The sequence below is a fragment of the Catellatospora sp. NPDC049133 genome, assembly GCF_040648455.1.
Lineage (GTDB): Bacteria > Actinomycetota > Actinomycetes > Mycobacteriales > Micromonosporaceae > Catellatospora > Catellatospora aurea.
The window spans coordinates 267690-320500 of the sequence record NZ_JBEZDT010000004.1; the positions used below are offsets into that span (position 1 = coordinate 267690).

The window sequence follows — 52811 nt, forward strand, 5'->3', positions numbered from 1 at the left end:
GCCTGACCGCCGAGCTTGCCCTCCGAACCCACCTCACGGGCAACACGGGTCACCTCGTCGGCGAACGAACTGAGCTGGTCCACCATCGTGTTGACGACGTCCTTGAGCTCCAGGATCTCGCCCTGCGCCGCCACCGCGATCTTCTGCGACAGGTCACCCCGGGCCACCGCGGTGGCGACCTGCGCGATGTTGCGGACCTGCGCGGTCAGGTTCGACGCCATGTAGTTCACCGCGTCGGTGAGGTCCTTCCAGGTGCCGGCCACGTTCGGCACCTCGGCCTGGCCGCCGAGCTTGCCCTCCGTGCCGACCTCACGCGCGACCCGGGTCACCTGCTCGGCGAACACCCGCAGCGTGTCGGTCAGCGAGTTGATCGTGTCGGCGAGGTCGGCCACCTCGCCCTGCGCCGAGATGGCGATCTTCTGCGACAGGTCGCCCTGCGCGATCGCCGTCGTCACCTGCGAGATCGACCGCACCTGCGCGGTCAGGTTCGACGCCATGAAGTTCACGTTGTCGGTCAGGTCACGCCACGTGCCCGACACGCCCCGCACGTCGGCCTGACCGCCGAGCTTGCCCTCCGTGCCGACCTCACGGGCGACACGCGTCACCTCGTCGGCGAACGACGACAGCTGGTCGACCATCCGGTTGACGGTCCGGCCGATGGTGAGGAACTCGCCCCGCAACGGCCGCCCGTCGATGTCGAGGGTCATGTGCTGGCTCAGGTCGCCCTCGGCGACGGCCACGATCACCCGCGCGATCTCGGCGGTCGGCCGGCCCAGGTCGTCCATCAGGCTGTTGACCGCGCGAACCCCGTCGGCCCACGCCCCCTCGTACGCCTCCTCGTCCAGGCGCTCGGTGACCCGGCCCTCCCGGCCGACGACCCGGGAGATGCGCAGGAACTCCCGGTTGCGCTGCTCCTGCATCGTCACGACCTCGTTGAAGGCGTCGGCGACCTCCCCGGCGATGCCGGACCCCCGCGACAGCCGCACCTTGAAGTCACCATTGCGCACCGCCCGCAGCGCCGCCGCGACCTCGTGCCACCGCGCGTCGTCGTCATCCACCCGCGCGCGCTGTGCGGTCGTCCGATTCGCCGTCACCAGGACCCACTCCCCTCGATGGCCGACACTCGCCCTATGGCCCATCGCCGCGCCGCACCGTCGCGGCGCACGCTTCATCATCGTCCGTACGGCCCCCGGATGCGAGCCAGCGGCACGCGGCAGCAGGCCCCGCGCTGGAAACCCGACGCCGAACGGCGGACACTACAAGGGTGCCGAACCGCGCTCCGGACCAGGAGCACTCCCCCCACCCCACCGCAGGGCCCCTGACCGCTGTCGATGCGCTGCTGGGTGTGGCCACCACCGCCGATGAGGCGGGCGCGGCCCACGGCTTCGCCGGGAACCTGCTGCGCACCCTCGCCGAGCACACCTCCGCCACCGGCAGCGCCGTCTGGCTCGACCGCGGCGACGGCGCCGGCGCGCAACTGCTGGCCGCCCAGGGCAAGCGCCTGCACCCGGCCTCGGCCGCCCGCCGCATCAGCGTGCCGGTGAGCCTGCCCTGGTCGGCGGAGCTACGCCTGGACGCCCCCGACACCCCGCAGGCGCAGACCCTCACCCGTCTGGCCGTACAGCGGCTCGGCATGACCCTGGAACACCAGCGCCTGCGCGACAGCGACCGCCGCCGGCAGACCTCCCTGGCCTTCCTCGCCGAGGTCAGCGAACTGCTCGCCCAGTCCCTCGACCTCACGCTCACCCTGGCGCTGATCCCCCGCCTCGTCGTGCCCCGCCTCGGCACCTGGTGCACCCTGCACCGGGCCACCCCCGGACGCCGCCTCGAACCCGCCGCCGCCGCCCACGCCGACGAGGCCCTCAGCCCCTGGCTCGACGCCGTCAGCGACGACCTCAGCCGTTCGCTGCTCGCCCCACCGGTGGCCGACGCGCTGCTGGCCGGGAAGAACGTCCCCCTGCCGACCTCCCTGTCGGGAATCGCCGTGCCGCTGTTCGCCCGCGGTGAGTGGCTCGGCGTGCTCAGCATCGGCCGCGACACCGACTCCCCGCGCGACCCCGACGAGATCCCCGTCGCCGAGGAGGTCGCCCGGCGCTGCGCGCTGGCCATGGACAACGCCCGCATCCACGAGGAGCGGCAGAACGTCTCGCACACCCTGCAGCAGGCGCTGCTGCCTGCGAAACTGCCGACCATCCAGGGCCTGGGCATCGGCGCGGAGTACGTGCCTGCGGGCCGCGGCGTCGAGGTCGGCGGCGACCTGTACGACATCATGGCGATGCCCGACGGCCGCTGGCTGGTGATGGTCGGCGACGTGTCCGGCAAGGGCGTGCACGCCGCCGCCGTCACCGGGCTCATCCGCGAGGTCATCCGGGTCCTGGTCAAGGACGGCCGGCCACTGCAGTCCGTGCTCACCACCCTCAACGAGACCCTCAGCGAACGCAGCGAGCGCTACTGCACGCTCGCCCTGGCCGCCTTCGACACCCGCAGCGGCGGCCCCGACGTCGAGGTCTCGCTGCACCTGGCCGGCCACGACCGGCCGCTGGTGCTGCACGCCGACGGCCGCGTCTCCTCGGCCGGCCGCTGGGGCACCGCACTCGGCCTGGTCTCCCCGGTGACCTGCCCACCGGCCCGGCTCGTGCTGAAACCCGGCGAGACCCTGGTCTTCTTCACCGACGGCGTCACCGAACGCCGCAACGGCCACGAGTTCTTCGGCACCCAGCGGCTCGCGCAGCGCCTGACCTACCTGGCCGGGCACCCCGCCGACGTCATCGCCGCCCGGCTGCGCACCGCGGCGGTGGACTTCTCCGTCGATCCACCCCGCGACGACATGGCCATCATGGCGGTCCGCAACGACGCGGAGCGCTGAGAACGCACCGTTTCCGCAGGTGCGCGCAGCACGCCCGCAGCGCCGCGACGGCGGCGTCCGGCCCTGCCTACGCGGGGGAATAGCATTAATGTCCGGCTCGGCGGAGCAAGGCGACGAGCGCGGCACGGGCTCGGGAAGGACCACGGTGGACGCAACGGCGCTCGCAGGGCACTCCGACGCGGTCAGCCGTCACGACGCCCTGCAGTACCAGGACGACGACCAGCTGCTCGACGCGGTCGTGCCTTACCTGCGTGAGGGCGCGTCCGCCGGGGACAGCGTGGTGCTGATCTGCCACCCCGACAACGCGGCCCGGCTGCGCGACGCGCTCGGTGATCACCCGGTCGCCGAGCTGCGCCGCGAGGACGTGTACGGCGGCACCGTGGCGGCCCTGACCGCCTACCGCGACCTCGCCGAGCGCGAGCGGCAGCGCGGCAGCGGCCGCGTCCGCGTGGTGACGGAGATCGACTTCGGGTCCCGGCCCAGCGGGCAGTGGGAGTGGGCGCGGTTCGACGCCGCGCTGGGACAGGCCCTGGCCGACTACCCGGTCTGGAACCTGTGCCTGTACGACCGCCGCCGGGTCCCGCCGGAGATCCTGCGCGCCGGCGAGAGCAGCCACTCCCACCTGCTCGCCGGCGGCGGCCGGGTGCCCAGCGCCGGTTACCTCGACGCGGCGACCCTGCTCGGCGCCGCGAGTATGCGCTGGCGCGACCCCCTGGAGGACAGCCCGCCCCGGCTGGACGTGGCCGAGCCGCACGACCTGGCGGCGCTGCGGGCGGCGGTCGAGCAGGCGCTGCTCGACGACGGCATGTCCGCGTACGCGGTGCAGGGCTTCGTGCTGGCGGTCAGCGAGGTCGCCACGAACGCGATCCTGCACGGCGCGCCCCCGGTGCGGGTGAGGTTGTGGTCCGACGGCGTGCGGGCGCTGTGCTCGGTGTCCGACGGCGGGCACTGCTTCAGCGCGTACAGCGGTTACGTGCCGACGGACCGGGCGGTCGGCGCGGGCGGCATGGGCCTGTGGCTGGCCCGCCAGATGAGCGACGACCTGACCGTCGACGCGACGCCCGACGGCTGCACCGTGCGCCTCGGCATCAACACCTGACTGCGGCCCCCGACCAGGCTGTCCCCTGCCTCGTCGGCCATCGTGCGCGTGATCACCACCGCTAGATCTTCCTAGGCTGCTAGACCAGTGTCTCCATCCCGGAAAAAGGATGGTTACGGCATACATGATGGAAACTACGCTGCTAGATGTTTGGGGTATTCCGGACAGGGTAAGGCCGCGGGGTGCGCAGAGCTGAGATCGACGGCGGCTTCACCGGAATGTTCGACGCGGTCCTGTTCGACCGCGACAACACCCTGATCCGCGAGGTGCCCCGGATCAGCGACCCCGACCTGGTCGTGCCGATGCCCGGCGTACGCGCCGCGCTGGACCTGCTGCGCGACGCCGGCCTGCGGATCGGCGTCGTGTCGCACCAGTCCGCCGTGGGCTTCGGGTTCGTCACCCGGGCGCAGGCGGAGGCGGTCGACGCCCGCATCGAGCAGCTGCTGGGCCCGTTCGACACCTGGCAGACCTGCTGGCACACCCCCGCCGACGGGTGCGCCTGCCGCAAACCGGCGCCCGGCCTGATCACCGCCGCGGCTCACCACCTCGGGATCAGCCCGCATCGCTGCGTCATGGTCGGCGACCTCGGCACCGACCTGCAGGCCGCCGCCGCGGCAGGCGCGACCGGCCTGCTGGTGCCCACCGGGCAGACCTGCGTCGCCGAAGCCGCCGCGGCCCCCTACCGCGCGCCGAGCCTGCTCGCCGCGGCCGAGTGGGTCCTCGACCGGCGACAGCTGCTGCGCCCGGGTCCGGCGGGGGCCGACGAGCCCGGCAACGTGCTCGCGGTGCGCGCCGGCTCGGCCGGGGACGTGCTGCTCACCGGCCCCGCGCTCCGGGCGCTGGCCGCGCGGGCCCATACGGTGTCCCTGCTCACCGGCCCGCCCGGCGTGCCAGCGGGACGGCTGCTGCCCGGCGTGACCCGGGTCCTGGAGTGGTGCACCCCGTGGGCCGAGCGCGACCCGGCTCCGGTCGACCGGTCGGCCGTCGACGGCCTCATCGACACGGTGCGCTGCTGGCAGATCGACGAGGCCGTCATCTTCACCTCCTCCGCCCAGTCGCCGCTGCCCACCGCGCTCCTGCTGCGGCTGGCCGGCGTCGGCCGGATCAGCGCGATCTGCGAGGACTACCCCGGTTCGCTGCTCGACGTACGCCACCGGGCGCCCGACGACCTGCCCGAGGCGCACCGGGCCTTGTCGCTGGCCGCCGCGGCCGGCTATCGGCTGCCCGACGCCGACGACGGCCGGCTGCGTACCGTGCTGGCGGCCAACGGGACCCGCACCGGCCGGGTCGTCGTGCATCCCGGCGCGAGCGCCTCGGCCCGCGGGCTGCCGCGCAAGGTCGCGGTCGAGATCGTGCGGGAACTGGCGCGCTCCGGCCGGGAGGTGCTGGTCACCGGCGGGCCCGACGAGACCGAGCTGACCGCCGAGGTCGCCGGTGACGTGGCGGGCGACCTGGGCGGGCAGACCGACCTGGCCGCACTGGGCCGGCTGCTGGCGGGCTCGGCGTGCCTGGTCGTCGGCAACACCGGCCCGGCGCACCTGGCCGCGGCGGTCGGCACCCCGGTGGTGAGCATGTTCGCGCCGACGGTGCCGTTCGCCCGGTGGGGCCCGCACGGCGTCCCGCATGTACGGCTGGGCGACCCCGACGCGCCGTGCCGCGACACCCGCGCTCTCACCTGCGCCCAGCCCGGTCACCCCTGCCTGGGCGAGATCGACCCGGCCGAGGTCGTCGCCGCCGTGGAGCTGCTGGCCCGGACCAGGCCGTGACCGCTCACTCCTCCGGGTCGACCAGCGCCCGGAACCGGTAGATCCAGGCCGGTTCGCCGGCGGGATTGGCCTCGCGCACGTACACGGCCTCCCACGGGTCGTCCCCGGCCCAGCGGTCCCGGCCCGGCTCCAGCCCGACCGGCAGCCAGATCGAGTACGTCTCCGGTGGATCGACGGCCGAGTCCACCTCGATCTCCCGGGTTACCTCGGCGGCGCCGTGCACGAACTTCGCGGCGATCCTGTCCACCCGAACCGACTCCCTTCGATCGACGTCCGCCCGCAAGGCCGCGGGCCGTGCCGGCTCACACCTCGGCGGCGAGGTGGTCGGCCGGCACGTTCAGGGTCACCACCCCGTCGCGCACACCGGCGATCTGGGCGGCGCCTGCGTAATGCGCCCGCCGCAGCGGCATCCGACTCTTGATCTTCACGTAGCCCTCGCGCAGCAGCAGTTCGGCGAGCTCCTGCTCCACATCCGGCTCCGGACCGGCCGCCTCCTGCACGATCCGCCCGAACAGGCTCACCGATTCGCTCATCCGCTGGCCGTCCGCGGTGATCGCGGCCCCGTCACCGATCTTGACGTCCTGCACGGTGCCCAGCTCGGCCCCGGTGCTGTCGAGGACGTGCATACCCTCGCGCACCGCGCCGATCGGCCCGGGATCGTCGATCCCGGGCACCAGCCCCGTGCCGTTCTCCTCGGCCATGTCATGACCTCATCACGCCGGAGCGCGTCCGCGCGGGCGTTCGGGCCGCGCGGTCCTGCCTCAGAAGCGGACCTCGACCTCCAGGTCGAGGGCCTGCCACAGCTCCCGGGCGTTCGCGAAGCTGCGCTCCGGCTCCAGCGTGCCCAGTTCGTCGAGCACCTCGTCGGGGGCGTCCCCGCGGCGCGCCAGCTCGACCAGCTGCTCGGCGGTGGCGGGGAAGGTCGCCAGCGACACGTGCTGGCCGATGCGGGCGCGCAGCTCGCGACGATCGGGGTCACGCTCGTCGTCGCCCACGATGCCGTCGCGGCCCGGCGTGTCCCAGGACCGCGGGTCGAGGTCGTCCTCGATCGGGTCGACGGCTTGCCTGCTGCCATACGGTGTGTGCGTCATACCGCCCCGATTCCCGCGAGCCGGGGAACTGAAACGTCTTCACCCGATTTGTCCCGACGGATAGGCCGCGCGGCGGTGCGACGAGGCGGACACTGGGTAGGACCGCGGCCGGATCGCACACGGGAGGAGGCGGGGCGATGACCGAGCAAACGTCCGGCGAGATGCTGGAGACGCTGCTGGACACGCTGTTCATCGGGGAGGAGCGGCTCAGCGTCGCCGAGCTGCGCCGCCGCGCCATGGCCGAGGACATGCCCTCGGACGTGCACCTGTCCATCGACACGCTGCCCGAGGGTGAGTACGCCCAGGACGAGGTGCTCGACGCGCTGCACACCCACGCGGTGATCACCCCGCCCTCGTTCTGAGCGGTGCCCGCCCTCAGCGGTCGACGGCGCGCTGCAGCTCGGCCTTGGTCATGGTCGAGCGGCCCTTGACGTTCTTCTTCTTCGCCTCCTCGTAGAGCTGGTCGCGAGTGCGGCCGCCCTCGCCGCGGTGCGACCGCAGCCCGCCGCGCCGGCCCGAGGAGATGTCCTTCTTCGACAGCGCGCTGGCCTGCTTGGCCTCACCGGCGCGAGCCCGTTCCTTGTTGACGGTGCGCGCGGCGATCTCCTCGGCCACGTCCTCGGACTTGCCCCGCTCCTCGGCGCTGGCCTTGATGTGCTCGTACTGGCGTTCACGCTTGGCGCTCCAGGCCTGCTGCGGCATGATCGCCCTCCTCTCGCCCTTGCTGTACGCATGCCCGCGGCCTCGCGGAGCGAAACGCCGGACACCCCTGGAAGATCGCGCCACGGCACGCCGGAGCAGGCGCAACGGCCGTCCGGCACCGCTCGTTGACACGGCATGCGGGATTGCGGATCATGCGCGGAGCACGGGGGTGCCTCGACCGGCAGATGCATGCGGGAGCGGGGCGCGCCACGCCACCGGGGTCCGCTGCACCGGGCCGCCGCCGGCCTGCTCGCGGCCGTCGCGGCACTCGCGCTGGCCGCACCCGCGGCGGCGGTGCCCGACGGCGCCGACGACCCCGACATGCTGCGCCCACAGGGCGTCGACGCGCAGGGCATGCCGCTGCAGCCCGACGGCCTGGCCGGCCCCGCCCGCGGGCTCGGCCGCCCGATCACCCGCATGCAGATCCTCGCCCGCGCCGCGATCTGGGCCGACGCGCAGGTCGGCTACAGCCAGCTGAAGTTCCGCAAGGGGTGGCGCACCGACTGTTCCGGATACGTCTCGATGGCCTGGGAACTGGGCCGCAACCACTGGACCGGCGACCTGCACCAGGTCGGCGAGCGCGTCGACTTCGACGACATGCGCCCCGGCGACATGCTGCTCTACCACAACAAGTCCCGGCCGAGGGACGGCTCGCACGTGGTGCTGTTCGAGCGCTGGGTCGACGAGCCCGGCGGCGACTTCGTGATGTACGAGCAGACGCCGCCCTCGGTCAAGCACCGCACCTGGTCGGACTCGGGCTACAACGAGGACAGGTACCGGTCGTACCGCTACCGCAACGTCATCGAGAACGAGGCGGTCTGGTATCCGGTGGCCGGCGACTGGGACGGCGACGGACGGGTCACCGCCGGAGCCGCCCGGCCCGAGGGCGAGACGTGGCGCTGGCGGCTGTCCGACGACCCGCGGGGCGCGACGACCGACGCCGACTTCCTCTTCGGCGACGTGCGCAAGCTGCCCATCGTCGGCGACTGGGACGGCGACGGCCGGTGGACCCCCGGCACCGTCGACCTGACCGGCGACCACCACGACTGGTACCTGTCCAACTCGCTGCGCGGTGGCGAACCGGACGTGCGGGTCGGCTACGGCGACGTGGAGAAGGCCCCGGTCGTCGGCGACTGGGACGGCAACGGCACTTTCACGCCCGGCGTGGTCGACGCCGAGGGCGACGTGCGCGACTGGTACCTCGCCAACAGCCTGACCGGCGGCGACCACGACGTGCACGTCGGGTTCGGCGACGTGGACAAGGTGCCGGTCGTCGGCGACTGGAACGGCGACCGGGTGAGCACGCCCGGCGTCGTCGACGCCGCCGGCGAGCACCGGAACTGGGAGTTCACGAACAGCCTCGACGACCCGGCGACCGACACCGAGGTGTCGTTCGGTGAGGTGGCGCAGCTGCCGGTGACCGGCGACTGGGACGGCGACGGGTTCGTCACGCCCGGTGTCGCCGACCCGGGCGCGGGCCACGAGTGGCGGCTGTCCAACGCGCTGGCCAGCGGGATCGCCGACGCCGTTTTCCCGTACGCCGGAACCCCGGCGGCCCCGGGCGAACCCGGCGGCCCGACGCCTTCGCCAAGCGTCGTGCCCAGGCCCCGGCCCGACGTGAGCCCGTCCCCCGACGTGGCGGGCACTCCGTCCCCCGATGCCGCCCTACCCGGCTCGCAGCCGACCGGCTCGCCCCTGCCCGTGGGGCCCGCACCCGGCCTTGCCAGCCCGTCGGCGGCGTCCGGCCCAGGCCCGAGCCCGACAGCCCCAGGACCGGCGTTCCCGGCGGCTCCGGGCGCGGTGGCCGGGCCGACGCCCAGCGCATCGCCGGAGCCGTCGGCGAGCGCCGTGGCCGAGCTCGCTCCGCCACCCGGCGGGCCCCTGCTGGACCAGCCCACCGTTCTGCACTGAGGAGAGCCGTGAACCGTCACCGCACCGCCGCAGCCCGCCGCGCCGTCCTGGCCGCGGCCGGGCTGTTCCTGTCCCTGACCGCGCTGCCGGCCGGGGCCGCACCACCTGGTGATCCACTCGGGCCCGACGGCAGGCCGGTCACCGACGGCTGGGCGGGCGCGGGCACCCCGGCGGACCTGATCCCGCCCGCGGCGGCCCGGGTGCTGGCGGCCGCGCCCGGTGGCTATCCCGTCACCGGCATCGACGTGTCGCACCACCAGGGGACCATCAACTGGGACAAGGTCGCCGACAAGGGCGCGAAGTTCGTCTACGCCAAGGTGACCGAGGGCGTGCACTACGTCGACGCCTCGTTCAAGGACAACTACAGCGGCGCGCGCAAGAACGGCATCCTCTTCGGGGCGTACCACTTCGCCCGGCCGGACAAGACCAACGGGCGCACCCAGGCCGACTTCTTCCTCGACCGGGCGCAGTACCGCAACGACGGGCGCTCCCTGCCGCCGATGCTGGACATCGAGTGGCCGTACAAGCTGGGCGGCAAGCTCGTCGCGCCGGGTCCGTGCTGGGGCAAGTCCAAGAGCGAGCTGGTCCGCTTCATCCGCGACTTCACCCAGCGGGTACGCGAGCGCACCGGCAGCGCCACGATGATCTACACGAATCCGAACTGGTGGAACCCGTGCACCGGGAAGAACGCCGACTTCGGCGACCACTACCTGTTCATCTCCAGCTACACCGACAAGGTGCGCGGGCTGCCCGCCGGCTGGGACCGGTGGACGCTGTGGCAGTACGCCAACCACGGCAAGCTGCCCGGTGACCAGAACGTCTTCAACGGCACCATGGCCGACCTCAACGCGCTGGCCGCCAACCCGGCCGGGCCACTGCCCCGGCCCGTCGTCGGCGACTGGGACGGCAACGGCACCATGACGCCGGGCCTGGTCAGCGCCGAGGGCGACACGTGGCGCTGGCGGCTGTCCAACACCCTCGACGGCACCCCCGACCCAGCGCTCGACTTCACCTACGGCGACGCGGAGAAGACTCCTCTCGTCGGCGACTGGGACGGCAACGGCACCTACACCCCGGGCACGGTCGACGCCGAGGGCAAGCGCCGGGACTTCTACCTGGCCAACGGCTTCCGCAGCGGGCCCGCCGACATCCACACCGGCTTCGGCGACATCGAGGACATCCCGGTGGTCGGCGACTGGGACGGCAACGGCACGTTCACGCCCGGCACGGTGGACAGCGGCGGCAAGCTGCACCAGTGGAAACTCACCAACACGGTGGAAAAGCCGCTGACCGAGGTCGAGTTCGAGTACGGCGACGCCGCCAAGACGCCGATCGTCGGCGACTGGGACGGCAACCGCACCTTCACCCCCGGCACCGTCGACATGGACGGCGAGCGCCACGACTACTACCTGAGCAACGTGACCACGGGCGGGCCGACGCAGGTGCACATCGGCTTCGGCGCGGTGTACACGGTGCCGCTGGTCGGCGACTGGAACGGCGACAAGGTCTTCACCCCGGGCGTGATCGACGCCTCGGGTGACGCCGGGCTGGTCTGGCAGCTGACCAACAGCCTGACCGGCGGCTCCGCGGTCGAGGTGACCTTCACGTACGGCGGGACGGCGGCCGTGCCCGCTGCCCCTGCCGCCAACCCGGCCCCGTCGGCGACGCCGTCGCCCGGCGTCTCGCCGAGCGTGTCACCGTCGCCGTCGGACGCGGCCGCGGCCGCCCGCCCGTCGCCCAGCCGCACCCCGTCGGCCGCGCCGAGCCCGTCGCCGAGCCGGACCCCGGCCGCCGCGCCGAGCCCGGCCGTGAGCCATGCGCCGAGCCTCGCCCCGGTCGCCGCGCCCAGCCCGTCGCCGAGCCGCCCGGCCGCGTCGCCGAAGCCGAGCGGGCACCACCCGGTCACCCGCACCGGACCTCGGCCCTGATCCCTCGCCTGAGGGGAAGGGCACTTTCTACAACGCGGAGCGTTGTGGAAGGTGCCCTTCCTTCGCTTCTGGCACCGTTTCGCGAATCGGTGATCGGGCGCGAAGGACGTGAAACGGACGTAGCATTCGGGTCAGCGGCAAGGGCGGTGGGCGGGCTGCGGCGGGGGCGGCAGGAGGGCTGCGGCGAAGGAGCGCGCGATGACCGGATTCGGAGTCCACTCGGAGGTCGGCAGGCTGCGCAAGGTGCTGGTGCACCGGCCCGACCTGGCGCTGCGCCGGCTGACCCCGTCCAACCGGGGTGAGCTGCTGTTCGACGACGTGCTCTGGGTGGAGCGGGCGCAGCAGGAGCACGACCAGTTCGTCGCCGAGCTGCGGGCCCGCGACGTCGAGGTGTTCCTGTTGCACGACCTGCTCACCGAGGCATTGGCCTCAACCGAGGCGCGGGAGTGGGTCATCGGGCACACCGTCAGCCCCTACACGGTCGGTCCGGCCATGGTGGACGCGGTGCGCGAGGCGCTGGCCAACATGGACCCGAAGACGCTCGCCACGCACCTCACCGGCGGGGTGACCCGGGCCGAGCTGATGCGCTTCGCCGACGACGACCGGCTGGCCGCGCGCTCGCTGGCCGTGGCGACCACGGTCGGCTCGTCGTTCATCCTGCCGCCGCTGCCCAACCACCTGTTCACCCGCGACACCTCGTGCTGGATCTACGAGGGCGTCTCGCTGAACCCGATGTACTGGCCCTCGCGCCAGCTGGAGACCGTCAACCTGGGCACGGTGTACCGCTTCCACCCGATGTTCCGGCAAGAGAAGATCAACTTCTGGTTCCCGGATGCGGGCAAGGACGAGCACGACGAGTTCGACATACAGTCCTTCGGGCGGTCCTCGATCGAGGGCGGCGACGTGATGCCGGTCGGCAACCGCACCGTCCTGATCGGCATCAGCGAGCGCACGACCCCGCAGATGGTGGAGATCCTGGCGCAGCGGCTGTTCGCCAAGGGCGCGGCCGAACGCGTCATCGCGGTGCGGCTGGAACGCAAACGCCAGTTCATGCACCTGGACGTGGTGTTCACCTTCATGGACCGCGACACGGTCACCGTCTACCCGAAGGTGATCGACGGCACCACGGCGTACAGCATCCGGCCCGGCGACAAGGCCGCCACGCTCGACGTCACCGCCGAGGACAGCTTCCTGGCCGCCGTCGCGCACGCCATCGGGCTGTCCCACGAGAAGGACCTGCGGGTCATCACCACCGGCGGCGACGAGGCCCAGCAGGAGCGCGAGCAGTGGGACTGCGCCAACAACGTGGTCGCGCTGTCGCCCGGCGTGGTCGTGGCGTACTCGAAGAACGTCTACAGCAACCGCCGGTACCGCGAGGCGGGCATCGAGGTCGTCGAGATCGACGGCTTCGAGATCGGCAAGGGCCGCGGCGGCGGCCACTGCATGACCTGCCCCCTGCTGCGCGATGCCTGACCGCGGGATCATGATCGTCAGGGGCGGCCGGCTGCGCGTCCGCGTGGCCGCGGTCGTCGCGGTGGCCTTCCTGGCCGCCGCCTGCGCGACCACGCAGCAGGTGGCGGCACCGACGCCCGGCCCGGGACGCGCCCAGCCCGGTGTCGCGTGGACCGCCTGCGAAGGGCTGGACAAGAGCTTCGAGTGCGCCAAGGTGCCGGTGCCGCTGGACTGGGCCGAGCCGGACGGGCAGCGCATCGAACTGGCGGTGATCCGCCACCTGGCGAGTCGCCCGCAGGAGCGCATCGGCTCGATGTTCATGAACCCGGGCGGCCCCGGCCAGAGCGGCGTCGAGCTGGTACGCGGCGGCGGCGAGGACTTCGACGCGTGGGGCGGCGGCCGCTTCGACATCGTGGGCTGGGACCCGCGCGGCACCTACGGCAGCTCTCCCGTGCGGTGCTTCACCAGTGAGGCCGACGAGGCCCGGTTCTGGCAGGGCGTGACGATCCCGTCCACCCAGGCCGAGTCCGCGGCATACCAGGTCAAGGCCATCGAACTGGCCCGGCGGTGCGGCGAGGTCAGCGGCAAGCTGCTGTCGCACATCTCCACCGCCGACACCGCCCGCGACCTCGACGCGCTGCGTGAGCTGGTCGGCGACCGGCTGCTCACCTACACCGGCCTGTCGTACGGCTCGATGATCGGCCAGACCTACCTCAACCTGTTCCCGGACCGGACCCGGGCGATGATGCTCGACGGCATCGTCGACGCGGTCGACTACACCACCAGCGCCGAGACGCGCACCGCCAACAACGTGTCCTCGGCCGACGAGGTCTTCGCGCAGTTCCTCAAGCTGTGCCAGCAGGCCGCGCCCAGCCGGTGCGCGCTGGCCGGGCACGGCGAGCCGGTCACCGAACGCGTCGAGATGCTCTTCGCCAGGGCCCGCCGCGCACCGATCCCGGCCCCGCACGCGGACCCGCCCGGCGCGTTGAGCTACGGCGACCTGCAGGTGGCCACGTTCAACCCGCTGCGGCTGCCGCTGACCTGGCCCCAGTTCGCGGCGGACCTCGACGCGGCCGCCGCCGGCGACGCGTCGGCGCTGCTGACCACGGCCCGGCAGATGCAGAGCCCGCTCGCGTTCCACGGGGCGACCACGTCTGCGGCGATCAGCTGCGTGGACGGCGCGGCCCGCACGCCGGTGTCGCAGTGGCCCGAGGAGATGGCACGCTTCACCGACGCGGGCAGGTTGTGGGGCACCGTGCTGGGCTGGTGGCTGTGGGCGCCGTGCGCCGCGAACTGGCCCGCCGACCCCGCCGGACGCTACGCCGGGCCGTGGAACGCGCCGACCGAGACCCCCGTCCTGCTGGTCGGCGCGCGGTACGACGCCGGCACCCCGTACCGCAACGCGCAGGCCGCCCAGCGGCGGCTCGGCGACGCCGTGCTGCTCACCCTGAACGGCTACGGCCACCCGAGCTACCAGGTCCCCAGCGTGTGCCTCGACCAGGCCCGCGTGCGCTACCTCGTCGACCTGGTCACGCCCCCACCCGGCACCATCTGCGAACCCGACCAGCAGCCCTTCGGCTGACCGGCTCCGACCCCGGCCGACGGTAAGGAAGGGCACCTTCCACAACGTATAGCGATGTGAAGGTGCCCTTCCTTGCCTCAGGTCAGCGGGTGCGGCGGGATCGCCACTGGCGGACGGCGTCGTCGGCGTCTACGAGGGCCAGGGCGATGGCGGGGCCGGCGAGTTCGCCGCGGTGGGCGCGGGCGATGCGGGTGTTGAGGTCGGCGACGTAGGCGCGGACGGCCTGCTCGGAGTTCTTCTTCGCGACCGTGTCGGGCAGGTCCTCGATGTCGCGGCGCAGCAGCAGCGTCGCCGGGATGGCCGCGGACAGGTTCTCCCGCTGGACCAGGTCGCGCAGCCACCAGTCGTCGGGCAGCACCTCCCCCGCCCCGGGCAGCGGCTTGCCCGTGCCGGGCAGGTCGTCGAACTCGCCGCGCTCGGCCGCCTCACGGATCTGCCGATCGATGCTCGACTCGTACCAGTGCTGCACCGTGCCACCTCCGGGCGATCGACTCCCTTGCCCCGAATTTAGCTCGGTGACGGAAATCGCTTGCCCCCGGGCGGGCCGGCCGCGGTAACGTCCTGTCCATGCATCAGCACCTCGCCAGCACGACGACGCCGGGACGTCCCGGCGCTCGTACGCGTTGACCTGCTGATCTTTCAGTCGACCGTCGGCCCCGGGGCACACGCCCCGGGGCCGACGCGTGTCCGCCCCACGTGTGCCCCGGCCGTCTCACTCCAGGAGCACACCGTGAAGGACCACCGCCGCCTCGGCCGCGACCTTGAGATCTACCACTCCGACCCCATGATCGGCGCGGGGCTGCCGCTGTGGCTGCCCGCCGGCGCCGCCGCCCGCCACGCCATCGAGGAGTACGTGCGCGAGGAGGAGCGCCTCGCCGGATACCAGCACGTGTACTCCCCGCCGCTGGCCAAACGCCAGATGTTCGCCAGGTCCGGGCACCTGGCGAAGTTCGCGGACGACATGTTCCCCGCGATGTCCGACGACCCCGACGCGGCCCACGACGACCCCGAGGCGCTGATGCTGCGCCCGAGCCTGTGCCCGCACCACGCGATGGTGTTCGGCTCGCGCGGCCGCTCCTACCGCGAGCTGCCGGTCCGCATCGCCGAGCTGGGCGGCATGTACCGCGCCGAGCGTTCCGGCGTCGTCGGCGGACTGAGCAGGGTGCGGGCGATCTCGCTCAACGACGCGCACGTGTTCTGCTCCCTCGACCAGGTCGGCGCGGAGGTCGCGCTGGTCCTGGCCATGTGCGCGCGGATCCATCCGGCGCTCGGCTTCGCCGCCGACGGCTACCGGCTGTCGCTGCGCGGGCCGGGCGCGGGCTACCTCGGCGCGGACGCCGACTGGGCGCGGGCGGAGGCGCTGCTGCGCGACGCGCTGGTGCGGGCCGGGGTGCCGTTCGAGGAGGCGCCGGGCGAGGCCGCGTTCTACGGGCCGAAGATCGACATCCAGGTGCGGGACCTGGCCGGGCGGGAGTCGACCCTGGCCACCGTCCAGGTGGACTTCGCGCAGCCGGAGCGCTTCGACCTGTCGTACACCGACCGCGACGGCAGCCCGGCCCGGCCGGTCATGGTGCACCGCAGCATCGTCGGCAGCATGGAGCGGCTGATGGCGCACCTGCTGGAGGTGCACCAGGGCGCGTTCCCGGCCTGGTACGCCCCCGTGCAACTGGCCGTCGCCCCGGTCGGCGAGGCCCAGGACGGGTCGGCCCGGTCTTTCGCCGAGCAGGCGCTACGCGCCGGGCTGCGGGCTTCGCTGAGCCTCGACGGGTCGCTCGGGCTGCGCATCCGGGAGGCGTCGCAGCGCAAGGTGCCGTACCTGGCCGTCATCGGGTCCCGGGAGGCCGAGGCGGGTGAGGTGTCGCTGCGGCTGCGCGACGGGCGGCAGCTGCCGCCGATACCGTACGCCCAGGCCCTGGACCTTGTCGGGGGCGCGGTCGCGGCCCGGTCGCGGGAGCTGGCTCCGTAGCCGGCCTCAGCGCAGCGCCGCCTCGACGAAGTCCGCGCCGAGGCGGGCGCGGGCCGCGAGGTTGAGCCGGCAGAGCACGTAGCGGCCGCGGCGGCTCACCTCGACCAGGCCGGCCTTGCGCAGCACCGCGAGGTGCCGGGTGCTTCTGGGGTGCCGGGACGCTCGGCGGCGACACCGGGCCGCTCACGATCGCGCTGTGCGCCGTCGTCTTCACCGCCGGGGAGATCCTGTACGCGGGAAGCGCCACCGTCCTGGTCATCGCGGGCGCACCTGAGGGTTCCCTCGGCCGGGCACTGTCGCGTTTCCAGCTCTCCACGGGCATCGGCATGGCGCTCGCTCCGGCGCTGCTGACGTGGCTGCTCACCGCCGGTCCCGGTGTCATGCGGGGCGGGCTGGCCGCGATGACGCTGCCGGCCGCGGGTTCGGTGGTAGCGACCTCGACACGCTCCGCGCGGTTAGCAGGGTAGGAACCCCGCTTTCGAGGAGGAATCGCCCATGAGGTCGTCGCGCGTGCTCGGGTACGGACTGGCGGTGTGGCTGGGCATGGTCGGCATCTCGCTGATCCTGCTGCCCGCCGAGGGCAAGCACGAGGCTCTGTACGAGTCGATCAAGCTGACCACGATGGTCGCGCTGGTGCTCGGCTTCGCCATCCGCTACCTGCGCAAGCGTCCGACGGCGGCAGGCCCCGAGGGCGTGCTCGTCGGGCTCGTCTGGGCCGCCGTCACCACCGCCGGTGACCTGGGCCTCTACCTGGGCGGCGCGTTCAACATCGGGCTGGACGTCTACTTCTCCGACGTCGCCTCCTCGTACGCGGTGATGCCCGTGATCACCGGCCTGGCCGTCGGCCTGCTCGCCCCGAAGCCCACCGGGATCCTGAGCGCCGAGGCGTACGGTGCGGCACTGCCCGCCGCTCAGCCCGCCACCGGGCACTCCGAGGCCGACGAGTTCGCCGCGATGATGGCCGGGGCCGGCGCGGCGGAAGCGACCGTCTCCCCCGCCGCGAGCACGACCGAGACCGACGCGGTGTCCGAGACTCACTCGATCAACGAGGTCAGCCCCACGGCCGAGGCCGACGCGCGTCCCGAACCGGCCGCCGCGTCCCCGGTCCAGGCCGAATCCGAGGTCCGGGCCGAATCCGAGGTCCAGGGCGGACCCGAGATCCACTCCGCGCCCGAGACCGCCACGCCCGTGGTCCCGTCGCCCGCCTCGGCGAGTCACGCGGAGGCCACGCTCGTCGGCGCGGCGGCGTCCGCCCACGCGGCCGAGGAGACCGACCGCCCGCTGTACATCCCCCGCGGGAATTGCTGACCCGCGTCCCGAAGTTGGCCACGTCGAGACCGCGATCCGATCGGGGCACGCGGCCCCGACCGCCGCGCGGCCCTTGATCGTCCGACTTGCCAGGCACCTGTGCGTAAGCCGCTTCAGATACGCACGACTGCCAGGCAAGTCGGACGATCTTGAGCGGGCCCACCCGGGTAGAGTGGCGTGGGTCACACGGGTTGGTTGAGGGAACAACCAAGGTCGTCCTGGACTTGAGTGGGTAAGACTCAAGTTCAGAATGGCAGGTGTCGACGATGACCACACTCCCCGTTCTTCCCCTGGACGACGCCGTTCTGCTGCCCGGCAACGTGGTGGCGGTGGCGCTCCAGCCGGACACCCAGGCCGCGATCGACGCGGCGCGGGCGTCCGGTGACAAGACCGTGCTGGCCGTGCCGCGGCTGGACGGCGAGTACGGCACGTACGGCGTGACCGCGGTGATCGAGAAGGTCGGCCGCCTCCCCAGCGGGGAGCGCGCCGCCGTGCTGCGCGGTGTCACCCGTGCCCGCATCGGCTCCGGCGTGCCCGGACCGGGCGCGGCGCTGTGGGTCGAGGCGACCCTGGTCACCGAGCCGGAACCGGCCGGCCGCGCCAAGGAGCTGGCCCGCGAGTACAAGGCGCTGGTCACCGCCGAGCTGCAGCAGCGCGGCGCGTGGCAGATCATCGACGCCGTCGAGCGGATGACCGACCTCAGCGAGCTGGCCGACTCGGCCGGGTACGCCCCGTGGCTGACGCTGGCGCAGAAGGTGGAGCTGCTCGGCTCGCCGGACGTGACGGCGCGGCTGGAGCTGCTGGTCGGCTGGGCGCGCGAGCACGCTGCCGAGCAGGAGGTCTCCGAGAAGATCAACAGCGAGGTGCGCGAGGGGCTGGAGAAGTCCCAGCGCGAGTTCCTGCTGCGCCAGCAGCTGGCCGCGATCCGCAAGGAGCTGGGTGAGGACGAGCCCGAGGGCTCGGCCGACTACCGGTCCCGGGTGGAGGCCGCCGACCTGCCCGAGAAGGTCCGGGAAGCGGCGCTGCGGGAGGTCGGCAAGCTGGAGCGCGCCAGCGACGCCTCCCCGGAGACGAGCTGGATCCGCACCTGGCTGGACACGGTGCTGGAGATGCCGTGGAACGTGCGTACCGACGACAACACCGACCTCGCCGCGGCGCGGGCGGTGCTGGACGCCGACCACGCGGGCCTCGACGACGTCAAGGACCGCATCCTGGAGTACCTGGCGGTGCGCAACCGCCGCGCGGCCCGCAACCTGGACAAGGTCGGCGGACGTGGCTCCGGCGCGGTGCTGGCCCTGGCCGGTCCGCCCGGGGTGGGCAAGACCAGCCTCGGCGAGTCGGTCGCGCGGGCGCTCGGGCGCAAGTTCGTCCGGGTGTCGCTGGGCGGCGTGCGCGACGAGGCGGAGATCCGCGGCCACCGGCGCACCTACGTCGGCGCGCTGCCGGGCCGCCTGGTCCGTGCGCTGCGCGAGGCGGGTTCGATGAACCCGGTGGTGCTGCTGGACGAGGTCGACAAGATCTCCGCGGGGTACGCCGGCGACCCGGCCGCGGCCCTGCTGGAGGTCCTCGACCCGGCGCAGAACCACACCTTCCGGGACCACTACCTGGAGGTCGACCTCGACCTGTCCGACGTGCTGTTCCTGGCCACCGCGAACGTGGTGGAGACCGTCCCCGGCCCGCTGCTGGACCGGATGGAGCTGGTCACCCTGGACGGCTACACCGAGCAGGAGAAGGTCGCCATCGCCCGGGACCACCTGCTGCCGCGGCAGCTCGACCGGGCCGGCCTGACCGCCGACGAGGTGTCGATCAGCGACGGCGCGCTGGGCGCGATCGCCGCCGAGCACACCCGCGAGGCGGGCGTACGCCAGCTGGAGCGCGCCCTGGCCCGCATCCTGCGCAAGGTCGCCGTCAAGCAGGCGAGCGACAGCGGGCAGGTGCAGGTCGACAACGGCAACCTCAGGGAGTTCCTGGGCCGTCCCCGGTTCACGCCGGAGTCGGCCGAGCGTACGGCGACGCCCGGTGTCGCGACCGGACTCGCGGTCACCGGCGCCGGTGGCGACGTGCTGTTCATCGAGGCGACCTCGATGGACGGTGAGCCGGGGCTGACCCTGACCGGCCAGCTCGGCGACGTGATGAAGGAGTCGGCGCACATCGCGCTGTCGTACCTGCGCTCGCACGGCCGCCAGCTGGGGCTGGACCCCAACGCGCTGGCCGGGCGGCGGATCCACCTGCACGTGCCCGCGGGCGCGGTGCCCAAGGACGGCCCGAGTGCCGGCATCACCATGGTCACCGCCCTGGCGTCGCTGGCGTCCGGACGTCCGGTCCGGCCGGAGTTCGGGATGACCGGCGAGGTCACCCTGAACGGGCGGGTGCTGCCCATCGGCGGCGTCAAGCAGAAGCTGCTGGCGGCGCACCGGGCGGGCCTCACCGAGGTGATCATCCCGGCCCGCAACGAGCCCGATCTGGACGACGTTCCGGCGGACGTGCGCGAGGGTCTGACGATCCACGTGCTGTCCGATGTCGCCGACGTGCTGGCGCTGGCCCTGCGGCCGGCCGAGCCGGAGGCGGTGCAGACGGGTCCGGTCACTCCGGCCGAGCCCGCCCTGGCCGGGGCGTGACGTTCGGGGGTGAACGGAAAGGGCGTCCCCGCCACCTGTACGGTGGCGGGGACGCCCTTTGCTGCACTGATCAGAGCGGGTGGACGTTGGCCGCCTGCGGGCCCTTCTGGCCCTGGGTGACCTCGAACTCGACCTGCTGGCCCTCTTGGAGCTCGCGGTAGCCGCCACCGGAGATGGCGGAGTAGTGGACGAACACGTCCGCACCCCCGCCGTCCTGCTCGATGAAGCCGAAGCCCTTCTCAGCGTTGAACCACTTGACGGTGCCGGTTGCCATGAATCCCTCTCAGGGGCCGTCGACTGCCCCGCACCGCACTGCGCGGCGCGGCTATTGCCCCACAACCGCTGACCCTAGCGCGCCATGCACGGGAAGGATGACTTTTGCCGACGAACAGGGCGATTCTGCAACCGATCGAGCGCCGGATCGGGCATGCTGGGCCAGTGACAGGTCGCGTTGATTACGCAATGCATGACCTTCAGGACAAAACGCTACCGGCGCAGAGCGACGGACTCGACCGGCTCAGCCTGACCCAGGTGCCCCTCGTGCCCGAGATCCGCCTGCACCTCGCGGTCGACGCGATCGTGTGGTGGGCCCGGATGGAAGCCGAGGCGGGACGCGCCATGCCCACCCCGTACTGGGCCTCGGCCTGGGCCGGCGGGCAGGGCGTCGCCCGGTACGTGCTCGACCACCCCGAGGTGGCGCGCGGACGCCGGGTGCTCGACCTCGCCGCGGGCTCCGGCCTCGCCGGGATCGCGGCCGGGCTGGCCGGGGCGGCCACGGTGACCGCCAACGACATCGATCCGTACGCCATCGCCGCGGTCGCGCTCAACGCGCGGGCCAACGGGGTGACCGTGACAGGCCGACAGGGCGACCTGCTCGACGGCGACGGCGGCGACGCCGACCTCGTGCTGGCCGGCGACGTCTTCTACAGCGACGAGATGGCCGCCCGGGTGCTGCCGTTCCTGCGCCGGGCCGCCGCCCGCGGCGCGCGGGTCCTGGTCGGCGACCCCGGCCGCGCCTTCCTGCCCACCACGGAACTGGTCCAGGTGGCCAGCTACGACGCCGAGAGCGCGCTGACCTTCATCGACGCGCAGCTCAGCCGGATCAACGTGTTCCAGCTCGGCGGTTAGCCCGCCGCGCCGCCCCGCCGGTCGCCCGGGTCCGCCTCGGACAGCAGGTGGTGCAGGTACACCTGCGGCTCGGCGAGGAACGAGCGGGTCAGCGCGACCGGCTCGGCCTCGTCGAACCCGACGGGGGTGATCCCGCCGCCGCTGTCCAGCTGCAGGATGCGCGCCCCCGGCACGGCCGGCAGGATCGGCGAGTGGGTGGCTATGACGAACTGCGAGCCCTGCGCGGCCAGTTCCTGGATCCGGGCGATGACGGCCAGGCAGCCGTACACCGACAGCGCCGCCTCCGGCTCGTCCAGCAGGTACAGCCCCTGCGGTCCGAACCGGTGCGTGACCAGGTCCAGGAACGACTCGCCGTGCGAGCGCTCGTGCAGGTTGCGCCCGCCGTAGGAGCCCTGCACGTCCAGGCGCTCGATCTCGGTGGCGACGTTGTAGAACGACTCCGCCCGCAGGAAGAACCCGGTGCGCGGCTTGCGCAGCCCGCGCACCAGCGTCAGGTGCTCGCCGAGCACGGACTCGCTGGCCCGGGTGGCGAAGTGGAAGTTCTGCGAGCCGCCCTCGGGGTTGAACCCGGCCGCCACCGCGATCGCCTCGATCAGGGTCGACTTGCCGGTGCCGTTGTCGCCGACCAGGAACGTCACCTTCGGGTCCAGCTCCAGCCGCCCGGCCTTGCGCAGCCCCGCCACCACCGGCAGCGAGAACGGGTACGCCCCCGCGTCCGCGCCGTCGTCGTCCAGCTCCACCCAGCGCAGGAACCCGCCGCCCGCCTTCGCCATCCCCCGACGGTAACGCCGCGAGCCCGGCCGAACGGCCGCCGCGCCCGGCACGGCTCCGGCATGCTGGGACCATGACCAGCAAGGGAGTCTGGCCGGCGTTGCCGCTGGCCGAGTGGAAGGACACCCGGGACACCCTGCACCTGTGGACCCAGGTGGTGGGCAAGGTGCGGCTCGCGCTCGAACCCATGATCAACCATTGGTGGCAGGTGCCGCTGTACGTGGACGTGCGCGGCTTCACCACCTCGCTGATGCCGTACGGCTCAGCCGGGTTGGAGATCACGTTCGACTTCCAGCGGCACGTGCTCGACCTGCACACCACCGGCGGCGAGCACCGCGAGGTGGAATTGCGCCCGCGCAGCGTCGCCGACTTCTACGCGGCCGTGATGCAGTCCCTGGACTCGCTCGGCATGCCTGTCGACATCATGGCCCGCCCGGTGGAGCTCCCGGTGGCGATCCCCTTCGCCCAGGACGAGCAGCACTGCGCGTACGACCCGGAGTACGCGCACCGGTTCTGGCTGGCGACGGTGCAGATGCACCGGGTGTTCACCGCGTTCCGGGCCCGCTTCCAGGGCAAGGTCAGCCCCGTGCACCTGTTCTGGGGCGCGCTGGACCTGGCGGTGACCCGCTTCTCCGGGGAGACGGCCCCGCAGCATCCGGGCGGGGTGCCCAACTGCCCCGACCGGGTCAGCCGGCTGGCCTACGACCACGAGGTGAGCAGCTGCGGCTTCTGGCCGGGCGGCGGCGCGGAGGGCGCGTTCTACGCCTACGCCTACCCCGAGCCTCCCGGGTTCCGCGACTGGCCGATCTCGCCCGAGCGCGCCCGCTACGACACGGAGCTGGGCGAGTTCCTGCTGCCGTACGAGGTGGTGCGCACCGCCGACGATCCGGACGCGACCCTGCTGACGTTCCTGCAGTGCACCTATGAGGCCGACGCCGAGCTGGCCAACTGGGACCGCCACGCCCTGGAGGTCCCGGTCGCGGCCTGACCCGCGGGTGCCATCCGCGCCCGCGCACGCAGCCCAGCGCCTAGCGTGGTGACATGCCGGAATTGTCCCCGCAGCAGACCCGAGACCGCGCGCTCGAACTCATCCGGCACCCCGAGTACCTGCGCGTGCTCGGCATCGCCGGGCTGGTGGGCGTGCCGGTGTCGCTGATCGCGTTCGGATTCCTCGCCGTGCTGCACGCGGCCGAGCGCGAGGTCTGGCACACCATCCCGCAGGCGCTCACCGGCGGTGACCAGCCGCCCTGGTGGTGGCCGCTGCCCATGCTGGCCCTGGCCGGCCTCGGCGTCGGCGCGGTCGCCCGCTGGGCTCCCGGGCGCGGCGGGCACACCCCCGTCGACGGCATGGGCGGGCCGCCGCCGAGCGCCTCGGAACTGCCCTGGGTGCTGGTCGCCGCGCTGATCAGCCTGCCGCTGGGCGCGGTGCTGGGCCCGGAGGCCCCGCTCATCGCCGGCGGCGGCGGGCTGGCGCTGCTGGCCGCGCACGCGTTCGGCATCTCCCCGGGCAACCGGCGCGCCCTGATCGTCAGCGGCGCGGGCGCGGCGGCGGCGATCGCCGCGATCTTCGGCTCCCCCATCGTCGCGGCAGTGCTGCTGATCGAGATGGTGCAGCTCAGCGGCGCGGCCCTGTCGGCGGTGGTGCTCCCCTGCCTGCTGGCGGCGGGCGTCGGCTCGATCGTGTTCACCGGACTAGGGCTGTGGTCCGGCCTGCCGATCGGTTCGCTGACCCTGCCGATCCCACCGGGCAGCGCCGTCCGGCCCGACCTCGGCGACCTGCTGTGGGCGCTGCCGCTCGCGGTCGTCGCCGCGATCGGCATCCGGGGAGTACGCGGCCTCGCCAAGCAGCTCGCCCCCCGCGTCGCCGCCCGCCCGCTGTCGACGACCGTGCTGGCCGCCCTCGGCGTGGGCGCCTGCGCCGCCGCGTACGCCCTGCTCACCGGCCGTTCCCCGGCTGAGGTGGCGCTGTCGGGCCAGCAGACCCTCGCGGCCCTGGCCGCCGACCCCCGCGCCTGGCCCGAGGCGGCGCTGCTGGCCCTGGTCGTGTTCAAGGGACTCGGCTACGCGCTGTCCCTGGCGACCCTGCGCGGCGGCCCGATCTTCCCGGCCGTGAGCCTGGGCGGCGTACTCGGCGTGCTGGCCGCCCCGCTGCCCGGCTTCGGCGCCGTCCCCGCGATGGCCGCGGGCATGGCCGCCGCGACCGTCGCCATGCTGCCCCTGCCCGTCAGCGCCGTGGTCCTGGTGGTGCTCCTGCTCGGCCCCCTCGGCTTCGCGATGACCCCCGTGGTCCTCATCGCCACCGTCGTCGCCTACATGACCGAACAACTGGCCGAACACGGCCTCAACCGCGCCCCCCTCACCCCCTGACCCGGCCAAGGTCATCCGATTTGCCTGGCACCTGCACGAAAAGGCGCTCAAGATACGCACGGGTGCCAGGCAAATCGGATGATCAAGCGGGGTGGGCCCGCCTACTCGGGGCGGGTTTTGCCGTAAAGCCAGGGCTGGAAGAAGGCGTTCAGGGGGCGGGCGGCGACGCGTTCGGCGAGGGTGACGAACTCGGCGGTGCTGGCGTTGCCGTCGCGCTGCTCGGCGGTCCAGGTGCGCATGATGGTGAAGAACTTGTCGTCGCCGACCAGCTTGCGCAGCGCGTGCAGGGTCATCGCGCCGCGCTCGTAGACGCTGCTGGAGAAGATGCCGTCGCTGCCGGGGTCGGCCGTCGGCACCCGCCACATCCGGTCCTTGCGGTCCTTGTACCGCCGGTCGTAGTGCTCCTGCACGGTGCGCCCGCCCTGGTGCTCGTCCCACAGCCACTCGGCGTACGTCGCGAAGCCCTCGTTGAGCCACATGTCGCGCCAGGACTGCACCGAGACGCTGTCGCCGAACCACTGGTGGGCCAGCTCGTGCGCCAGGATGATCGTGTCCGGCCCCTTCTCCCAGGTCTTGGGCAGGTAGATGGGCCGGGTCTGGTTCTCCAGCTCGTCGGAGACCCGGTTGTCGCCGACCACGATGCCGCCGTACGCGTCGAACGGGTACGGCCCGAACAGGCTCTCCAGGAAGTCCGCGACCTCGGGGGTCCGGGCCAGGTTGCGGTCGGCCTCGCCCACCGGGACGCTCGACGCGATCGCGTAGACCACCGGCTTGCCCCGGTGCCGGGTCTGCGTCACCCGGTAGTCCCCGACGACCATGGTCGCCAGGTAGGAGGCCATCGGCGAGGTGACGTCCCAGCTCCAGGTGGTCCAGTCACCCTCGGTCTTCTTGCCCTTGAGCACGCCGTTGCTCAGCCCGCTGAGCTTGTTCGGCACGGTCACGTCGATGGTGTAGAGGGCCTTGTCGCGCGGGTGGTCGTTGACCGGGAACCAGGCCGCCGCGGACTGCGGCTCGCCGACCGCCACCGCGCCGTCCTTGCCCACGAAGAAGCCGTTGTGGTCGGCGTCGCGCTCCGGGCTCTCCCCCGGATTGCCGTGGTACTTCACGACCGCGGTGAACGCCTGGCCCGAGTCGATGTGCCTGGTCGGAGTGATCACCAGCTCGTCGCGGTCCCGCTTGACCTCGGCCGGGTCGCCCTCGACCACCACCGAGTCCACGGTCAGGCCGATCAGGTCGAGGTGGAAGCGGTCCAGCGGCACGGTGGCCTTGGCCTTGACGGTGGTGGCGCCGTCGAGCCGGCCGGAGGCCGGATCGAACTTCACCTTCAGCGCGTACGAAGCGACGTCGTAGCCGCCGTTGCCGTAGTTCGGGAAGTACGGGTCGCCGACCCCGGCGAGGTCGACTTCGGCCGGGGTGTCGGCCTCCAGCCCGGGTTCGAGGCCCATCGGCCCGGGCTGCGCGGGCGGCGGCGAACCGGTGCACCCGCCCAGCAGCAGTGCGCCCGCCAGCAGCCCGGCGCTCCACAACCTGACATCACGCACTACTGGGACGATTCGCATGAAATCACATTAAGCGTGCTCAACCAAGATCGGGTGCGGCCAGCCGAACCTCCTCGGCGGACTCGTCGTCGGGCTCCTCCTGCGACTGCCGCTCGGCCTGCACCCGTGCGGTGTAGACCTCGATCTCCTGCTCGATCTCCTTGTCCGACCAGCCCAGCACCCCGCCCATCAGCCGGGCCACGGTCGGCGCCGCCTGCACCCCGCGCGACCAGGTCTCGATCGACGCCCGGGTGCGCCGGGCCAGCACGTCGTCGACGTGCAGCGAGCCCTCGTGCGACGCGGCGTACACCGCCTCCGCGCCCAGGTAGTCGTCCGCTCCGGGCAGCGGCTCGGCCAGCGACGGATCATCGGCGACCAGCCGCAGCAACTCGTGGATCATCGAGCCGTACCGGTTGAGCAGGTGCTCGATGCGCACCACGTGCAGCCCCGACTCCTGCGCCAGCAGGTGCCGCCGGTTCCACAGCACCTTGTAGCCCTCGGCCCCGGCCAGCGGCACCTCGTGCGTCATCGACTCCGGCACCCGCTGGTCCAGGTTGCGCACGGCCTCGTCGACCGCGTCCTTGCCCATCACCCGGTACGTCGTGTACTTGCCGCCGGCGATCACCACCAGCCCCGGCACCGGGTGCCCGACCAGGTGCTCGCGGGACAGCTTGCTGGTCTCCTCGGACTCCCCGGCCAGCAGCGGGCGCAGCCCGGCGTACACGCCCTCGACATCGGCCGTGGTCAGCTTGGTGACCAGCACCGAGTTCACGTGCTCCAGGATGTACCTGATGTCGCTGGCGGTGGCCGCCGGGTGGGCCAGGTCCAGGTTCCAGTCCGTGTCGGTGGTGCCGACGATCCAGTGCCGGCCCCACGGGATCACGAACAGCACGCTTTTCTCGGTGCGCAGGATCAGCCCGGTGCGCGACTGGATGCGGTCGCGCGGCACCAGCAGGTGCACGCCCTTGGACGCGCGCACGTGGAACTGCCCGCGGGTGTCGGCCATCCGCTGCGTCTCGTCGGTCCACACACCCGTCGCGTTGATCACCTGCTGCGCGCGGATCTCGTACATCTCCCCGGTGACGACGTCCTCGACCTGCGCGCCGACGACCCGTTCACCCTCGCGCAGGAACTCGTTGATGCGGGCGCGGTTGGCGACCATCGCACCGTACGACGCCGCGGTGCGCACCACGGTCATGGTGTGGCGGGCGTCGTCGACCTGGCCGTCCCAGTACTGCACCGCGCCGACCAGCGAGGCCTTCTTCAGGCACGGCGCCTCGCGCAGCGCCCGGCGGTGGCTCAGGTGCCGGTGGCGCGGCACGCCGCGGCCCGCGCCGGTGCCCAGACCCATCGTGTCGTACAGCAGCACGCCCGAGCCGACGTACGGCCGCTCCCACACCCGGTGCGTCAGCGGGTACAGGAACTTCACCGGCTTGACCAGGTGCGGGGCGAGCCGGGTCAGCAGCAGCGCCCGCTCCTTCAGCGCCTCGGCGACCAGCCCGAAGTCCAGCATCTCCAGGTAGCGCAGGCCGCCGTGGATCAGCTTGCTGGACCGGCTGGACGTGCCCGAGGCCCAGTCCCGCGCCTCGACCAGGCCCGTGGTCAGCCCCCGGGTGACCGCGTCCAGCGCCGCCCCGGCGCCGACCACGCCCCCGCCGATCACCAGGATGTCCAGCTCACGAGCGGCCATGTCGGCCAGCGCCTGACGGCGCGACTCAGCGGAAAGCGCGACGACGTCCATCGGTGGCCCCTTACCCGACCTCGACCCAGTTCAGGGTCCGCTCGACGGCCTTCTTCCAGCCCTTGTAGCCCTCTTCGCGCTGCTCGTCGCTCCACGTCGGCAGCCAGCGCTGGTCCTCGTGCCACTGCTCGCGCAGCTGGTCGGTGTTCTGCCAGAAGCCGACGGCGAGCCCGGCCGCGTACGCCGCGCCCAGCGCCGTGGTCTCGGCGACCACCGGCTTGCTCACCGGCACGTTGAGGATGTCGGCCTGCAGCTGCATGCACAGCTTGTTCGCGGTGATGCCCCCGTCGACCTTGAGGAAGTCCAGCCGGACCCCGGAGTCCTTCTCCATCGCCTCGACCACGTCGCGCGACTGGTAGCAGATCGCCTCCAGCGCCGCGCGGGCCAGGTGCGCGTTGGTGTTGAACCGGGACAGGCCCACGATCACGCCGCGGGCGTCGGAGCGCCAGTACGGCGCGAACAGGCCGGAGAACGCGGGCACGAAGTAGATGCCGCCGTTGTCGTCGACCTGCCGGGCCAGCGACTCGCTCTGCGCCGCGCCGCTGATGATGCCGAGCTGGTCGCGCAGCCACTGGATGGCCGAGCCGGTCACCGCGATGGAGCCTTCCAGGGCGTACACCGCGGGCTGGTCGCCGAACTTGTAGCAGACCGTGGTCAGCAGGCCCGACTTCGAGCGCACCAGCTCGGTGCCGGTGTTGAGCAGCATGAAGTTGCCGGTGCCGTAGGTGTTCTTCGCCTCGCCGGGCGCGAAGCACACCTGGCCGACCGTGGCCGCCTGCTGGTCGCCCAGCGACGCCGGGAGCGGGATCTCCCCGGCGAACGGGCCGTTGGCGCGGGTGGTCCCGTACAGCGACGGGTCCGACGACGGCCGGATCTCCGGCAGCATCGCGCGCGGGATGTCGAAGAACGACAGCAGCTCCTCGTCCCAGTCCAGGGTCTCCAGGTTCATCAGCATGGTGCGGCTGGCGTTGGTCACGTCGGTGATGTGCACGCCGCCGTCGGAGCCGCCGGTGAGGTACCACAGCGTCCAGGTGTCGGTGTTGCCGAACAGGGCGTCGCCGCGCTGGGCGGCCTCGCGTACGCCGTCGACGTTCTCCAGGATCCACTGGATCTTGCCGCCGGAGAAGTACGTCGCCGGCGGCAGCCCGGCCTTGCGCCGGATGGTGTCGCCCCGGCCGTCGCGGTCCAGCGCGGACGCGATGCGGTCGGTGCGGGTGTCCTGCCACACGATGGCGTTGTAGTAGGGCCGGCCGGTCCGCCGGTCCCACACCACGGTGGTCTCCCGCTGGTTGGTGATGCCGACCGCGGCCAGATCGGAGGCCTGCAGCTTGCGCTGGGCCAGCGCCGTGCGGATGACGGCGCTGGTCCGCTCCCAGATCTCCAGCGGGTTGTGCTCCACCCAGCCCGCCTGCGGCAGGTACTGCTTGTGCTCCAGCTGGTGCTTGCCGACCTCGTTGCCGCCCCGGTCGAAGATCATGAACCGTGTGCTCGTCGTCCCCTGATCGATCGCACCCACGAAGTCAGCCATCTCGCGTCCCTCTCCACTGAACGTGCCGGTCGCTGTTCTCACGCGTTGTTCTCGGACGTGCCGGACTCCTTCACGCCGACCGTGCCGACCGGCGTGACCGCCTCCTCCACCTGCTCGACCGTCAGATACCGGCCTATGAGCACGTGGTACAGCCAGGCGCCCAGCGGCCCGCCGATGAGCGGCGCGACGATCGGCACCCAGAAATAGAGATTCCCATACTGATCTCTGAAGGCGGACTCGTAACCGGTCAGATAAGACGCCAGCCGGGGCCCGAAGTCACGGGCCGGGTTGATCGCGTAGCCGGCCGCCGTGCCCCAGGCCATGCCGATCCCGACCACCAGCAGACCGATCATCAGCGGGGCCAGGTTGGCCAGCGGCGGCAGGTTGAGCAGGTCCGTGAGCGCCAGCACCACGAACAGCAGGATCGCCGTGCCGATGATCTGGTCGCGGAACGCGCCCCAGGTGCCGATCGGCAGCGAGCCGTTGCCCGGCAGGGTGGAGAAGACGCCTTGCGTCTTCATGGTCAGCCCGGGGTCCGTCTGGTGCAGCACCTCGGTGTAGTTCCAGCGCACGAGCAGCGCCGCCACGAACGCGCCGAGGAACTGGGCGACGATGTAGGGCAGCACCTTCACCCAGGGGAACCCCTTGAACAGGGCCAGCGAGAAGGTCACCGCCGGATTGAGGTGGCCGCCGCTGATCCGCGCCGCGACGTACACACCCATGGTCACGCCCAGGCCCCAGGCCCAGGCGATGCTGTCGTGGTCGCCGAGCCCGCCGCCGACGACCTGGGCCACGACCCCGACGCCGAACAGAATCAGGATCATGGTGCCGGCGAACTCCGCGCTCAGCTCGCGCCACAACCCCTTCGTGGCGCTCGGCTTGTCCACTGCCGTCCCGGAACTTGCCATGTCTGTCCGCCCCCCAGAGGTGTCCGCGGGTAGGGCGGCGAGGCCGTGCGGCGCGCGGAAGGTCGTGTGCCGTCGCGGCAGGAAACCGCCGCCGACCACCGAAAACGGTGATCCACTCGCGCTACGTGTCCAGCATAGAACGAATCGCGTCCAGGCTGGATCGCTCTCCGATACCCGCTGCCGGGTATGGCGCGCCTCGTGCGCGATGCGTACGAGATGGGCTTTATTCGCCGACGTCCAGCGTCGTGTCACGAACCGCGGCGCGCACCTCGTCCAGCGCCGTCGGGGCCGCCGACAGGGTCCGGCAGCCCGTCGACAGCAGCAGCGGCACCAGCGCCGGGTCACCGGCGGCGTCGCCGCACACCGACACGTCCCGGTCGTGCCGGCGGCCCGCGCGCACCACCGCCGTGACCGCCGCCAGCACCACCGGCTCGGCGATCCGGCCCGGCGTCAGCGCCGGATCACGCCGGTCCAGCCCGAGCAGCGCCGCGGTCAGGTCGTTGCTGCCGATCGACAGGAAGTCGGCCGCGGCCGCGAGCTCGTCGACCGACTCCACCGCCTCGGGCAGCTCGATCATCGCGCCCAGCGGCGGCGCGGGCACCCCGCGCTCGGCGGCGGCCGCGCCGAGCAGTTCCCGGCAGCGGTCCAGCTGGGCCACCGAGACCACCATCGGGATCATGACCCGCAGCTGGGCGCCGTCGGCCTCGTCGAGGATGGCCGCGAACTGGTCGGCGAGCGCCTGCGGGTTGTCCAGCATCAGCTCCAGCCCGCGATGGCGCGACGAGGTGCCCCACAGGAACGGCGGCAGCTTGTCCGGCGCGAAGTCGAGCGTGCGCACCGTCGCCCGGTGCCCGGCCAGCGCCGCCAGCACCGGCCGCAGCGCCGCGGCGTGCTCGGCGCGGGTCGGCCAGTGCCGCGTGTTCAGGAAGGCCACCTCGGTGCGGATCAGCCCGGACCCCTGCGCCCCGGCGGCCAGGCCCGCCACCGCGTCCGCCGCGGTCGAGACGTTGACCAGCAGCGTCACCGGGGTGCCGTCCAGGGTCACCGCCGGCTGGCCGCGCTGCGCCGCCAGCTCCTCGCGCCGCCGACGCGCCACCATCGCCGACCGGCGGGCGGCCTCCAGCCGTTGCGCCGTCGGGGACACCGTCAGCGTCGCCACGACCGCGTCCAGCACCGCCTCCCGGCCCGCCGACGACGTCGGCACGTTCACCCCGAACAGCAGCGGCACGCCGAGCGCCCGCGCCACGATCGCCACGTGCGCGTTCGGCCCGCCGAGCCGGGACACCCCGCCCACCACGGTGGCCGACGGGTCGAGCAGGTCGTCGGCGCCCAGCTCCTCGGCGACCAGGATCACCGGCTCGTCGTCGGGCTCCGGGGCCGGGCCGCCGCCCATCCGCAACTGATCGACCACGCGGCGGCCGATCTGGCGCACGTCGGCGGACCGGGCCGCCAGGGTGGGGTCCGACAGCGCGGCCAGCACGTTCGCGTACCGCTCCGCCGCGTCGAGCACCGCGCGGTCCGCCGGGGTGCCGTTCTCGACCTCGCCGATCGCGGCCGCGCGCAGGTCGGGGTCGTCGGCGATGAGCGCGGTCGCCTCCAGGATGTCGGCGGGCGTGCCGTTCTCGCCCCGGGCGCGCATGCTCTGCGCGGTGCAGCGCAGCCGGGCCGCGACCGCGTCGAACGCCGCCCCGACCTGGTCCGGGGTGGCCGTCGCCGATTCGCCGTTGGTCCCGTACGCCAGGTGGCGCAGCTTGCCCACCGCGATCCCGGGCGCGCCCGCCGTCCCGCAGTAGACCTCGGGTCTCATGGCGCGGCGGTGTCGGCCAGGGCCTGGAAGATGAGCCAGGTCGAGGTGGCGCCCGGGTCCTGGTGCCCGATGCTGCGCTCGCCGAGGTACGACGCGCGCCCCTTGCGGGCCTGCAGCGGCACCGTGGCCCGCATGCCCTCGGCCGCGGCCTGCGCGGCGGCGCGGGCGGCCGCGCCCAGCCCGCCGTCACCGTCGCCGGTGTGCTGCCGCAGCGCCGCGTCGTAGGCGTCGACCGCGGGCAGGTACGCGTCCACGATGGTCTTGTCGCCGGGCGCGGCCCCGCCGAGCTTGCGCAGCGCCTCCAGCCCGGCGCGCAGGCCCGCCCCGAACGCGGCCGCGTCCACCTCCGGCCCCTCCGGCAGCGACTTGCCCAGCGCCCGCAGCGCGCTGCCGTACAGCGGCCCGGCCGCCCCGCCGACCTTCGACACGAGCGTCGACCCGGCCAGCGTGAACACCGCGCCGACGCCGTCGGGCGCGGCCCCGGCCAGCGCGGTGCGCACCGCGCCGAAGCCGCGGTTCATGTTGACGCCGTGGTCGGAGTCGCCGATCGCGGCGTCCAGCGTGGTCAGCTGGTCGGCCTGGGCCGCGATGGCGTCCGCGGCGGCGTCCAGCCAGTCCTTGGCGAGCGCGACGTCCATCGTCAGACCCCCCAGCGCAGGGCCGGGGTGCGCACCGGGGCGTCCCACAGCCGCAGCAGCTCCGGGTCGGCCCGGCACACCGTCAGCGACATGCCCGCCATGTCCAAGCTGGTCACGTAGTTGCCGACGAGGTTGCGCGCGATACGCACCCCGGCCGACTCCAGCAGCCCCGCGAACTCGCCGTAGAGCAGGTACAGCTCGATCAGCGGGGTCGCGCCGAGCCCGTTCATCAGCACGATCGCGTCCTCGCCCGCGGCGACGGGTTTCGCGGCGAGGATCGCCTCCAGCGTCATCGTGGCGATGTCGCGGGCGGGCAGCAGCTTCTCCCGGCGGCGGCCGGGCTCGCCGTGGATGCCGACGCCGACCTCCATCTCGTCCTCGCCCAGCTCGAAGCCGGGCCGCCCGGCCGCGGGCGTGGTGCACGGGGTCAGGGCGATCGCGAACGAGGCGCTGGCCTCGTTGACCCGGGTGCCCAGCGCGGCCACCGAGGCCGCGTCCCCGCCCTCCTCGGCCAGCGCCCCGGCGATCTTCTCGACCAGCATCGTCGCGCCCGTGCCCCGGCGGCCCGCGGTCCAGGTGGAGTCCTCCACCGCCACGTCGTCGTCGACCAGCACCGAGTGCACCTCGATGCCCTCGTCGGCGGACAGCTCCGCGGCCAGCTGGAAGTTCATGACGTCGCCGGTGTAGTTCTTCACGATGTGCACCACGCCCGATCCGGCGTCGATCGCCTTCGCCGCGGCCAGGATCTGGTCCGGCACGGGCGAGGTGAACACCTCGCCGGGGCAGGCCGCGTCGAGCATGCCCAGCCCCACGAAACCGGCGTGCAAGGGCTCGTGGCCCGACCCGCCGCCGGAGATCAGGCCGACCTTGCCGGCCCGGGGCGCGTCGGCCCGTACCACTATCTGCTGTTCCAGGTCCACCCGCAGGTCCGGGTGGGCGGCGGCCAGCCCCACCAGCGACTCACGGACCACCGCGTCCGGATGGTTGATGAACTTCTTCACGGCCGGGCTCCCTTCACGGGCGTCGTAAGGTCCATCCTGCCCCGACCGGGCGCAGTGTGCCCGGTTTACCGGTCCGCGGGGCTACCATCCCCACATGAACGGCACCGTTGGCCTGGTCCTCGTCTCGCACAGCGCCGATCTGGCGGCGGGGCTGCGCGAGCTGCTGCGGCAGGTGGCCGGCGACGCGGTCGCGGTGACCGTCGCGGGCGGCGACGACGACGGGGGCCTGGGCACCTCGTACGACCTGATCCGCGACGCGATCGCCGAGGCGGGCTCCGGCGGGGGCGTGCTGGTCCTGCCCGACCTGGGCAGCTCCGTCCTCACCGCGAAGGCGCTCCTGGAGCAGCACCCGGACCCCGGGGTCCGCCTGGTCGACGCCCCGTTCGTCGAGGGCGCGGTCGCCGCCGCCGTCATCGCCGCCACCGGCGCCGACCTCGACACGGTCGCCGACGCCGCCGAGGAGGCCTGGCATGCCCGAAAGCTCTGAGACGACCGTCGTCCTGCCCGCCCACCTGCACGCCCGCCCCGCCGGCCAGGTCGTCGTCACCGCCGCCAAGTTCACCAGCACCATCGAGATCGTCTACGGCGCCAAGACCGCCAACGCCAAGGGCGTCCTCGCCCTCCTGTCCCTCGGCGCCACCGCCGGCGAAACCGTCACCATCCGCGCCACCGGCCCCGACGCCCCCGCCGCCGCCGAAGCCATAGCCACCACCCTCCGCACGACCGAATGAAGGAAGGGCACCTTCCCATCGTTTTACGTAGAGGAAGGGCACCTTCTTCACGGCGTACCTGCGATGAGCTGCGGATCCGCGTGGGGCGGTGGTGGTGTCGTCACTGCCAGGGCAGGGTGGCGCGGTGCTTCCAGTACTGCTCGGCGGGCTCGGCCAGCGCCGCCAGCCGCCCCAGCTGCTCGTCGGACAGGCGCACCCGGGCCGCGGCGAGGTTGGTCGCCAACTGCGCGGGCGTCGCCGCGCCCGACAGCACCACCCCCGACCATGGCTGATGCAGCACCGCCGCCAGCGCGACGGCGTCCTGCGGCGCACCCGCCTCCTCCGCCACCTCGGCGAGCACACCCGGGTCCGGCGACGGCTCGGCGAGACGGCCGTTGGCCATCGCCTCTTTCACGATCACCTGGCAGCCGGCGGCGCGGGCGGCGGCCAGCGCCCGGCCCGCGGACGGTTCGAGCACGTTCCACGTCGCCTGCACGCTGCGGAACAGCGGCACGCCGTCGACCTCGATCGCCAGCGCGGCGTCGATCGCGTCGGCCTGCCGGGGCCCGCTGGCGGAGAAGCCGACGGTCACCCCGGTCGCGGCCAGCTCGGCCAGCCGCCGGTGCAGCGCGGTATCGGTCAGCGCCGGGCTCTCCACGGTCAGCGAATGGATCTGGTACAGATCCAGCCGCTCCCCCAACAACTCCCACGTCTCGGCGAGCTGCCGATCGAACGTCGCGACCCCGTGGTCCTTGGTCTCGTGCACCGCCGCGTCGACCCGCCAGTCGGCGGTGTACGTGTACCCCCACTTGCTCCCGATCACCATGTCGGGCACGTCCCGCGCGCCCAACCACCCGGCGAGGAACTCCTCGGCGCGGCCGTACGAGCGCGCCGCGTCGGCATACCGCACCCCGGCCGCGTACGCCGCGTCGAGCAGCTCGTACGTACGCTGACGCAGCTCGTCGACGGTCCGCCCGGCGGGCAGATCCCGGTCCCGGTGCAGGTTGATGTATCCCGGCCGCCCCACCGCGGCCAGCCCGAACCCGATCCGGGCGACGGGGCTGCTCAGGTCGAGCCGTTCCAGCGACATGCCTACATCATTCCGCCTGCCCGGGTGGCCGTCGATCCGACATCCCGCGGAACCGGCTCGCGCCGGGGTCCTGGCAGGTAGCCTCCGAGCTGGGCATACGAGTCCGCGCGTGTCCACGCCGCGGTGGCTTTCCGGCACGCGCTCACCTCCGTCGACACCTCAGGGGAGGTTCCGGATGGTCGACCGGCGTACGTTCGGCAAGATCCTCGGCTCCGGCGCGGTCGCCGCCCTCGGCGGCCTGGCCGCGCCACCCGCCGCGAGCCAGGCCGCGGGCGGTGCCGCGGTTCCCACTCCGGGAACGCTGCCGGGACGCGGCGGCCGCCTCGGCGCTACCGTGCCGGACGGGGGGACCCGGGCACAGCCGGAATTCGGTCCGGTACGCCAGATCGACGCCGGCGAGCTGAACGTCGGCTACGTCGAGACCGGTCCCACCGACGGCCGGCCGGTGTTCCTGCTGCACGGCTGGCCGTACGACATCCACAGCTACACCGCCGTCGCGCCGCTGCTGGCCGCGCAGGGCTACCGCGCGATCACGCCGCACCTGCGCGGCCACGGCACGACCAGGTTCCGCGACGCGGCAACGCCGCGTACCGCCGAGCAGTCGGCGTTCGCGCTGGACCTGGTCGCGCTGATGGACGCGCTGGGCATCCGGCAGGCGGTGCTCGCCGGGTACGACTGGGGTTCGCGTACCGCCGACATCGTGGCGGCGCTGTGGCCGGAGCGGGTGAAGGCGCTGGTCTCGGTGACCGGCTACCTGATCACCAACCGGGAGGCGAACAAGCAGCCGCTGCCGCCGAAGGCCGAGTGGGCGTGGTGGTACCAGTACTACTTCAGCACCGAGCGCGGCATGCTCGGCCTCGACGAGAACCGGCACGACCTGGCGAAGCTGATCTGGACGTTCAACTCCCCGACGTGGAAGTTCGACGACGCGACGTTCGACCGCACGGCGGCGTCCTTCGACAATCCCGACTACGTGCCGATCGTGATCGGCAACTACCGCTGGCGGCTGGGCCTGGCCGAGGGCGACCCGCGCCACGACGACCTGGAGGCGCGACTGGCCACGGGCCCGACGATCGCGGTTCCCACGATCACGATCGACGGCGAGGTGGACCCGTTCACGCCGCCGGGCGACGGGGCGGCGTACCGGGCCCGGTTCACCGGGCCGTATCAGCACCGGACACTGCAGGGCATCGGCCACAACGTGCCCCAGGAGGCCCCGGGTCCGTTCGCCCAGGCCGTGATGGACGCCGACCAGCTGCGGTAGCCGGACGAACCCGCAGCTCACCAACCTCAGGACGTTAAGAAGGGCACCTTCTGCAACGCGGAGCGTTGTGAAGGTGCCCTTCCTTTGCCCTTACCCGGTCAGCGTCAGCTGATGTTGAGGGTGAAGGTGGTGGTGGTGTTCTTGATGTTCTGGAAGTTGTTGCTGAAGGTCAGGTTGTTGAAGGTGGCCGAACCCCGCGCCGGACCCTGACCCGTTTCGGGCAGCTCGTTGACCCAGATGCCGAAGCCGGACTTGGCGTCGAACGCGTCACCGCTCTTCTGCGCGCCGCTGATGCTGACGTTGGTGAAGATGGTGTCGGTCACCGGCTGCTGCTCCGGGTACTTCGACTGGAACATGATGCCGGAGTACGTCGGGTCGACGATGTCCACATCGGTCACCCGGATCCCGCGGAACTCCTTCGAGGCCGCGAAGACCCAGATGGCGCCGAAGGTCTGGTTGCCCCAGAAGTGACCGCCCGCCCGGACGAGGGAGATGTTCTCGAACCTGGTGGGTGTGGTGCCGAAGCCGACGAACGGGTATCCGAAGTCCAGCGAGCTGATCGTGATGCCGGAGTACGTCAGCATGTCCGCGATGTACAGGTTGCGGAACACGTTGTTGTACCCGCCGTAGACGGCCAGACCCGCGGCACGCCAGGTCAGCGTCGCCGAGAGGTTCTCGAAGACGTTGCCGTTGTTGCCGACCGAACCACCGGAGTCGATCGCGGAGAACAGCGCGAACGCGTCGTCGCCGTTACCGCGTCCCTCGACGTTGGTGACGAGGTTGTTGGTGGAGTCGTTGGTCAGGTTGATGCCGTCGGCGAAGGTGTCGCGGACCCGGCTGTTCTTGACCGTCCAGCCGCTGACCTTGACGCCCCACCAGCCGCAGACCGTGTGCTCGACCCAGACGCTGTCGAACGTCAGGTTGTTCACCTGGCTCAGCTCGCCCCAGACCTTGCCCGGGCCGTCCTGGCGGATGGTGTAGTTGCCGAAGAATGCCAGGTGCTCGAAGGACGAGCCGTTGGCGCTGCTCTCCACCCGGAAGCCGGCGTCGGTGTTCTCCTGGCCGGTCGGGGTGTGGAAGCGGGTGTACCACATGCCCGCGCCGACGACCTTGACCGGCTTGCCGTAGACCTGGAACTTCTGCGCGGTCTCGTAGTTGCCGGCGGGCAGGTAGACACCGACGAACGTGCCGGTGGTGTCCATCCGGACGGCGTCGAAGGCGTTCTGGACCTCCTGGTGCGAGGTGCCGGTGGGCACCTTGTACCGGGTCGGGTCGGGGTTGGCCCGCGGGCTGACCTGCTCCAGGTTGATGAAGTCGATCGCGAACGTGCCCGCGTTGGCGGAGTCCTTCTGCAGCTTGATCGTCGCGCCCTGCGGGACGGTGGAGTCCAGCAGGATGTTGGCCTCGTCGTAGAGGTGACGCGGCGCGCCGGCGCCGGGCGAGTTGCTCGGCCCCGCCTCCGCGCCGTAGAGCCACGAGTACTTCGAGGTCAGCGTGATCGCCTTGTGGAAGGTGTTGTTGACGTAGATGTTCAGCGTCGACGTGGTGCCGGTGCCGCCGGAGCTGTCCGGGATGGAGAACCGCACGACGAGCGCGTTGGCCTGCGCCTTGGTGGTCCACTGCACGTACTGGCCGTTGCCGTTGAGGGTCACGGCGCGGCGGCCGCTGGCCTCACCGGCGAGGTCGCCGATCGTGCGGTTCGGGCTGAGCACGGTCGCGCCGCCACCGGTCGAGCCGTCCTCGGCCTCGTACATGTCGTAGTTCATGTTCGCGCCACGCCCGACGAACAGCGGCGTGTTGCTGGTGTTGTTGGCCTGCTTGACCGCCAGCTCGTTGGCGTCGTTGGCCAGCACCACGCGGACCGTGTACCGGCCGTTGGCCGCGGTCCAGGTGCCCAGGTTGACCGCGCTCGAGGTCGCCCCGGCGTTGATCACACCGGAGTACGAGCCGGTCAGCGTGCGGACCACGGTGCCGCCCTCGTTGAGCACGGTGAGGGTGATGCCGTGCGCGCCGCTCGCCGAGGCGATGGTGCCCTGGTTCTTGATCGCCACCGAGAAGGTGACGGTGTTGCCGGCCGACGGGTTGCTCGGCGTCCAGCTCAGGTTCGCCACCAGGTCGGAGGACTGCACCGGGCTGACCGTGAGGTTGCTCGACGCGGTGAGGCTGTTGTTGGCCTCGTTCTGCTCGATGACGCTGTTGGCCTCGTCGACCTTCGCGGTGACGGCGTACGAGCCGGCGGTGCGGGTGCCGATGTTGGCGTTGACCGTCGTCTGCGCGCCGGCGGCCAGCGAGCCGACCGAGCCGGTGCCCACCAGGGTGGTGCCCAGGTAGAAGTTGACGTTGGTCGCGCCGGAGGTGTTGGTGCCCGCGTTGCGGACGACCGTGCTCAGGGTGACCGCGTCGGTCTCCACCGGGGAGGCCGGGGACCAGGTGACCGAGGTGACGGTGAGGTCCGGGTTCGGCGCCGGGGTGCCGATGACCTGGAGCTCGGCGACCTGGCCGCCGGGGGCGCCGGTGTTGCCGGTGAACTGGAGCCGGATGTCGGCGTAGTTGCCGGAGGCGTTGACGGTCACCGTGTTGCCGGTGGCCGGGTTGAAGTTGTACGCCGCCGACGAGACCACGTTGACGAACGACGACGAGCTCTGCTCGCGGCCCAGGATCTGGAAGGTCTGGGTGCGGGCGCCCCACGCGGCGTCGGGGTTGAGCTTGACGACGACCGAGGACACGCCGACGTTGGAGCCCATCGCCACGGTGAGCTGGTTGGGCGACGTGCTGCCCTCCCAGTACGTGGTGAGGTCGCCGTCGTTGGCGTTCTCCGGCGCGAAGATGTGCGTGTGGCCGTTGTCGGTGATCGGCTTGTTGAGCGCCTGGTTGGTGCCGCCGCCACCGGAGCCGTTGCGGGTGACGATGTTGCTCATCGGCGAGATGTTGCCCGCCGCGTCCTTGGCCCGCACGTAGTAGCTGACCGTCGCGGTGTCCGGCTGGCTGTCGGTGTAGGTCAGGGTCGAGCCGTTCACGCTGGCCCGCAGCGCGCTGTTGGCGTAGATGTCGTACCCGGTCACGGCGACGTTGTCGGTCGACGCGGTCCAGGTCAGCCGGATCTGGCCGGAGGCGGGCAGGGTGTAGGCGAGGCTGCCGGGCGCGGTGGGCGCCTGGGTGTCGCCGGTCTGGCCGGTACGGGTCACGGTGTTGCTGTTGCCCGACTGGTTGCCGGCCGCGTCGCGGGCCCGCACGTGGTAGCTGACCGTCTGGCTGTCCGGCCGGCTGTCGGTGTAGGTCAGCGTCGAGCCGCTGACACTGGTCAGCAGGTCGCCGTTGGCGTAGATGTCGTACGCGGTGACGCCGACGTTGTCGGTGGAGGCGTTCCAGGTCAGGCGGATCTGGCCGGCCGCGGGCTGCGTGTAGGCCAGGCTGCCCGGGGTGGACGGGGCCTGCGTGTCACCGGTGGTCGGGCCGTAGATCTCGAACTCGGAGATCTGGCCCGCCGGCCAGCCGGTGTTGGCGGTGATGTTGATCCGCACGTACCGGGTGGACGCGGTGGCGAAGTCGATCGTCACGGTGTTCGAGCCGGTGAAGTTGTACCCGGCCGAGGCCACGATGTCGGAGAACGTGGTGCCGTTGGTGCTGCCCTGCACGGCGAGGGTCTGCGTGCGCGCGCCCCAGCCGCTCGGGATCTTCAGCACGACCCGGTTCACGCTCACGGTCGAGCCGAGGTCGACGCGCAGCCACTGCGGCCACGCGTTGTTCACGCTCTCCCAGTAGGTGCCCTGGTTGCCGTCGTTGGCGTTGCCCGCGCCGTACACGTCGGCGTGGCCGCTCTCGGCGATGGCCTTGCCGATGGCGAGGTTGCCGGACGAGCCGCCGCCCGCGCCGTACACCTCCAGCTCGGACAGCTGCGCGGCCGCCCAGCCGGTGTTGGCGGTGATGTTGATCCGCACGTACCGGGTGCTGGCCGCGGTGAAGTTGATCGTCACCACGTTGCCGGAGCCCGGCTGGAAGTTGTACCCGGCCGACGCCACGATCGTGTTGAACGAGGTGCCGTTGGTGCTGCCCTGCACGGACAGCGTCTGGGTGCGCTCGCCCCAGCCCGCGGGCAGCTTCAGCACGACCTGGTCGATGCTGACGGTGCTGCCGAGGTCGACCTGCGCCCACTGGGCGAAGGCGCCGGAGCTCTCCCAGTACGACCCCTGGTTCGCGTCGACCAGGTTGCCGGTCACGTAGGGTCCGTTGACGCTGCTCGCCGAGGTCGTCTTGCCGGCGGCCAGGTTCGGCCCTCCGGCGGCCGAGGCCGGTGACGTCGGCCCCGCCACGACAGCCAGGCTGGCGGCGACGACCGTCGCGAGCAGCCTGATCCGAACATTCTTGAGTTTCACTGCACTCCTCCCTGCATTACCTCTCCTGCGTTCATCCCGCCGCGAATCCGCGGTCGCCGTCGTGGAACGACGGCCACCCCGTGGTGCGGAAGGCGACCCGGCCGGAGCGGATTGCGGCGACGTGCCAGCTCACGCGCACACGCCGCCACGGCCGAGGAGCCACCTGCCTGTTACGACTTCAAGTCATCGGTGTTTCTGACTGTGGTAGCAAAACGTTAGAGCCTTGGTAGTTAGAAGTCCACAGTCCAATGCAAAAAACGTAGCAACCGTCGGGTGAGGACGGACAGTGATCATTTCGTGTGCGTACCGCCACGACCCCGCCACGACCAGCGCCGGTCACCGCCGGTGACGCCCACTCATGACCACTGATCTCGAAAGTCTCCGTTGTGGACAGCCGACCGGATCGCCACACGCGGATGAGCAGGCGCGGTCGGCGAACCCGGGGAGCCCGTCCCACGCGCCCGCCGCGACGGCAAGCGTTGCGCCGTCACCGTCCGCAACGTTTCGATTGGCATTGCAAACTTGCACAGGACTCTAGAGTTTTTGCGAACACGTATCTAAGGTTTTGCCTACGCCGCTCCCCCGGCCGCGTCGCAGGCGCTCCGGGGCAACCGAACCGTCCCGACCCCGTAACGGAGAGGACCGTCATGTCCGTCTGGACACGGCCCCTACGCGTGCTGCTCGCCGCGCTGATGGTGGCCGCCGCGCTCACCGCGGCGCCGCAGGGCGCGTCGGCCGCCGACCCGCCGCCGTCGCCGAACGTGCACGTCTTCTACTACTCCTGGTACGGCAACCCGGCGGTGTACGGCCAGTACCGCCACTGGCAGCAGGGCGGCCACACCCCGCCCGCCGACGTCGGCGCGAACCTCTACCCGAAGCTCGGCGCGTACGACTCCGGCGACTACGCCGGCGCGGTCGCCCAGCACATGCAGTGGATCCGCCAGTCCGGCGCGGGCGTGCTCGTCTACAGCTGGTGGGGTCAGGGCTCCTACGAGGACAACCTGGCCTCGGGCGTGCTCGCCGCCGCGGCGGCGCAGGGCCTGAAGGTCGCCTGGCACCTGGAGCCCTACGCGGGCCGCACCGCCGCCTCCACGGTCGCCGACATCAACTACCTCAACAGCCGGTACGGCTCCAGCCCCGCCTACTACCGCGACGCCGCACACGGCAACCGCCCCGCGTTCTACGTCTTCGAGAGCCTGCTCATCGCCGACTGGTCGCCGATCGCGCCGCTCAAGAGCGCCAACATCATCCTGGCGCAGACCACGGACACCTCGAAGGTCACCCACTTCGGCGGCATGTACACCTACGACGGCATCGCCGGGTCCACCGCCCCCGGCTGGGCCGACGCGAGCGCGTTCTGCAAGGCCAACGGCCTGATCTGGGCCCCGTCCGTGGCCCCCGGCTACCTCGACGACCGCGCCGTGCCCGGCAACACCACCCCGACCGTCGGCCGCGCCGACGGGGCGACCTACGACCTGCAGTGGAACAACGCGCTGAACCCGGCGACCGGCGGCCTGCCGGACTGGGTGTCGATCACGTCGTTCAACGAGTGGCACGAGGGCTCGTCCATCGAACCCGCGCACGCCACCCCGCCCTCGGGCTTCGGCTACCAGACCTTCGACGGCGCGTACGGCCTGTCCGGCGCCGCCGCCGAGACCGCGTACCTGACCCGGACCCGCTACTGGGCCACCGAATTCGCCAACCGCTCCGGCCCCGGCGACGTCGTGCCGCCGACCGCGCCCGGCAACCTCACCGTCACCGGCAAGACCGCGACCAGCGTCTCGCTGTCCTGGTCGCCGTCGACCGACAACGTCGGGGTCGTCGGCTACACCGTCTACCAGGAGCTGGGCGCGACCGACAACGTCGTCGCCGCCCCCACCGGCACGTCGGTCACCCTCAACGGCCTCACCCCGGCGACCGCCTACTCCTACTACGTACGCGCCCGCGACGCCGCCGGAACGATCTCCGGACCGAGCAACACCGTCACCGCCACCACCGACCCGCAATCACCGACCGTCAACCTGGCCCTGAACCGCCCGGTCACCGCGTCCAGCACCAACGGCGGCTTCCCCGCGGGCAACGCCGTCGACGGCAACGCGGGCAGCTACTGGGAGAGCGTCAACAACACGTTCCCGCAGACGCTCACCGCCGACCTGGGCAGCGCCGTGCCGGTCACCCGGACCGTGCTGAAACTGCCCCCCGGCTGGGGCGCGCGCACCCAGCAGATCGCCGTGCACGGCTCCACCGACGGCGTGACCTGGCAACTGCTGTCGGCCGCCGCCGGCCGCCTGTTCGACCCGGCCGCCGCCAACACCGTCGACGTGGCCCTGACCTCGGCCACGGTGCGCTACGTGCGGCTGACCATCACCGCCAACACCGGCTGGCCCGCGGGCCAGATCGCCGAGTTCGAGGTGTACGGCGGCACCGCCCCCGTCGACACGCTGCCCCCCAGCGTGCCGGGCAACCTGACCGTCACCGGCAGGACGCAGACGACGGTGTCGCTGTCCTGGACCGCGTCCACCGACAACGTCGGTGTCACGGGATACCGGGTGCTGCGCAACGGCACCCTGTTCGGCACCGCCTCGGGGACCGTGTTCACCGCGTCGGGCCTGGCCCCGGGCTCGACGCACACCTTCACCGTCGCGGCGCAGGACGGGGCGGGCCTGGTCTCCGGGCCGTCGAACGCGGTCACCGCCACCACCGACCCGGCGGGCAACGTGAACCTGGCCGCCGGGCGGCCGACCGCCGAGAGCGGGCACGTTCAGGCGTACGGCGCGGGCAACATCACCGACGGCAACCGCGACAGCTACTGGGAAAGCCCGAACAACGCCTGGCCGCAGTGGGCGCAGGTCGACCTCGGGTCGAGTCTCGCACTGTCGCGGCTGGTCCTGAAGCTGCCCGCCCCGGCGGCGTGGGCGACCCGCAGCCAGACTCTGTCCGTGCTCGGCAGCGACGACGGGATCACCTGGCGGACCCTGGTGCCGTCGGCGACCTACACCTTCAACCCGAGCACGGGGAACACGGTCACGATCACCTTCGCCGCGAACCCGACCCGCCACGTGCGCGTGGTGTTCACCGGCAACACGGGCTGGCCCGCGGGCCAGCTCTCCGAGCTGGAGGCGTACGCCTCCTGACCGAGCCGCCCGCCCCGGAGCGCCTCCCACGTGCGCGCCGGGGCGGGCCTATACCCTGGCGACTTCTCCGCAGCTTCGGCCATGCCTGTTCGCATTGGGCTGGCACCGGGTCGCCATACTATGTCCTGTGTCTTGGGAAGCCATCGGAGCCATCGCGGGAGTAGCCGGCACATTCGCGGCGATCGTCTTCGGGCTGGTTTCCGTGTTCCAGGCGAGGAGACGTCGTTCAGCCAAAGCACAGTCAGGTGATTCATCCCCGGATGATCGCGCCGACGGCAGCCTAGGTTCACCTACTGAGGCCAGGGCGCACCAATACGATGACGCGGGCATTGCGGCACTTGCCTCTGGAACCCTCATCGGACTCGTGTTAGCGGTTGGCACCGCGATCTGGGAGAATTCCGTCGATTTGAGTACGGCTGATAGGAATGACTGCATAAGCGTCAAACGCCAAGTGGATTGCGACGACCCGTCAGCCCAGTACAAGATCTCGAATATTTACGTCGATGAGGAGAAGGGGAGCAAGCGCTGCGACCCTCTGGAATCAACCTGGGTCGAGCGCTATAGCGCAAGCGTTTCCGGCCCAGCCGAGCCGGCGCTGTTCTGCCTCACACCGCTACCCTGACGCTCGCGGTAGCGCCATGTCACGGTGTCCCTTCGAGCATGGCGTGGTGGATTATCCAGCCGAAAGCGAGAACCTCCTCGCCGTCGAACTCGAGGCCGACAATGCGGTTGAACAGGTGGTCGCGCTGAGTGCCGCCCATGCGGTGCACCGCGCAGGCGATCCAGCCGGAGCGCGGGGAGGCGGGGGCGGACAGGAGGACGTGCTTGCCGCAACGGTGAGACATGGGCTGACCTCGAGGTTCGGGGGCTGTCGACGGTAGCACCGCGGCGGCGTGCCCCCAAAGTGCGCGCAAGGTGTTCACGCCCTGCCGACAGCCCCGCCCCGGTTCCGTGGACCAGGGAAGGAAAGATCATGACCTATACTTGCCGAGCCGAAGGCCTGGTCAAGCGGCACGGCAAGACCACCGCGCCAGCCGGTGTCGACGTCGAACTCAACCCCGTCGCCGACGCCACCGCAGCCGCCAGCGGCCTCATGCTCGGCGCCCCGTCACACTGAACACCTCTGATCAGCGGCACTACTCGCCGTATCCGCCCCCTGGCCGTCTGCGCCTGACCCCACACCTTCGGCTCCACGCTGACCGTCCGCGGCACGGTCGGCCTGCGCCCGCCTAAGTCCTACGGCGCGGATCTAGATGATTTGTCGTCGCTGGAGCGACGACAAATCATCTAGATCCGCGCAAGTCATCTAGATCCGGGCGCACCTCACAGCGATTGGGGGAGTCGGAGTCAGGGGTCCACCGCGTCGAGAAAGGCGACGCGGTCTAGCGGGTCGCCCTCGCGGAAGGAGCAGTGAAGGCCGGGTCGGCGGCGAGCCAAGCGGTCAACCGCAGTACGTCCGGGCCGCCCAGATCGCGGCTGCCGCGCAACGCGCCGACCGCGTCACGCCGATCACCCGCCCCTCGCGCCCGGTCGCCCGGACCCGACGGTGCCCGCAGCGCAAGATCGTCGGACTTGCCAGGCAGGTGTGCGTATCCTGACCCGCGATACGCCCGGTTTCCGGCAAGTCCGACGATCTTGAACGTGTCGGCCGGCCCCGCCATGTCGGGGCCGGCCGTGGTGCGGTTACGGAAGCTGGTAGTTCGCGTTCAGCGCCGCGCCTCGACCCGGCTGGGTCTCGTCGTAGCCGCGGGCGTTGCACTGCAGGCCACCGCGGATGCAGTGGTTGACCAGGGCGGCCTGCGTGGCCGGGTCCCAGGCGTTGAAGAAGTCGTAGTGGAACGAGTAGCCCCGCCCGCTCGACAGCCGCACCTGGGACATGTCCCCGCTGACCGGGAACGCCATCTTGAACTCGATCATCGGCAGCGCCACCGGGTGGCTGGCCGGGCAGACCAGGTTCACCGGGTACGCCATGTGGCTCTTGTGGTCGGGGGTGTCCAGATAGAGGCCGTTCCAGCAGCTGGGGGCCTGGTAGCGGACGTTCACCTGGGTGCCCGCCGGGCAGTACGCCGGGAAGTCGGCGTTGTGGTAGCTCTCGCCGCATTCCCAGCCCTCGACCGAACCGAACATGAACTGGTCGGCCGTGGCGTTCGGGCTGCCGACGACGAAGCGCAGGCCCGGCGGGAACGGCCGGACACTCGTGTAGTCGTTGACACCCGTCTTGTAGTAGATGACCTGCGGCCCGACCGGTGTGACGACCTGGTTGCCGTTGTACATCGTCGGCATCCAGTACCCGGACTTGTCGCCCGGGGCCACGCAGGTGGTGCCGCCGGCCTGCAGCGTGGACAGCGTGCTGGCGGCATTGGTGGTGCGGTTGCCCATGAACGTGTGCATGTGCGACGCGCCGGGCAGGCCCGGGTAGACGATCGGGTCGTCGGGCCGGTCGTGGCTGAACCCGCAGTTGGCCTGGAACTCGTGGAAGTAGGCGTGCGGCGGGTTGTAGGTCGACGGCGTGACGCCGGTGACCTGCGGGTTCGCGAGCACGTACCCGGTGGCGGGCGGCGTGGTGCCGTTGTCGCCGTAGACCTGGAACTCCCACAGCGAGTAGCCGTAGCCGCCGTTGCGGGCGGTGCCGTACATCCGCACGTAGCGGCCGTTGCCCGTGACGTTGAGCGTCTGGGTGCCGCCGGTGCTGCTCGTGGTGCTGTAGATCGAGGTCCAGTTGCTGCCGTCGGCGGAGACCTGGATCTGGTACGCGGTCGCGTACGCGCCCTCCCACTGCAGCACCACCTGGGTGATCGCGGCGGTGGAACCGAGGTCGACGCGCAGCCACTGCGGGTCGCTGAACTGGCTGGACCAGCGGGTGGCGGGATTGCCGTCGACGGCCGCGGTGGCGGGGGTGCCGCCGTTCTCGGTCGAGGACGCGGTGGCCGGCCTGCCTTGCGAGAGCAGGGTGACGGCCGCCTGGGCGGATTGCATGGGCACCACGGTGACCAGTGACGCCAGCAGGGCCGCGGCGGCTAGTCCCGCGAACCTGGAGCGCCTCGGCCGGCTCTGGCCGATGGATGTCATCGAATCTCCCGGAGGGTGGGGGCTCGTCACACCGGGACGGTGCGGCGAGCCGGGACGGACGGTCCGCACCACGGGGCCGACGACGGGCATGGCGTCTCGACACCGCGGTACGATGGAGAGCGCTCTCCAACAGTGTTACGCCGGACCCGCACATCCGTCAATGCGTCGTCCACTTTGCCCCGTTGGCGACACTCGCCACGGCAGCCCGAACACCCACCAAACCAAGGTGTACGCCAACGATGCGCGCCAGAAAAATGACTGATAACCGTGCAATTCAGACCGATTCCGCGAGGGTATTGACGAGCGGCAACATCCGCGTAACATCTCCGCTGTGGAGAGCGCTCTCCATCGCCGGTGCCGCCCCTGGATCCGAGGCGGCGGCACCGGCGTCACGCACCGACGGCGGCCCTCGCAGACCGGCGCCGGTGCCCGGAGAGCGCACGCCACCCGACGCGGACCCCTCGCGTCGCGGAGATCGCCGCTTCCGGTCAGGACCTGTCGGGCGCCCGCCGGTCCTGACCGGGCAGCGCGAGCTCCGTCCGCCGCCACGGCCCCGAGCCGGGCACCCCGGCGGTGACCTCCAGCGCGTCGACGGTGTTCACGGCGACCAGCGCCCTGCCGTCGTCGAGGACCAGCTCCAGCCCGCCCAGCAGCCACGCCTCGATCAGGCCGCCATCGTGGGCGTCGAAGCGGAAGTCGTGCTCCAGCACCCGCACCGCGGTCACCGTCGCGCCGAGCAGCACCGCCAGCTCGGGACGCCCGAGGTCGGCCCAGCCGACCTCCCGGTCGGGGTCGTCCTGCTCGTCGGTGTCCGGCAGCGGGTCCGCGGCCAGCTCGTCGCGGCTCACATAGAACCGGTCGAAACCCTCGGCGGCCAGCTCCAGTCGCTCGCCCGCGAACTCCAGCACGACCGGCAGCGTCGTGCACCGCTCACCGTCGCCGAGGTGACAGAGGCCGCGCATCCCGGTGAGCCTGCGCCCGACCAGCGAACGCAACAGGTCGCCGTGCGCGTCGAGCAGGCCCGCGACCGTGGTCACCGGCACCGGCCGATAGCCCACCATCCCCCACACCGGCGTGATGCTACCCGCGGCGTTCCCGCTCGACCGCGACCATCAGCGACGCTGACGCCGACGCGGCTCCGGCACCCGGGCCGCAGGGCCGAGGCCTGCCGGCAGGCGACCGCCGCCAGCTGACCACCGCCAGGCGAACGCCAGCAGGCGACCGCCAGCAGCCGACCGTCGCCAGCCGGCCCCATCCGGGGCGCGGCTAGCGGTGGCCGTTGCCTTCGGTGCGCGCCTCGACCGCGTCCAGCGCGGCGCCGGCGCGTGCGGCGTCGGCCGGGGCCAGCCGTTCCACGATCCGGCGGATCTCGCGGAGCTGGTTCTTGATCTCTTCCTGCTCCTCGTGCTGGAACGCGTCGTTGTCGACGATGAGTTTGCTGGCGAAATGCGCAGTGATCAGCGGGATCACGAAGAGGATCATGACCGAGATCAGGATTCCGGCCATCACCCGGCCCTGCCAGGTCTCCGGGTAGGTGTCGCCGTAACCCACGGTCGAAGCGGTCACCACCGACCACCAGAGCGCGTCGCCCAGCGTCTTGTGCTCCTCGACCAGCCAATAGATGCAGCTGGACGCCACGATCAGCAGCAGGTAGCTGACGACCAGCGCCTTCGGCGAGTTGGTGAAGCGTTTGAGCAGGCTCACGGCACACATTGTGCAGCCGCGCGCAACCGCGCGTCAGTGGCCGACCGGAGGGCACGCACGGCATCCGATCGGACGGGCGCGAGGGCGCGGAAATGTCGCCCCCGTCGATTAGAATGTGTGTACGAAAAATAATCGCTGAGCTGCGAACGGAGCCGACATGCCCACCCCTCAAGCGACCGTCGCCGACACCCCCGCCAAGCCCCTGCTGCCCTACGCCACGCTGCTGGCGTTCACCCGCTACGTGGACCGGTCCGGCCCCGCCAAGGCGGCGTTCGTCGGCAAGCTGCGCAAGCAGCGCGAGACCGGGCGCGGGTTCAACCCGCACAGCCGGCTCATCAAGGCGCTCAAGACCGACATCGACCAGCACACGCCCGGCACCCACCTGGTCGAGGTCAACGACGTGGTCGATCCGCGCTGGCAGCGGCTCTACGCGTCGCTGACGGCGGGTGCGGCCAGCTACCTGACGTCCATCGAGGGACAGGGCTGCAGGCTGACGCAGACCAACGACGCCCTCGCCATGATCGGCGACCTGCCGGTGCGCATCAGCGCCCACTTCGGGCTGCGTTATGAGGACGGCCGCAGCGAGGCGGTCCGGCTGCACTTCGACGAGGAACCGCCGACCGCTGATCTGATCATGGCGACGCTGCACCTGCTGCGGTCGAACATGGACCAGATCCTGCCGCACGCCGAGCCGGTGCTGGTCGACGTGCGGCGCGGCATCGCCTACCGCAGCGAGCCCGGCAAGGACGCCGACGTGGACCGCTGGCTGACCGGGGAGGCGGCGGGCTTCGCCGCGATGTGGAACGTCCCGCAGCACTGACCCGCACGCACGGCGCCCCGGCCCGCTGGTTCGCGGGCCGGGGCGTTCACGTGTGACGGTCGTCCCCCCACCGTCACCTGGGCTGAGCGCGACGGACGGCAGCGCTCAGACCAGGCCCGTCACAGGCCGTTGTCGCGGATGACCTGGGTGTACCAGCGGGCGCTGTCCTTGGGCACCCGGCGCTGGGTGTCGTAGTCGACGTAGACCAGGCCGAAGCGCTTGTCGTAGCCGTACGCCCACTCGAAGTTGTCCATCAGCGACCAGGCCAGGTATCCGCGCACGTCGGCACCCCGCTCGATCGCCTTGTGCACCGCCCGCAGGTGGCCGTCGAAGTACGCGATCCGGTCCGGGTCGGCGACCCGGTCGCCCTCCAGGATGTCGTGGTAAGCCGAACCGTTCTCCGTGATCATCAACGGGGTGCCCGGGTAGTCCCGGGACAGCCGGACCAGCGTGTCCGACAGGCCGGTCGCGTCGATCGGCCAGTCCATGCCGGTGACCGGCAGGCCCTGCGGCGGGAAGTCGACACCCTCGCTGCCCGGGTAGTTCGCCTGGCCGACCGCGCCGACCTTGGCCCGCACCAGCGCCGGCTGGTAGTAGTTCACGCCCAGCAGGTCGATCGGCGTCGAGATGATCTCCAGGTCGCCGTCGCGGATCGCGTCCGCGGCCCCGAAGCGCTCGAACAGCGGCAGGATGTCGGCCGGGTAGTGCCCGCGCAGCACCGGGTCGAGCCAGATCCGGTTCTGCAGGCCGTCGACGAGCCGGGCCGCGTCGCGGTCGTGCGCGTCGTGCGGGTTCTGCGGATCGACCCGGGTCAGCACGTGCGTGATGGACAGTTCGCGCGCGCCGCCCGCCCGCAGCGCCTGCGCGGCCAGGCCGTGGCCCAGCAGCAGGTGGTGCGCGGCGAGGTAGGCGGCCTTCGGCTCGCGCCGCCCGGGGGCGTGGTCGCCGCTGGCGTACCCGAGGAAGGCCGAGCACCACGGCTCGTTCAGCGTCGTCCACGTCGCCACCCGGTCGCCGAGCCGCGCGATGGTCGCCGCGGCCAGGTCGGCCAGGTAGTACGCCGTGTCCCTGTTGGTCCAGCCGCCGTGGTCTTCGAGGACCTGCGGCAGGTCCCAGTGGTACAGCGTCACCATCGGCGCGATGCCGTTGGCCAGCAGCTCGTCCACGAGGCGGTCGTAGAAGTCGAGGCCGCGCGGGTTGACCGGGCCCGAGCCGTCGGGCTTGATGCGCGGCCACGCCACCGAGAACCGGTAGGTGCCCAGGCCCAGCTCCGACATGAGGCGGACGTCGTCGCGGTAGCGGTGGTAGTGGTCGCAGGCCACGTCGCCGCTGTGGTTGCGATACACCCGCCCCGGCTCGCGGGACATGGTGTCCCAGATCGACGGCATGCGCCCGTCCTCGGTCGCCGCCCCCTCGATCTGGTACGACGCGGTCGCCGCACCCCAGCGGAATCCCTGGGGGAAGGACAGCCGCGCGGGCGCGGCGATCTCCTGTGGCAGAACGCTGGTCATCCCTTGATCGCCCCTTGCATGATGCCTCCGATGATGTGCTTGCCCAGCGCCACGAAGACGATGAGCAACGGGACCGTCGCGATGATCGTTCCGGTGAGCGACAACGAGAAGTCCGTGATGTAACCGCTGGCCAGCGCGGACAGCGCGACCTGCACGGTCGGGTCCTCCGGGGTGAGCACGACCAGCGGCCAGAAGAAGTCGTTCCAGGCCGTCATGAACGTGAGCATGCCCAGCACCGCCGCCGCCGGCTTGGACACCGGCAGGACCACGTGCCAGAAGATGCGCAGCGTGGTGCAGCCGTCGGCACGCGCCGCCTCGATCAGCTCGGTCGGCACGGCCTCCCCGAGGTACTGCGTCATGAAGAACACGCCGAACGCGCTGACCAGGCCCGGCGCGATGACCGCGTACATGGTGCCGGTCCACTCGATCTTGGCCATGAGCATGTACAGCGGAATGATGCCGAGCTGCGTCGGGACCATCATCGTCGCGACGACCATGACCAGCAGCGCGTTGCGGCCCTTGAAGTTCAGCTTCGCGAACGCGAACCCGGCCAGCGTGGAGAACAGCACCACGCTGATCGTGATCGCACCCGACACCATGAACGAGTTGGCCAGCGCCTTGGCGAAGTCGATCGTGCCGAAGGCCCGCTCGATGTTCTCGAACAGGTTCGGGCCCAGGCCGAGCGGCGGCGGGACCTGGCCCAGGATGCCGTTGTCGTGCGAGCCGACGACGAACGACCAGTACAGCGGAAACGCCGAGAACAGCGCCAGACCGGTGAGGGCGAGGTAGGTGAGCTTGCCGGGACGGCGCTCCACGAAGCCCTTGTAGCGTCGCGACGGCGCGGGCGCGGCGGCCTCGGCGGCGCGGTCCGGACGGGTCAACGTGGTAGTCATCAGGACCTCCGCAGGCGGCTGGTCAGGAAGTAGTTGATCGCCGCGACGATCACGATGATGCCGAACATCGCCCACGCCGCGGTCGAGGCGTAACCGAAGTCGAACCTGCTGAAAGCGACCTCATACAGGTACAGCGACAGCGTCTGGAACTGCCGGTCCGAGCCGCCGGTCATCGAACCGCCGCCGAACAGCAGCGGCTCGGCCAGGACCTGCATGCCGCCGATCGTCGAGATGATGACCGTGAAGATGATCGTCGGGCGGATCGCCGGAACCGTGATCCTCGTGAGCTGCTGGAAGCTGCTGGCTCCGTCGAGGGACGCGGCGTCGTAGAGGTCCTTGTTGACCGCCTGCATCGCGGCCAGGTAGATCAGGGCGTTGTAGCCCGTCCACCGCCAGAGGATCATCACCGAGATCGCGATCTGCGACGACGCGGTGCCGGCCTGCCAGTCGATGCGGCCCAGGCCCAGGGTCTCCAGGATCCAGTTGACCAGGCCGTAGTCCTTGCCGAAGATCTGCCCGAAGATGAT

At 71.8% G+C, this 52811-nt stretch carries 45 protein-coding genes; 21 read left to right on the forward strand and 24 right to left on the reverse strand.

Annotation, left to right across the window (positions count from 1 at the left end; genetic code table 11):
* A partial coding sequence (locus AB0B35_RS06415; RefSeq protein ID WP_361041587.1) for a HAMP domain-containing protein occupies positions 1 to 1058 on the reverse strand: 1058 nt, incomplete at its 3' end.
* A gap of 206 nt (positions 1059 to 1264) precedes the next feature.
* Between AB0B35_RS06415 and AB0B35_RS06420 the strand changes: the two genes are divergently transcribed.
* The 3 genes from AB0B35_RS06420 to AB0B35_RS06430 all read left to right on the forward strand — a co-directional run bounded on the left by AB0B35_RS06420 (position 1265) and on the right by AB0B35_RS06430 (position 5731).
* On the forward strand, positions 1265 to 2866 hold the full coding sequence (locus tag AB0B35_RS06420; protein ID WP_361041445.1) for a GAF domain-containing SpoIIE family protein phosphatase: 1602 nt from the start codon (positions 1265 to 1267) through the stop codon (positions 2864 to 2866).
* 145 nt (positions 2867 to 3011) lie between these two features.
* Positions 3012 to 3965, forward strand: a complete 954-nt coding sequence (locus AB0B35_RS06425) for an anti-sigma factor RsbA family regulatory protein (RefSeq protein WP_361041448.1) — start codon at positions 3012 to 3014, stop codon at positions 3963 to 3965.
* A gap of 182 nt (positions 3966 to 4147) precedes the next feature.
* On the forward strand, positions 4148 to 5731 hold the full coding sequence (locus AB0B35_RS06430; protein ID WP_361041451.1) for an HAD-IIIA family hydrolase: 1584 nt from the start codon (positions 4148 to 4150) through the stop codon (positions 5729 to 5731).
* 4 nt (positions 5732 to 5735) lie between these two features.
* Here the strand turns inward: AB0B35_RS06430 and AB0B35_RS06435 are convergent, their stop codons facing one another.
* Genes AB0B35_RS06435 through AB0B35_RS06445 form a run of 3 tightly spaced genes read right to left on the reverse strand, consistent with a single transcriptional unit; the run spans position 5736 to position 6822 of the window.
* Complete coding sequence (locus AB0B35_RS06435; RefSeq protein ID WP_203699214.1) at positions 5736 to 5978, reverse strand: hypothetical protein; 243 nt, start codon at positions 5976 to 5978, stop codon at positions 5736 to 5738.
* A gap of 55 nt (positions 5979 to 6033) precedes the next feature.
* On the reverse strand, positions 6034 to 6432 hold the full coding sequence (locus AB0B35_RS06440) for a hypothetical protein (protein ID WP_361041453.1): 399 nt from the start codon (positions 6430 to 6432) through the stop codon (positions 6034 to 6036).
* A gap of 60 nt (positions 6433 to 6492) precedes the next feature.
* Positions 6493 to 6822, reverse strand: a complete 330-nt coding sequence (locus tag AB0B35_RS06445; protein WP_361041456.1) for a DUF2795 domain-containing protein — start codon at positions 6820 to 6822, stop codon at positions 6493 to 6495.
* 137 nt (positions 6823 to 6959) lie between these two features.
* Here AB0B35_RS06445 and AB0B35_RS06450 point away from each other — a divergent pair, with 137 nt between their 5' ends.
* Positions 6960 to 7184 carry a hypothetical protein gene (locus AB0B35_RS06450; protein ID WP_361041459.1) on the forward strand — a complete coding sequence of 75 codons (225 nt, stop codon included), beginning with the start codon at positions 6960 to 6962 and terminating at the stop codon, positions 7182 to 7184.
* Between the two features lie 13 nt (positions 7185 to 7197).
* Here the strand turns inward: AB0B35_RS06450 and AB0B35_RS06455 are convergent, their stop codons facing one another.
* A complete protein-coding gene (locus AB0B35_RS06455; RefSeq protein WP_360541308.1) occupies positions 7198 to 7524 on the reverse strand; it encodes a plasmid stabilization protein in 327 nt (108 codons plus the stop codon).
* A gap of 189 nt (positions 7525 to 7713) precedes the next feature.
* Here AB0B35_RS06455 and AB0B35_RS06460 point away from each other — a divergent pair, with 189 nt between their 5' ends.
* From AB0B35_RS06460 to AB0B35_RS06475, 4 genes are all read left to right on the forward strand, one after another.
* The gene (locus AB0B35_RS06460; RefSeq protein WP_361041462.1) at positions 7714 to 9435 is read left to right on the forward strand and encodes a hypothetical protein; all 1722 of its coding nucleotides are present in this window, start codon (positions 7714 to 7716) and stop codon (positions 9433 to 9435) included.
* An 8-nt stretch (positions 9436 to 9443) separates the two neighbouring features.
* Positions 9444 to 11363 carry a GH25 family lysozyme gene (locus AB0B35_RS06465; RefSeq protein ID WP_361041466.1) on the forward strand — a complete coding sequence of 640 codons (1920 nt, stop codon included), beginning with the start codon at positions 9444 to 9446 and terminating at the stop codon, positions 11361 to 11363.
* Between the two features lie 198 nt (positions 11364 to 11561).
* Positions 11562 to 12836 (forward strand): arginine deiminase, encoded by a 1275-nt coding sequence (locus AB0B35_RS06470; RefSeq protein WP_361041469.1) that lies wholly within the window; start codon positions 11562 to 11564, stop codon positions 12834 to 12836.
* Positions 12837 to 12846: 10 nt separating this feature from the next.
* The gene (locus AB0B35_RS06475) at positions 12847 to 14397 is read left to right on the forward strand and encodes an alpha/beta hydrolase (RefSeq protein ID WP_361041472.1); all 1551 of its coding nucleotides are present in this window, start codon (positions 12847 to 12849) and stop codon (positions 14395 to 14397) included.
* A gap of 82 nt (positions 14398 to 14479) precedes the next feature.
* Here the strand turns inward: AB0B35_RS06475 and AB0B35_RS06480 are convergent, their stop codons facing one another.
* Positions 14480 to 14866 carry a DUF1992 domain-containing protein gene (locus AB0B35_RS06480; RefSeq protein WP_361041475.1) on the reverse strand — a complete coding sequence of 129 codons (387 nt, stop codon included), beginning with the start codon at positions 14864 to 14866 and terminating at the stop codon, positions 14480 to 14482.
* Positions 14867 to 14926: 60 nt separating this feature from the next.
* Between AB0B35_RS06480 and thrS the strand changes: the two genes are divergently transcribed.
* The 3 genes from thrS to lon all read left to right on the forward strand — a co-directional run bounded on the left by thrS (position 14927) and on the right by lon (position 20289).
* Entirely contained in the window at positions 14927 to 16363 is a 1437-nt protein-coding gene (thrS, locus tag AB0B35_RS06485) for a threonine--tRNA ligase (protein ID WP_361041478.1), read from the forward strand.
* A gap of 495 nt (positions 16364 to 16858) precedes the next feature.
* Entirely contained in the window at positions 16859 to 17671 is an 813-nt protein-coding gene (locus AB0B35_RS06490) for a hypothetical protein (protein ID WP_361041480.1), read from the forward strand.
* Positions 17672 to 17937: 266 nt separating this feature from the next.
* The gene (gene lon / locus AB0B35_RS06495) at positions 17938 to 20289 is read left to right on the forward strand and encodes an endopeptidase La (RefSeq protein WP_361041483.1); all 2352 of its coding nucleotides are present in this window, start codon (positions 17938 to 17940) and stop codon (positions 20287 to 20289) included.
* Positions 20290 to 20359: 70 nt separating this feature from the next.
* On the opposite strand, the gene AB0B35_RS06500 is transcribed toward lon, so the two are convergent.
* A complete protein-coding gene (locus AB0B35_RS06500) occupies positions 20360 to 20563 on the reverse strand; it encodes a cold-shock protein (protein WP_144124622.1) in 204 nt (67 codons plus the stop codon).
* A gap of 188 nt (positions 20564 to 20751) precedes the next feature.
* On the opposite strand from AB0B35_RS06500, the gene AB0B35_RS06505 reads away from it, so the two are divergent.
* Positions 20752 to 21417, forward strand: coding sequence for a 50S ribosomal protein L11 methyltransferase (locus AB0B35_RS06505; protein WP_361041487.1), 666 nt, complete (start codon positions 20752 to 20754; stop codon positions 21415 to 21417).
* On the opposite strand, the gene AB0B35_RS06510 is transcribed toward AB0B35_RS06505, so the two are convergent.
* Positions 21414 to 22190 carry an AAA family ATPase gene (locus AB0B35_RS06510; protein WP_361041490.1) on the reverse strand — a complete coding sequence of 259 codons (777 nt, stop codon included), beginning with the start codon at positions 22188 to 22190 and terminating at the stop codon, positions 21414 to 21416. The genes AB0B35_RS06505 and AB0B35_RS06510 overlap by 4 nt on opposite strands.
* Positions 22191 to 22261: 71 nt before the next feature.
* On the opposite strand from AB0B35_RS06510, the gene AB0B35_RS06515 reads away from it, so the two are divergent.
* Together AB0B35_RS06515 and AB0B35_RS06520 are read left to right on the forward strand one after the other, a co-directional pair.
* Entirely contained in the window at positions 22262 to 23176 is a 915-nt protein-coding gene (locus AB0B35_RS06515; protein ID WP_361041493.1) for a DUF5996 family protein, read from the forward strand.
* A gap of 53 nt (positions 23177 to 23229) precedes the next feature.
* Positions 23230 to 24555, forward strand: a complete 1326-nt coding sequence (locus AB0B35_RS06520; RefSeq protein WP_361041496.1) for a chloride channel protein — start codon at positions 23230 to 23232, stop codon at positions 24553 to 24555.
* 101 nt (positions 24556 to 24656) lie between these two features.
* On the opposite strand, the gene AB0B35_RS06525 is transcribed toward AB0B35_RS06520, so the two are convergent.
* From AB0B35_RS06525 to dhaK, 7 genes are all read right to left on the reverse strand, one after another.
* Positions 24657 to 26114: a M1 family metallopeptidase gene (locus AB0B35_RS06525; protein ID WP_361041499.1), complete on the reverse strand. Its 1458-nt coding sequence runs from the start codon at positions 26112 to 26114 to the stop codon at positions 24657 to 24659.
* A 19-nt stretch (positions 26115 to 26133) separates the two neighbouring features.
* Positions 26134 to 27834, reverse strand: coding sequence for a glycerol-3-phosphate dehydrogenase/oxidase (locus AB0B35_RS06530; RefSeq protein WP_361041502.1), 1701 nt, complete (start codon positions 27832 to 27834; stop codon positions 26134 to 26136).
* A 10-nt stretch (positions 27835 to 27844) separates the two neighbouring features.
* Positions 27845 to 29362 (reverse strand): glycerol kinase GlpK, encoded by a 1518-nt coding sequence (gene glpK / locus AB0B35_RS06535; RefSeq protein WP_361041505.1) that lies wholly within the window; start codon positions 29360 to 29362, stop codon positions 27845 to 27847.
* 38 nt (positions 29363 to 29400) lie between these two features.
* Entirely contained in the window at positions 29401 to 30270 is an 870-nt protein-coding gene (locus tag AB0B35_RS06540; protein WP_360540554.1) for an MIP/aquaporin family protein, read from the reverse strand.
* Between the two features lie 223 nt (positions 30271 to 30493).
* Entirely contained in the window at positions 30494 to 32077 is a 1584-nt protein-coding gene (locus AB0B35_RS06545) for a putative PEP-binding protein (protein ID WP_361041508.1), read from the reverse strand.
* Positions 32074 to 32715 carry a dihydroxyacetone kinase subunit DhaL gene (gene dhaL / locus AB0B35_RS06550; protein ID WP_361041511.1) on the reverse strand — a complete coding sequence of 214 codons (642 nt, stop codon included), beginning with the start codon at positions 32713 to 32715 and terminating at the stop codon, positions 32074 to 32076. The genes AB0B35_RS06545 and dhaL overlap by 4 nt, the downstream gene beginning before the upstream one ends.
* 2 nt (positions 32716 to 32717) lie before the next feature.
* Entirely contained in the window at positions 32718 to 33716 is a 999-nt protein-coding gene (gene dhaK / locus AB0B35_RS06555) for a dihydroxyacetone kinase subunit DhaK (protein ID WP_361041514.1), read from the reverse strand.
* 94 nt (positions 33717 to 33810) lie between these two features.
* Between dhaK and dhaM the strand changes: the two genes are divergently transcribed.
* Together dhaM and AB0B35_RS06565 are read left to right on the forward strand one after the other, a co-directional pair.
* Complete coding sequence (dhaM, locus tag AB0B35_RS06560) at positions 33811 to 34203, forward strand: dihydroxyacetone kinase phosphoryl donor subunit DhaM (protein ID WP_360540546.1); 393 nt, start codon at positions 33811 to 33813, stop codon at positions 34201 to 34203.
* Positions 34187 to 34447, forward strand: coding sequence for an HPr family phosphocarrier protein (locus AB0B35_RS06565; protein ID WP_361041517.1), 261 nt, complete (start codon positions 34187 to 34189; stop codon positions 34445 to 34447). The genes dhaM and AB0B35_RS06565 overlap by 17 nt, the downstream gene beginning before the upstream one ends.
* 100 nt (positions 34448 to 34547) lie before the next feature.
* Here AB0B35_RS06565 and AB0B35_RS06570 read toward each other — a convergent pair whose 3' ends face one another.
* Positions 34548 to 35516, reverse strand: coding sequence for an aldo/keto reductase (locus AB0B35_RS06570; RefSeq protein ID WP_361041520.1), 969 nt, complete (start codon positions 35514 to 35516; stop codon positions 34548 to 34550).
* 175 nt (positions 35517 to 35691) lie between these two features.
* Between AB0B35_RS06570 and AB0B35_RS06575 the strand changes: the two genes are divergently transcribed.
* Positions 35692 to 36780, forward strand: coding sequence for an alpha/beta hydrolase (locus AB0B35_RS06575; protein ID WP_361041523.1), 1089 nt, complete (start codon positions 35692 to 35694; stop codon positions 36778 to 36780).
* A 104-nt stretch (positions 36781 to 36884) separates the two neighbouring features.
* On the opposite strand, the gene AB0B35_RS06580 is transcribed toward AB0B35_RS06575, so the two are convergent.
* Entirely contained in the window at positions 36885 to 41153 is a 4269-nt protein-coding gene (locus tag AB0B35_RS06580; protein ID WP_361041526.1) for a discoidin domain-containing protein, read from the reverse strand.
* 647 nt (positions 41154 to 41800) lie between these two features.
* Here AB0B35_RS06580 and AB0B35_RS06585 point away from each other — a divergent pair.
* Positions 41801 to 44287, forward strand: a complete 2487-nt coding sequence (locus AB0B35_RS06585) for a discoidin domain-containing protein (RefSeq protein ID WP_361041529.1) — start codon at positions 41801 to 41803, stop codon at positions 44285 to 44287.
* Between the two features lie 127 nt (positions 44288 to 44414).
* Positions 44415 to 44909 carry a hypothetical protein gene (locus AB0B35_RS06590; protein WP_361041532.1) on the forward strand — a complete coding sequence of 165 codons (495 nt, stop codon included), beginning with the start codon at positions 44415 to 44417 and terminating at the stop codon, positions 44907 to 44909.
* A 19-nt stretch (positions 44910 to 44928) separates the two neighbouring features.
* On the opposite strand, the gene AB0B35_RS06595 is transcribed toward AB0B35_RS06590, so the two are convergent.
* A complete protein-coding gene (locus tag AB0B35_RS06595) occupies positions 44929 to 45132 on the reverse strand; it encodes a hypothetical protein (protein ID WP_361041535.1) in 204 nt (67 codons plus the stop codon).
* Positions 45133 to 45260: 128 nt separating this feature from the next.
* Between AB0B35_RS06595 and AB0B35_RS06600 the strand changes: the two genes are divergently transcribed.
* Positions 45261 to 45404, forward strand: coding sequence for a hypothetical protein (locus AB0B35_RS06600; protein ID WP_361041538.1), 144 nt, complete (start codon positions 45261 to 45263; stop codon positions 45402 to 45404).
* Between the two features lie 566 nt (positions 45405 to 45970).
* Here the strand turns inward: AB0B35_RS06600 and AB0B35_RS06605 are convergent.
* The 3 genes from AB0B35_RS06605 to AB0B35_RS06615 all read right to left on the reverse strand — a co-directional run bounded on the left by AB0B35_RS06605 (position 45971) and on the right by AB0B35_RS06615 (position 49060).
* A complete protein-coding gene (locus AB0B35_RS06605) occupies positions 45971 to 47356 on the reverse strand; it encodes a DUF1996 domain-containing protein (protein ID WP_361041540.1) in 1386 nt (461 codons plus the stop codon).
* A 488-nt stretch (positions 47357 to 47844) separates the two neighbouring features.
* On the reverse strand, positions 47845 to 48426 hold the full coding sequence (locus tag AB0B35_RS06610) for a hypothetical protein (protein ID WP_361041543.1): 582 nt from the start codon (positions 48424 to 48426) through the stop codon (positions 47845 to 47847).
* Positions 48427 to 48622: 196 nt separating this feature from the next.
* On the reverse strand, positions 48623 to 49060 hold the full coding sequence (locus AB0B35_RS06615; RefSeq protein ID WP_361041549.1) for a potassium channel family protein: 438 nt from the start codon (positions 49058 to 49060) through the stop codon (positions 48623 to 48625).
* 157 nt (positions 49061 to 49217) lie between these two features.
* On the opposite strand from AB0B35_RS06615, the gene AB0B35_RS06620 reads away from it, so the two are divergent.
* On the forward strand, positions 49218 to 49880 hold the full coding sequence (locus AB0B35_RS06620) for a hypothetical protein (protein ID WP_360540526.1): 663 nt from the start codon (positions 49218 to 49220) through the stop codon (positions 49878 to 49880).
* A 119-nt stretch (positions 49881 to 49999) separates the two neighbouring features.
* Here the strand turns inward: AB0B35_RS06620 and AB0B35_RS06625 are convergent, their stop codons facing one another.
* The 3 genes from AB0B35_RS06625 to AB0B35_RS06635 all read right to left on the reverse strand — a co-directional run.
* Positions 50000 to 51391 carry a GH1 family beta-glucosidase gene (locus tag AB0B35_RS06625; RefSeq protein ID WP_360540524.1) on the reverse strand — a complete coding sequence of 464 codons (1392 nt, stop codon included), beginning with the start codon at positions 51389 to 51391 and terminating at the stop codon, positions 50000 to 50002.
* Positions 51388 to 52284, reverse strand: coding sequence for a carbohydrate ABC transporter permease (locus tag AB0B35_RS06630; RefSeq protein ID WP_361041552.1), 897 nt, complete (start codon positions 52282 to 52284; stop codon positions 51388 to 51390). The genes AB0B35_RS06625 and AB0B35_RS06630 overlap by 4 nt, the downstream gene beginning before the upstream one ends.
* Positions 52284 to 52811, reverse strand: a 528-nt coding sequence (locus AB0B35_RS06635; protein WP_361041555.1) for a sugar ABC transporter permease, incomplete at its 5' end; no start/stop codon positions are given. The genes AB0B35_RS06630 and AB0B35_RS06635, both read right to left, overlap by 1 nt.

Coding starts and splice junctions, on each gene's coding strand:
- AB0B35_RS06595 (WP_361041535.1), bottom strand. CDS start 45,132: ATGTCTCACCGTTGCGGCAAGCACGTCCTCCTGTCCGCCCCCGCCTCC.
- AB0B35_RS06440 (WP_361041453.1), bottom strand. CDS start 6,432: ATGGCCGAGGAGAACGGCACGGGGCTGGTGCCCGGGATCGACGATCCC.
- AB0B35_RS06630 (WP_361041552.1), bottom strand. CDS start 52,284: ATGACTACCACGTTGACCCGTCCGGACCGCGCCGCCGAGGCCGCCGCG.
- lon (WP_361041483.1), top strand. CDS start 17,938: ATGACCACACTCCCCGTTCTTCCCCTGGACGACGCCGTTCTGCTGCCC.
- AB0B35_RS06475 (WP_361041472.1), top strand. CDS start 12,847: ATGATCGTCAGGGGCGGCCGGCTGCGCGTCCGCGTGGCCGCGGTCGTC.
- AB0B35_RS06525 (WP_361041499.1), bottom strand. CDS start 26,114: ATGCGAATCGTCCCAGTAGTGCGTGATGTCAGGTTGTGGAGCGCCGGG.
- AB0B35_RS06510 (WP_361041490.1), bottom strand. CDS start 22,190: ATGGCGAAGGCGGGCGGCGGGTTCCTGCGCTGGGTGGAGCTGGACGAC.
- AB0B35_RS06490 (WP_361041480.1), top strand. CDS start 16,859: ATGAGGTCGTCGCGCGTGCTCGGGTACGGACTGGCGGTGTGGCTGGGC.
- AB0B35_RS06455 (WP_360541308.1), bottom strand. CDS start 7,524: ATGCCGCAGCAGGCCTGGAGCGCCAAGCGTGAACGCCAGTACGAGCAC.
- AB0B35_RS06625 (WP_360540524.1), bottom strand. CDS start 51,391: ATGACCAGCGTTCTGCCACAGGAGATCGCCGCGCCCGCGCGGCTGTCC.
- AB0B35_RS06505 (WP_361041487.1), top strand. CDS start 20,752: ATGCATGACCTTCAGGACAAAACGCTACCGGCGCAGAGCGACGGACTC.
- AB0B35_RS06530 (WP_361041502.1), bottom strand. CDS start 27,834: ATGGACGTCGTCGCGCTTTCCGCTGAGTCGCGCCGTCAGGCGCTGGCC.
- dhaL (WP_361041511.1), bottom strand. CDS start 32,715: ATGGACGTCGCGCTCGCCAAGGACTGGCTGGACGCCGCCGCGGACGCC.
- AB0B35_RS06575 (WP_361041523.1), top strand. CDS start 35,692: ATGGTCGACCGGCGTACGTTCGGCAAGATCCTCGGCTCCGGCGCGGTC.
- dhaM (WP_360540546.1), top strand. CDS start 33,811: ATGAACGGCACCGTTGGCCTGGTCCTCGTCTCGCACAGCGCCGATCTG.
- AB0B35_RS06570 (WP_361041520.1), bottom strand. CDS start 35,516: ATGTCGCTGGAACGGCTCGACCTGAGCAGCCCCGTCGCCCGGATCGGG.
- AB0B35_RS06460 (WP_361041462.1), top strand. CDS start 7,714: ATGCGGGAGCGGGGCGCGCCACGCCACCGGGGTCCGCTGCACCGGGCC.
- AB0B35_RS06605 (WP_361041540.1), bottom strand. CDS start 47,356: ATGACATCCATCGGCCAGAGCCGGCCGAGGCGCTCCAGGTTCGCGGGA.
- AB0B35_RS06540 (WP_360540554.1), bottom strand. CDS start 30,270: ATGGCAAGTTCCGGGACGGCAGTGGACAAGCCGAGCGCCACGAAGGGG.
- AB0B35_RS06450 (WP_361041459.1), top strand. CDS start 6,960: ATGACCGAGCAAACGTCCGGCGAGATGCTGGAGACGCTGCTGGACACG.
- AB0B35_RS06500 (WP_144124622.1), bottom strand. CDS start 20,563: ATGGCAACCGGCACCGTCAAGTGGTTCAACGCTGAGAAGGGCTTCGGC.
- AB0B35_RS06445 (WP_361041456.1), bottom strand. CDS start 6,822: ATGACGCACACACCGTATGGCAGCAGGCAAGCCGTCGACCCGATCGAG.
- AB0B35_RS06545 (WP_361041508.1), bottom strand. CDS start 32,077: ATGAGACCCGAGGTCTACTGCGGGACGGCGGGCGCGCCCGGGATCGCG.
- AB0B35_RS06470 (WP_361041469.1), top strand. CDS start 11,562: ATGACCGGATTCGGAGTCCACTCGGAGGTCGGCAGGCTGCGCAAGGTG.
- AB0B35_RS06565 (WP_361041517.1), top strand. CDS start 34,187: ATGCCCGAAAGCTCTGAGACGACCGTCGTCCTGCCCGCCCACCTGCAC.
- AB0B35_RS06600 (WP_361041538.1), top strand. CDS start 45,261: ATGACCTATACTTGCCGAGCCGAAGGCCTGGTCAAGCGGCACGGCAAG.
- AB0B35_RS06585 (WP_361041529.1), top strand. CDS start 41,801: ATGTCCGTCTGGACACGGCCCCTACGCGTGCTGCTCGCCGCGCTGATG.
- AB0B35_RS06520 (WP_361041496.1), top strand. CDS start 23,230: ATGCCGGAATTGTCCCCGCAGCAGACCCGAGACCGCGCGCTCGAACTC.
- AB0B35_RS06620 (WP_360540526.1), top strand. CDS start 49,218: ATGCCCACCCCTCAAGCGACCGTCGCCGACACCCCCGCCAAGCCCCTG.
- AB0B35_RS06515 (WP_361041493.1), top strand. CDS start 22,262: ATGACCAGCAAGGGAGTCTGGCCGGCGTTGCCGCTGGCCGAGTGGAAG.
- glpK (WP_361041505.1), bottom strand. CDS start 29,362: ATGGCTGACTTCGTGGGTGCGATCGATCAGGGGACGACGAGCACACGG.